The following is a 57,671-nucleotide window of genomic DNA, read 5'->3' on the forward strand; positions in this document are numbered from 1 at the left end:
CCTCGAACCCAGCCCTCCAGCCACACCTTCCCGCAGGTCACAACCCAAATGGCGGCTGCCGCCCTAGTTCGCCTCGCCGGTCAGCGCGAACGACCGCAGTCGCCAGGTGGCACCCACCGTGCCCACCACGGCGAACACCGACGCCATGATCACCGCGGTCGCCACCGACATCGTCGAGGAGAGCAGCGGGGTGTTGCCGATCGCGTCCGCGACGGCCGTCGCGTGCTGGCGGATGCTGAACACGCGGGCGCCGTCGACGAACGACACCAGCAGGTTCTCCCACAGCACGATGTAGACCAGGCCGACCGCGACCGGGCGCTTGGTCATCACGCTCAGGGCGAGGAACAGGGCGCTGTAGGCCAACGCGCCCAGGGCCGTGGCGACGACCAGGCCGACGGCCAGCGTGCCGGAGCCCGCGATCGCGGCCGCGACGGCCAGCGGCAGGGCGGTGGCCCCGGTGGTCACCAGCCAGGCCACCAGGAGCTTGGACAGGACGATCTCCGAGCGCGGCAGCGGCTTGGTGATCAGGTGGGTGATGGTGCCGTCATCGATCTCCAGGCCGAGCACGCTGCTGCCGACGATCAGCGCGGTCAGCGACAGGACGACCGCCAGCCCGAGGTTGGAGAAGACCAGCGGGCCCCAGTCGGACGGGGTCACGTACTCGTCCTCGCTGGAGACGCCCAGCAGGGTGAGCCCGAGCACGATGATCGGCATGGGGAGCAGCAGCAGCACGCGCTTGCGGCCGAGCAGTGCCCTCAAGGTGAGGCGGATGATCGTCGGGTTCATGTGGTCACCAAGTAGGAGAAGACGTTCTCGAGGGACTCGTCCGAAGGCAGGATCGTGGTCAACCGGATGTCCCGCGCCTTGGCGAGCTTGGCCAGGGCACGGGTGAAGGTGCCGTAGTCGCTGGTGTGCACCTGGATGCCCGCCTCCGCGATGCTCACCCCGGAGACCGACGGCTCGCCCATCAGCGCCGTCGCCAGCAGGCGGTCGTCGGAGGAGGCGATGGTGAACACGTGCGGACGGGTGGTCATCAGCCGCCGGATGTGCCGGTAGTCGCCGGAGGCGGCGAGCCTGCCCGCCACGATCACCTGCACGGTGCCGGAGAGCTGCTCGACCTCCTCCAGGATGTGGGAGCTGAACACGATCGTCCGCCCCTCCTCGGCCATCCCGTCGAGCAGCTCCATCATGTGCATCCGCTGCCGGGGGTCCATGCCGTTGAACGGCTCGTCCAGCAGCAGCACGTCCGGGTCGTGCACCAACGCCGCGGCGACCCGGCTCCGCTGGCGCATCCCCTTGGAGAACGTGGAGATCCGGCGGTCCTGCGCGTCGCGCAGGTCCACCAGGTCCAGCGCGGCGCGGGCGGCGGCCGCCGGGTCGGGGAGCTTGTGCAGCTTCGCGCCGGCCAGGACGAACTCCCACGCGGTGAGGAAGCCCGGCACGCTCTCGCGCTCGGTCACCAGGCCGAGCTTGCGGTACATGGCGGGATTGGCCCACGCGGGCTCACCGCCGATCTCGACCTTGCCCTGCGACGGGGCCAGCAGGCCCGCCATCAGGTGCAGCACGGTGGTCTTGCCCGCGCCGTTGGGTCCGAGCAGGCCGGTCAGGCCGGGGCCGATCGACAAGGTCACGTCGTTGACCGCGACCACGTTGCCGTACCAGCGGGAGACGCCCGCGAGCTCGACGGTGTTCATGACTTCATCCCCTTGTACCGCCACACCGCGGCCATCGTGCCGAGAGCGACCAGTGCGACCGTGACCAGGCCGTACACCGGTCCGAACGAGCCGATCGAGGCCATGCTGACGTCCACTCCGAACAGCCACTGGTCCACGCCGTTGAGCAGGCTGTTCGGGTCGAGCAGCCCGGCCAGCCGGCCGATCGTCCCGGAGTCCAGCTCGCGCAGGACGCCCGAGATCGGGGCGGTGAGCAGGAAGACGCCGATGATCATGCCGGTGGCGAACACCCGGCGTCCCGACAGCGACGCGATCGGCAGTCCCAGCGCCGCCAGCAGCGCGGCGTGGACGGCCGCGGCGACGAGACCGACCAGCAGCCCGCCGAACTCGTCGAGCACCCCCGTGAAGCCGTCGTCGGTGCTGAAGGCCATGCCGAGGAACATGATCAGCATGGGCGCCGCGAGCAGCAGGAACGTCGCGGTGGCCAGCGCGGCGACCTTGGTCAGCGCGTAGCTCGACCGGCCCAGCGGGCGGGACAGGTACAGCTGGAGCAGGTTCGTGCGCAGGTCCACCGACACCAGTTCGGGCGCGACCACGGCGACGAACACCGTCGCGGCGAAGGTGAAGGTGGAGGCGATGCCGACGTAGTCGAGCACCGGCTCGGGCACCTGGCTGTTGATGATCACGATGATCAGCGAGGCGATGCCGGCCAGGCCGATCAGCCCGAACGGCAGCACCTTCGCCCAGGGGCTGCGGCCGAGGCCGTAGGCGCTGCGCAGGCTGTGCACGTACAACGCGCGGGCCGAGTAGCCGGGGCCGAGCCTGGGGCCGGTGTAGCGCTGGTAGCCGATGTCGTGGATGACGCCGGACTCAGACATGGGACACCTCCTCGGCCGGACGGTCGCGGAACAGGTCGGCGACCTGGTGCCGCTGGCGTTCGAGCCGGTGCAGACGGAGATCGAGGTCCGCGACGGCGTCCCGGATGAGGTCGTACACCGCGCCGTCGTCCTCGCCGAGGCGGACGGTCAGCACGCGGTTCTGCCGGCGCACGTCCAGGCCTGCGGCGGTGAGCGCGGCGGCCAGCCGCTCGGCGCCCTCGTCGATCTCGACGACGAGCAGGTCGTTGTGCTCGGTCATCGACGACAGCGTCGCCGAGCGCAGGAGGGTGCCCGCGTCGATGGCGACCAGCGACGTGCAGATCCGCTCGATCTCGCCGAGCAGGTGGGAGCAGACCACCACGGAGATGCCGAACTCGGTGCCGATGCGGTGCACCAGGTCGAGCATCGCCCGCCTGCCCGCCGGGTCGAGCCCGTTGGTCGGTTCGTCGAGCAGCAGCAGTTCGGGGTCGTGGACCAGCGCTTGGGCGAGCTTGACCCGCTGCTTCATGCCGGTGGAGTAGCCCCCGATCCGGCGGTAGCGCTCCTCGTAGAGCCCCACGTGCCGCAACGTCTCCGACGCCCGCTCCCGCGCCGCCGCGGCGGGCAGGCCGCTGACCCGCGCCATGTGCGTGACGAACTCCGCGGCGATCACGTCCGGTGGCAGGCAGTCGTGCTCGGGCATGTAGCCGACCTTCGCCCGGACCTGCTCCCCTTCCGCGACCGGGTCGAGTCCGAGCACGCGAATCCGCCCGCTGGTGGGCGTGAGCAGCCCCAGCGCCAGCTTGATCAGCGTGGTCTTCCCCGCGCCGTTGACCCCGACCAAGCCGACGACACCGGCCTCGATGTCCAACGTCAGGTCCGCCAGAGCGGTCACCTTGCCGTCGTAGCGCATTCCCAGCGCGGTGGTCTCGATGAGTGGCACGCGAGGACCCTACGGCCGCCCGTGCACCCGCCACATCCGGTCGACCCCCTGAGCCTGACGGCCCCTCGACCCTTAGGGGTCGACGGCGCGATACCGGGAGTGGGACCGGCATCCGTGCCGAATGTGGGCCACAGGCGACTCATCACCGGCAAAGCCATGCACCCGACGACCGCGGTGTGGTCCCCTTGTGATCGGGTCGGGGGCATCGTTGTGGGGGTTTGGGATGAGCGAAGACAGATCGAAGGCACAGCCGCCGGAGGAGCAGGAAGCACCGCAGGCCACCGAGCCGACGGCGGCCGAGCCACCGGCTGCCGAGCCGCCAGTGGCCCACTTGCCGGCGGGACCGGATCCGGCCGAACCACCGGCCGCCGCACCGGATCCCGCTGAACCACCGGCCGCTGCATCGGATCCGGCTGAACCACCGGCCGCTGCACCGGATCCGGCTGAACCACAGGTCGTTGAAGCGCCGGTCGCCGAAGGACAGGCCGCTGAAGCAGTGGCCGCCGATCCGGTGACCGCCCACTCCTCCGAACCCTCGGCGGCTCATCCCACGGCGGCGCACCCCCCGGTGGCGGCCAATCCGTGGGCGCGGCCGGATGGGCAAGCCGAGTGGGTCGATCCGACGCCGACCGACCCGATCCTGCGGATACCCCCGCCGCCGCCCGAGCCGAAGTCCACCGCGGCCGCCGTGCTGTTGAACCTGACCGGGGTCGGTGCCGGTTACTTCTACCTGCACCGGCGTTGGCAGGGGTGGACGGCGGCGGTCCTCGCGGTCGTGCTCGTCGTCATCGCGTTCGCCACCAACGCGGCGGCCAACCCGTGGTTGTGGCGGATCCTGGCGGCGGTCTGGCTCGTGACCCTCGTCCTCGACGCACGGCGGATCGCGGTGAAGCACCCGCCGATCGCGAACCGCCGGCCCGTGGTGATCGGGGCGATCGCGGTGGTCGCCGTGGCGGCCGCGTACGTCGGGTACGGCGTGCTTGGCCGCAGCGCCTACGACGACGGGCTCGCCGCTCAGGGGCGCGGTGACTGCGCGGCGGCGACTGACCAGTTCAAGGCGGTGACCGGGCCCTACGAGCTGACGCTCAGCTCGGACATCGCCGCGGCGAACCGCGGCCTGGTCGAGTGCGCCGACTTCACCCAAGCGGCCGACGCCGGGGCCGAGGCCGCCGCCGTGTGGCGCTACGGCCAGTTCCGCCTCGACCACCCGGACAGCCCGCTGAGCCCGTTCGTCCGCGACAAGCTCGTCGAGACCTACACGACCTGGGCCCGCCGGCTGCGCGACGAGGGCCTGCTGCCCGATTCGATCAAGGTCTACCGCGACCTGCTCGCCGAGGACGAGTCGTTCGCCCCGGAGGTCGCCGACGCCTACCTGCGGCTGGTGGAGCAGCTCACCGCCGTGTCGCCGGTCGCCGCCAGTGCGGCGGCCACGGCCCTGGAGACGGTCGCCGACGAGTTCGGCGACACGCCGAGCGCCAAGGAAGTGCCCGCGGCGTTCGACGCGCTCTACGCGGCGGCCACCGCGCCGCTCGCCGCCGGCCGGCCGTGTGAGGTGGTGGACGTCCTCGCCTTCTTCGCGGGCCTGACCAACGCGGTCGCCGCGAAGGTGGCGGGCGAGGCGAAGAACCAGTACCCGCGCGCCATGCTCGACTGCGGGCTGAACGAGCTGCGCGAGGGCCAGGCGGAGACCGCGGTCCGCACGCTGGACCGGTTCATCGGCGCCTTCCCCGGCCACGGCGACCTGCCGCAGGCCCAGTCGGCGCGGATCGCCGCCCAGGTGGCCGTCGGGACCGGCGAGCGGGTGGCGGTGCCCGCGCCCCTCGGTGCGGGCGGTCCGATCACGATCACCTTCTACAACATCGTCAACAGCTCGATCACCATCAAGCTGGCGGGCTCCACCGCGCACGAGTTCACCCTGCCGGCGTGCACGGCCTGCCCGGAGTTCTACGCGCCCGGCACCGGCGCGGACGCGTGCAACTCGCCCGACGGGAAACCCTCGTTCGACGTCGGCCTGGGCGGGGGCACCCACCACGTGCTCGCCGACTTCGAGGACACCGGAGAACTGGTCAAGCAGTTCGACGCCAGCCCCGGCGGGTTCGACCTGTACTGCCTGTACGTGGAGCGCAACGGCTGATCGGGGCGTGCTGCCGGACCCGGCACCGGGTCCGGCGGCGCGCCGGATCGCCTACCGGGTCTCGGCTCGCGCGGCGACGAGGGCCTCGGCCAAGGTCTCGTGCAGCGGCAGCAGCTTGTCCATCGCGGTGACCTCCAACGAGTGGCGGACGCTGCGGCCGGCCACCACGTGCACCGGGCGCTGCTCGTGCGAGACGTTGTGCACCCGGATGTGGCTGAGGGCGGCGATGCCCGAGGAGGCGAAGAACGTCACCCCGGACAGGTCGACCACGAGGGCTTCGGCTCCGGCGTCGAGGACTTCCACGCAGCGCTCGCGCAGCGCGTCGCTGTTGGACATGTCGATGTCCCCGATAATGCTGACGATCACCGCGCCGCCGTCCACGGCGGTGGTCGGTCGCGGTGTGGGCGTCTCGGCTTCGGTCACGGCAACATCATGACCGCTCCGCCCGGTTCCGCATAGCGATCTTGTGGACGAGTGCGGGACGCCCGACCGGATCAGGGACCGGGTCCACGAGGTCTTGCCTTCGGGGCGGAACCTCCACGGGTTCGGCCGGCTCGTCGAGGCCGGGCGCCTACCCGGCCTCGGTCCGGTCGACCGTGATCCGGATGGCGAGGGTCTCGGTGGTCAGTCCGTGCAAGCCGGACAAGGACAGCACGCGGGCGGGCGCGGTTCCCTCGACGGCGTGCACGGTCAGGGCGCGGCGGGCGCGGTGCGCGGTCGCGGCGGCTTCCAGCAGCAGGGCGATGCCCGAGCTGCTGAGGTAGCCGACCCGGCCCAGGTCGATCTCGACCGGCCGCGGGTCGGCCGAGTCGATCCCGGCCGCCAGGGCCACGCGCAGGTCTGCCACCGTGGCGAGGTCCATGTCGCCGGTCAGGCGCAGGACCTGCACCGGGGCGTCGTCGGTGGAGTCGGTGACGCCGGCGTGCTCGTGGGGTGGTTCGGTCACCGCCACGGCGGGGAGGGGTGCCCGCGTCGGCTCGTCGGTGAGGGCGAACTCGACGATCGTGCCGTGCTCGGTGTGGTGGAACGCGGCCCGTTCGGAGACCGTGCGGATGATCTGGAGGCCGCGGCCGCGGGTGCCCTTGTCCTCGGGTTCGGGCCGCCAGCGGCCGTGGTCGCGGACCGTGACGTGGACGCCGGTGGCGGTGGCGGCGAGGTCGTAGCTGAAGTCGCCGGTCGCGCCGGCCGGGTACGCGTGGTCCACCGCGTTCGCCGCGGCCTCGCCGAGGGCCAGTTGGAGGTCGTCCAGCAGGTCCACCGACAGGCCGGCGGTGGAGGCCCACGCGGTGACGTTGCGGCGCATCACGGACAGCTCGGCGGGACGTGCCGGCACGGTGTTGCGCAGCGGCGGGGGCAGGTGGCGGGCGACGACCAGCGCCACGTCGTCGTCCTGGCCGTCGGCCAGCAGCGACGCGGTGATGGCGTCGCTGAGCGCTCGGGGCGGCAGGTGGTGCGCGCCGCGGACGGTGTCGAGCAGCCGTGCCAGGCCCTGGTCGACCACCGTGCCGCGGCGTTCGACCAGCCCGTCGGTGTAGAGCACCACGGACGCGCCCGGTTCCAGGTCGGTGGTGTGGTCGAGGTAGGGCGCGCGTCCCGGTGCGCCCAGCACCGCCCCGGTGTCCCCGGTGAGGAACCGCGCGCCGCCGGAGGCGTCGAGGACCAGCGGTGGCGGGTGGCCGGCGACGGCCCAGCACAGCCGGCCGGTGCTCCAGTCGAACGTCAGGCAGGCGCACGTGCTGCCGGCCGCGCCGTTGACCCGCGCGGTGAACGCGTCGAGCCGTTCCAGCGCGGCGGCGGGGGAGTGCCCGTCGAGCAGGTAGCCCGCCAGGGCGCTGCGCAGCTGGCCCATCACCGCGGCGGCGGTCGGCCCCTTGCCGACGACGTCGCCCACGGACAGGGCGACCGCGGTGCCGTCCAGCGGTAGCACCTCGTACCAGTCGCCGCCGATGTGGGAGTAGGTGGAGGCGGGCAGGTAGCGGGCGGAGGTGGCCAGCCGGTCCAGCGCGGGCAGCTCGCGGGGCAGCAGGCTGCGCTGGAGCGTCTCGGCGATCTCGTGCTCGTGCTGCAACAACCGTTCCCGCTCGGCGTCCGCGCGCTGACGCTCGGTGACGTCGCGCCCGATCGCCTGGACGCCGGTCGGCGTGGCCTGGATGCTCAGCTCCACCTCCACCACCGTGCCGTCGACCCGGCGCAGGCCCCACACCTCGGTGACCACCCGGACGGCGGACAGATCGGCGGTCAGCCGGGCCAACCGGCCGACCGCGTCCGGCACGACCAGGTCGCCGACCGCACGGCCGACCAGGTCGTCGCGCCCGTGCCCGAGCAGCGCGCACGCGGCCTGGTTGACCTCGACGAACCGCAGCTCGTGGTCCAGCATCCAGATGGCGTCGGTGGCGCGTTCCACGAGCAGCCGGTGGCGCTGCTCGCTGTCCCGCAGCGCCCGGTCGGCGTGCGTGCGCTGCAACGACTCCCAGCACCGGTTGACCACCACCGACACCACCTCGACCTCCTCCGGCGTCCAGCGCCGGGCGGTCGCGTGGTGCACGGCCATGGCCGCGGCGAACCGCCCTCCGCGCAGCAACGGCAGGCAGATCACCGCCCGGATGCCGGTGAACCGGTAGGCGGTCAGGTCCGCCGGACCGAGCCGGGGGTCGTTCTCGCTGTCCTCCACCACCCACGGCTCGCCCGCGCGCATGGCCCGCAGCGCGCCCTGGCCGAACTCGGCCATGGCGAACCGGCCGGGCAGCGGCGGCAGCCCGGTGGCGTAGTCGCCGCTCATCACGAAGTGGTCCTCGTCGGCCTCGGCCCGCGCGTAGGCGCACCGGTCCACCCGCAGGTGCTCGCCGAGCAGGCGCGTGGCCAGCGCCATCAGCTCCTCGGCGTCGTCCAGGCGCTGCAACTCGCGGTCGAAGCGGGCGAGGAACCGCTGCCGCTCCAGCTCCGCGTGGCGCGCGGTGACGTCGTTCAAGGCGCCACGCACTGTCTTCGGTGTGCCGTCGGCGCCTCGCACGACGTGCAACTTCTCCTTCAACCGCAGCACGTCGCCCCGCGCGGTCACCACGCGGTACTCCACCTCGAACACGTCCCGCCCGGGCTCGTCGCGCCACCGCGCCTCGGCGGCCTCGGCCCGGTCGTCGGGGTGGATCAGCGAGCCGAGGAAGTCCGGCTCGGCCAGCCAGCGACCGGCCGGGTGGCCCAGCAGCCGCTCGGCGTGGGCGGACACGAACGTGCAGCGGCGGGTCCGCGCGTCGGCCTGCCAGAGCACCACGGCCAGCCCGTCCACCAGCTCGCGCAAGTCGGTGGCCGCGGCCGGCACCGCCTCGGATGCGGCATCCATGTGCGTCCACCTTCCACCGTCGCTCGAACCGGTCGGAGCAGTCCGGCCCGGAACTCCGACGACCAGGCAAAACGATCGAGCCGAGGATACTTGCGGTCCCTCCGGCCACCCTATCCGCGGCCACCGGTCCCGGTCAGCGCCACTCCGGCCCGGTCGCCGACCTCCTGCCCGTCCGTGGCGGGCGCGCGGTATCCGATGGTCACCCGTTCGGATTACCTCGCGGCGCGCAACGGGGGCCGCCGAATGGACGATTCACTGGTTAGGCGGCCGTGAGGAGGGCGACGATGTCGGACTTCCTGGTACTGCGGGGTGCGGACCACGTCGTGCTCGGTGTCACGTGGAGCGGTTTCGCCCGGTCCTCGGCGGCCGACGGCACGCCCGTGCTCACCGCGACCGGTGACGCGCGGCTCGTGGTGGTGTTTCCGCCGCAGCACGTCGCGGAGGAGGCCTCGGCCCCGTTCTCCCCGGCCCCGCTGCTGCTCGGCAACCCGCCCGTGCCGGTGTGGCGGGCGCAGCTGTGCGGCCCGAGCCGGGTGGTGGTCGCGGTCACCGCCGGTGACGTAGTGCCCCTGACCGCCGCCGGGCTCCTCGGCGCCCTGGCCGGCGCACGCCTGGTCACCGGGTCGGGCGCGACCGCGATCGAGCTGCCGTGGCGGCTGCTGACCGAGCCGGTGGCGGGCGGGCCGGTGCGGTGCGCCCACCCGGTCGACCCGGTGGTGGCCGACGGCGTGACGGGCCTGTGGCGGACGAGCGTGCACGGACCCGCCGCCACCGCGTCGGACGCCGGGCTGGCGCTGCGGCCCGTCGCCGGGGGCCCTTCGGACGACCCCGGCTTCGCGATCCCGCTGCCCGCCGCGGAACGGGCGGTGATCGCGGCGAACGCGGCCGTTCGGCCCGCCGCGGCGAGCAGGCTCGACCTCAGCGCCTCGGGCGGCACGCTGTGGGTGGACGCGGCGTGGGACAACGTCCACTGGCGGCACCGCGCGGTGCTGGGCCGGGACCTGACCGTGCGCACGTCCACCACCGGCGTGCTGTTCCCGTTCGGCCACCGCGCCCAGCACGCGACCGTCACCGAACGGATCATGGACCCGGCCGCCGGTGGCGCGGCCGTGCTGCGGCACTGGAGCGTGCTCACGGTGACCGAGCCGGTGCGGCGCCCACCCGCGGACGCGGCGGTGCGCCGGGCGTTCCCGTTCGACGAGGTGGAGATCACCACCCGGACGTTCACCGACCTGGTCACGCCGACGAACTGGCAGCTGTTCCCCACACCCGCCGGCGTGCCGCTGCGGACGTTCTTCCACCCGCTGAAGGGTGACGGGACGCCGCTGCGGTTCCCGGTCCGGTTCGCCAAGCCCGGCGGCGACCTCCACTGCACGCTGCCGCTGATCTTCGTCGCCGACCTCTCCCCGGTCTTCTCCTCGCTCACCGACCCCGGCTTGGCCCAACTGCTCGCGCGGTCCTACCGCGAGCGCGTCGCCACCCCCGGCACCAACCTCGACGTCGTGCGGTCGGCCAACCGCGTGGACGGTGACGTGCACGAGGTGCACGCGATGGTCACGACCGGCGTGCTGGCCTCCGACGGCTACCGGCCCCGCCTCACCGAACTGGAGGTGCGGCTGCCCGCGCTGCGGTCCCTGCTGGGCCACGACCGGCCCTCGGTGGTCACGTTCGCCGAGCGCTACCTGCGCGAGGGCGACCGGGCGGACGTGCTGTTCGACCTGGCGCAGCCGATCAAGGTCGACTTCACCGCCCGCGCGGACCGGTCCGGCGGCCTGGTCTCGCCCGCCTTCACCGCGACCGCGCTGTCCCGCTCGCTCGGCCCGGTGAACCTCGCCGCGCTGCCGAACGCGGTCACCGGGCACCTCGACCCCAAGCGGCTGTTCCCGGCCGAGGCGACGCTGCTCGGGCTGCCGCTGCGCGACCTGGTCACGCAGGTGACGTCGCCGCCGAAGATCACCTCGTTCGTGCACACCGGCCGCCCGCCGGACGTCACGTTGAGGTGGGAGGACGTCAAGCTCGTCGCGCACGGCCCGTTCCGGCCCACGCCGGGATCGCGGCTCAACCTCACCGCCACCACCTCGCACCCGGCCAGGACGACGTGCCGGGTCAACGACGTCGCCCTGGTGCTGCCACCGGGCCCGAAGCCGTTGCTGGAGGTGCTGTTCGGGCTGATCGAGTTCACCCAGGCCGCCGGGCGCGAGCCGGACCTGCGGATCGAAGGCCTGAAGACGCGGTTCCGCGGCGTGCTGCAACTGCTGGAGGAGTTGCAGGACGCAGTGGACCTCGGCACGGCCCGCAAGGTCCTCGACGTGACGTCGAACGGGATCACCGCCCGGTACGCGCTGCCGGTCCCGGCGGTGGCCACAGGCGCGTTCTCCCTGCGCAACGTCGCCGTGCACACCGCCGTGGAGGTGCCGTTCGACGGGCGGCCGGTGCGCGTGTCGCTGTCGTTCGGCTCCAAGGCGGCGCCGTTCGCGCTGAGCGTGCTGATGTTCGGCGGCGGCGGTTACCTGGAGATCGAACTGGACCGGGACGGGTTGCGGCGGCTGGAGGCGGCACTGGAGTTCGGTGCCCAGGTGGCCGTCGACTTCGTCGTGGCGCGCGGCGAGGTGCACGCGCTGGGCGGGGTCCGCTTCACCCTCGAACGCGACGGCTCGGTGTCACTGGAGGGCTACCTGCGCATCGGCGGGTCGGTCGAGGTGCTGGGGCTGGTGTCGGTGTCGATCGAGGTGCGGATCGGGCTGACCTACCGGTCCGAGCGCAAGTCGCTGGTCGGGCGGGCCACGATCGTGGTCGAGGTCGACCTGACGCTGTGGTCGGACAGCGTGGAGCTGGACAGCGGCGAGTGGGTGCTCGCGGGCGGGTCCGCGCCGGAAGCCCTGCGCGGCGCGCCGGAGGGCGTGCTCACCGCGTCCGCCGTCGACGAGGTGGACCGCTGGCGCCGGTACCGCGACGCGTTCGACCACGCCGGGAGGCAGCCGTGAGCAGGCCGCACAAGACGTTCGGGTTCCCCACGGCCGTCACCGCCATCGCGTGGACGGCCGACAGCAGGCACTTGGCCGTCGGCGCGAGCACGACCACCGCGGGCCGACCGGGCGCGGTCTCGGTGATCGACGCGGAGAGCGGCGCGGCGCTCTGGACGCGTCCCGAACGCTCGGGCGTGGACGCGCTCGACGTGAGCGCGGACGGCAGGTGGTGCGCGGTCGTGGCGCAGCGGGCCAAGGAGGTGCTGAACACCGCGACCGGTGAGGTGCGCAGCGGCATCGACAGCTTCATCACCCTCGCGGACTCGGTGTCCATCAGCCCTGACGGGCGGGCCGTCGCCGTCGCGGGGTGGTCCAGCGGGATCGTCGGCAGCCAGGAGGTCTGGGTGTTCGACGCGACCACGGGCGCCGAGCGGTGGCGCGTGACCGCCGACCTCACCAACGAGTCCGAGGGCAACCAGATCGTGTTCGGCCGGGACTCCCGCACGGTGGTGGCGATGCTGGTCGACGAGACCGTGCTGCTGGACGCCGAGACCGGCAACGAACTGCACCGGCTCACCCGCGGCAGCAGGTGCTTCGCGATCAGCCCGGACTCACGGGTGGTGTGCGTCGGACGAGCCGGGGGCAAGGCGGCGGTGTTCCACCTCGGGGAGTCCGACGAGGACGTGCCGGTGCGGGTGGACGTGCCCGTGCACGACTCCCTCGACCCGATCGACGTCTCGTTCAGCCCGGACGGCCGGTGGTGGGCCTGCTCGCTGGACGTCGGACCGCGGGTGTTCGACGCGACGACCGGCGCGGCGAGGTTCACCGACGAGCCGGGCTTGGCGGAGTGCGGCTGGGTCGTCTTCAGCCCCGACCTGCGCTTCCTGGCCACCACCAGGGGGCATCGCGAGCCCGCCGCCTCGGGGCTGACGGTGCTGGACGCGGCGACCGGCGCGGTGCTGTGGTCGGACGACGGTCCCGGTTTCGCCGAGGACATCGCGTTCAGCCCGGACGGCCGCCGGGTCGCCACCGGTGGTGGCACCGGCCAGGGCGGCGGGTTCGTCCACGTCTACGACACCGGCGTCGAACGCGTCCGGTTCGCGCGCGCCGCGGCGGCGACCCGCCTGGCGATGTCGCCGATCGGCGCGCCGGTCGCGGCGGTGGCCGACGCCGACCAGACGGTGGTCGTCCTGCACGCCACGGCCTCCGAGCCGTTGCTGGAGCGCCCGCACCCCGGCCCGGTCACCTCGCTGGCGCTCAGCGCGGACAACCAGTTCGTGGTCACCGGGTGCGTGGACGGCAAGGCCAGGTTGTTCCGCACGCTCGTGGCCGACGCGCAGGCGGGCTGGTCCGTGGACCACGGCCAGTCGGTGAACGCCGTCGCGGTGAGCGCCACGGCCGTCGCGACCGCGTGCGCCGACCGGACGGCACGGGTGCTGGAGATCGCCACCGGTGTCGAGCGGTGCAGGCACAGCCACCCCGCGCCCGTCACGTCCGTCGTGTTCTCGCCCGCCGGCACGGTGATCGCGACCGGCTCGAACCGCTCCACCAGCGTCGTCGACGCCACGACCGGGGCGTTGCGGCACCGCTTCGACGGTGACGGCAAGGTGCGGGCGCTGGCCTTCAGCCCCGACGGCAAGCTCCTGGCCTCGGGCAACGAGGACGGCGTGGTGCGGTTGGTCGACCCGACGTCCGGCACCGCGGGCGGCGAGGTCGTGCACGCCCGGCCGGTGAGCGCGGTCGCGTTCAGCCCGCGGGTGAAGCAGCTGGTCACCGGCGGGATCGACCGGGTGGTCCGGATCGCCGAGCTGACCGACGCGGGACCGGTGGTGCGGCACACCGTCGAGTTCGACGCGCCGATCCGGGCGCTCGCCTTCCACCCGGCGGGTGCGGCCGTGGCGGTGTGCACCGAGGGCGCCACGGTCCGGGTGGTCGACGTGGTGACGGGGGAGGACCGGTACTGGGTGCCGCACCCGGCGCCGGTGCGCGACGTGGCGTTCAGCGGGGACGGGGCGCTGCTGGTCACGGTGTCGGAGGACGGCGTGACCCGGTTCTGGGCCGGGGGCTGACATGAGCGAGCTGCTGTGGGTGCCGATCCCCGGCGGGCTGGCCGGTGACCAGGCCGTGGTCCAGGTGCTGGTGGTGCCCCGGCTGGCGTCGGGGACGGTGGCGGACTTCGGCCTGCGGGACTGGCCCGCCACGCTCGCCTCCGCGTCGTTCGAGATGCGCACCAAGACCTCCGAGGGCATCCGGGCGGTGGAGGTGCCGATCACCTACCGCGAGGTGGCCGACTCGGCGCTGTGGCACGCGTTCTTCGACGGTGACGCGGGGTTCGTGCACGAGTTCACGCCCAGGAGCCACCCGCCGCCGCGGGTGGACGACACGTTCGGGCAGGCGGGACACGTGGCGGCGACCTACCGCGCGTCGGCCAAGGACGTGGCCGTCGCCGGCCCGGACGACACCGACGCGGTGGTGCGACCGCACCTGGCCACGTGGTTCGACGAGACTCCCGTGCCGGCCGAGCCGGAGCCGCCACCGGTGCCCGTGCACGTCGCGCGGGACTTCCACGGCACGGTGTCGCTGCTGCGCGAGCACCCCACCGTGCTGCGCAAGCTGGGCCTGGTGTTCGAGGTGGTGCTCGACCGGTCGGCGCTGGCCGTGGGCGACCCGGCGCAGCGGTTCCTGTCCATCCGCTGCCCCGACCCGCCGCTGAGCTTCCTGGTCACCGCGCCGTGGACGCACTACCTGCTCACCGACGACCGGTTCGTGCCCGCGCCGTCCGGCGACACGGCCACCGACATCCGCGCCGGCCTGCTCGACCTCGACCAGGCGGGCCGGGTCACCGACGACGCCGACCGGCCCCGGCCGCGCTGGGCGGTCACGACGGTCGACGTGGACGGCGCGGTGGGCAGGCTGAGGGACGCGGCGAAGACGGCGGTGACCGACGGAACGGCGGTGCTGCCGCCCATCCGGTCCGCGGGGATCGCGGTCGTGCGACCGGGCCGTGCGGAGGACTTCACCCGCCGCACGCGGACCGCGTCGCGCAACTCGGCCCTGGAGTCGTTGAGCGACGCGGAGTTCCACGCCGAGGACCTGGTGCTGGGCTACCGCGTGGACGTGCGCGCGGGTGACGACGAGCGCTGGCACCCGCTGTGCGCGCGGCAGGCGGGCTACCGGGTGAACGGCCTGGTCATCGCGGAACCGGACCAGGTGGAGGAAGGGCACGTGAAGGCGAACGCCGCCGTCCGGGTGGCCGACGGCTCGCTGCGGGCCGACGAGATCGTCACCCGCTGGGACGGGTGGAGCCTGGTCGTGCCGCGGCCGGACCTGCTGGCGGCCACCGAGGGCGCGGCGCGCAAGCCCGGCGTCGCGCTGCCGTTCGACTTCACCTGGGAGCACCGGTTGGCGCCGGGCAGCCTGCCGCCGTTGCGGTTCTCCCGCAGCTACAACCTCCGGGTGCGGATCGCGGACCTGGCGGGCGGCGGCCTGTCGGTGGACCAGCACACCCCCAGCGCGACCGCCACGGACACCGTGGTCTACCGCAGGCACGAGCCGCTGCCGCCGCCGGTCGTGCAGGTGACCGGTCCGCTCGCGGTCGGCGCGACCGTCGACCGGCTGGTGATCCGCGGCGACCACGACCGCACGGTCGCGCAGGTCTCGGCCGCCGACCCGAGCTACCCGACGACCGACCGCCGCGGCCTGGTGCCGGCGGAGGCCGGGTTCACGCTGGTGGAGCAGCACGGCGAGTTCGACCCGCCGGTGACCGCGGAGCAGTCCTGGCAGTGGGCGCGGCGGGCGTTGGCGGCGTTCGAGAACGGCGGTGGCCTGCCCGACCCGGCGGTGGCGGGTGTCGCGGCACGGCTGCGGGCCGAACCCGGCGGCGTGGCCGAGCCGATCGTGGAGCGCTCGGCGTGGCACCCGGCGTGGCCGGACCCGGTGGCGAAGTCGGTCGAGCTGGTCGAACGCGGCCCCGACCGGCCGATCACCCTGCACTGGGACGGCGACCGGCTCGTCGTCGGGCTGGCCAAGGGCGAGCACGTGACCGTGGCGCTCTCCTCGACGTTGCGCGACCACTACGTGGCCCACTTCGAGATGCAGGACTGGCTGACCCAGCCGGGCGTGCCGCCGCAGTCGTTGGTGGAGGCGCAGAAGGGCGGCCACCCGCTGCTGTCGCCGCCGCAGGTGCTGCGGCTGGTCCACGCGGTCCGCCGACCGCTGGTCGAGCCCCGCTGGCGGCTGGCGCGCGACGCGGTCGTCCGGGAGGAGGGCGACACGACAGCGGTGCTCCACCCGAAGTTCGGCGAAGGGGACCTCAACACCGACAGCACGCTCGAAGTCGCCGTCGCCGCGCGGTGGACGGACAAGTCGGACACCGGCGAGGAGGTCGTGCGGGTGGAGCACCTGCACACCGAGCCGGTCGAGCGCGGCGCGCCCCGGTTCGAGCCGATGCGCCACTCGTTCGGCGACACCAAGCACCGGCGGGTCGTGTACACCCTCACCGCGGTGAGCCGGTTCCGCGACTGCTTCCACGACTCGGAACCGGACAGCGCGTTCCGGGTGGACAAGGCGCAACCACCGGTGGTCATCCCGTCCAGCGCCCGTCCGCCCGCGCCGGTCGTGCTCTCGGTCGGGCCCGCGTTCCGCTGGTCCACGCCGCGGGTGTGGGAGTTCCGCGTCGAACGGGTGCGGGAGGGCGGGTGGCTGCGCGTCGAGCTGGCCCGGCCGTGGTTCGTCACCGGTGAGGGCGAGGCGCTCGGCGTGCTGCTGGCGGCGGGGGCGGAGGGACCGTCGGTGACGCGGATCGGGCGTGACCCGGTGTTCGCCTCGCCGGCGCCGCCCGCGTTCCCGGATCCGACGTGGTTCCCCGGCCGGGAGGTCGACCGGGTGCCGCTGCCGGAGGCGCAACAGCACGTGCACGTGGTGCCGCACGGGGTTTCGCTCGCCGGGGACCGGTGGCTGGCCGACGTCCGCATCGTGCCGCCGGTGCCGTCGTACCAGCCGTTCGTGCGGCTGGTGCTGGCCCGCTACCAGCGGGAGAGCCTGCGCGGCCTGACGTTGTCCACGGCGGTCGCGGCGGACCCGGTGCGGCTGCCGCCGGATCGGCGGCTCGTGGTGAGCCGGACCGACACCGGCATGCTGGTCGAGCTGACCGGCACCGCCCCGGATCCGCCGACCCTGTTCGAGGTGGTGCTGGAGCACCTGGTCGCCCCGGCGGGCACGGACCCGGACGCGGTGGAGCTGACCGGCCTGCCCGACGCGCCCGACGACGTGCCGGCGTGGTTCCCCCTGGACGACTTCGCGCGGACCGGCGTCGTGAACGAGACCGTGGACCTGCCCGCACCACCCGACGACCTCGGGCCGCTGCGGCTGCGGGTCCGCGAGGTCGAGTTCACCGCGACCGACACACCGCCCGGCGTCCCGCTGGAGCTGCTCGAACGGTCGGTGCTCGTCGACGTGGTCCGGATCCCGGACAACTGGACCTGATCGCTACGCCCACACCAGCGAGATCTCCAGCTCCGCCTCCAGCAGCTGGATGTCGGTCATGGCCGCCCACGACCCGGTGTCGTCACCGCCCCACAGCAGGCCGACGGCGGTGGTGGGGTCGTTGCCCAGCACCACGACCGAACCCGAGTCGCCGGGCCGGGCGAAGACGAGGTCGCCCCCGTTGCGCGCCCGGTCGACCCGCAGCTCGATCGACGCGATCATGAACCGGTTGGGGCCGAACGGCGTCCGCCACGGCATGGACAGGCGCGGCGAGACGACCTTGCCGTGGGTCACCCGCGTCATGGCCCCGCGCTTGCTGACCTCGATCTCCGGGCGGATCGCGCGGTCCGTGGCGGTGATCGCGTCGGCGAGGTTCGGCTGCTGCGCGTCCTGGCCCATGATGTGCCGCGACGCGGTGCGGTGGTGCGTGAACGCCTCGTCGAGGTCGAACACCGCCGCGTCGAAGCCCCCGACGCGGATCGGGTCGGGGCCCGAGGTCAGGGCGATGTTCGGGAAGGCCGCCTTCATGACCCGGCCGATGTTGTCGTCGCGCGGCACGGGCGGCGGGAACGGCGGCGGGCTGTTGGGCTGCCACACCGTGAAGGGGAATACGGCGCCGCGGTCGCCCACGACGTGGAAGCAGCTCAGCCCCAGCAGTTGGCCGCTCGCTATCGCCGACGTGTCCTGCACGATCGCGCCCAGGGTGCCGTGGTCGCTGTGGTTCGGGTTGGTGATGTGGATGCCGCCGTGCAGGTCGGGGTACCGCTTGAGGTCCGACCCGGCCAACGGCTCGTAGCTGCGCTGCACCAGGCAGACGTCCACACCCGCGAGGGCGTCCGGCAGGCCCGCGGGGAGGTCGTCGAGGTCCTCGACGAGGATGCGCACGGCGAGGTCGTCGAACACCTCACCGTCGACCTCCCGCAGGCCCACGCCGACACCCGTGACGCCGGGGATCATCAACAGTCCGAGCTCGACCTCGACCACCGCGTCGAGGACTTCCTCAGGGATCTCCACCGCGGCCTCCCGACCTCGTCCGGACCTGTCCGTCCCAGCGTCGACCGCGCGGTCCCCGAAGTCACCACCCCCCGCTGGTTGTCATCTGATGGGGTGACGCAATCGTGGTGACGGTTACGGTGAGGTCTGGGGGACTGATGAGTGCTGCGTTACACGACGGCCCGGCCGCCAAGGCCGTCGCGGCGGTGGGCCGGGTGTGCGCCCGGCACCGGTTCGTCGTCATCGGTGCGTGGGTGCTGTCGGTGCTGGCGCTGGTGCTGGCCGCGCGGGTGATCGGCACGCCGACGGACAACGACGTGAGCCTGCCGGGTACCGACGCGCAACTCGTGCGGGACCTGACGGCGTCACCGGGGACCCCGCCCACCTCCGGGACGGTGATCCTGGTGGCACCGGACGGGCGGCTGGACGACGGGCCCCGGTCCGACGTGCTGGCGGCGACGGCGACCGCCTTGCGGGCGGTCGAGCACGTGACAACGGTGAAACCGCCCTCGCCGCGGGACGGGTCGCTGTCCGCGGACGGGCGCACCGGCTGGTTCACGGTGGGCATGGACGTCCGCCGGGCGGAGCTCACCAAGGACATGGCGCACGCCGTCACCGACGCCGCCCGGCCCGTCGCCGACGCCGGTCTGCGAGTCCTTCCCGGCGGTGCGTTCGCCCAGGTCGTCGACGGCTCGGGCAGCACCGGCAACGAGTACTTCGGCCTGGTCCTGGCCGCCCTCGTGCTCTTCCTCGCGCTCGGAGGCCTCGTCGGTGCGGCGTTGGCGCTGCTGTCCGCGGCGCTCTCGGTGCTCGCGACGCTGGAGATCGTGGGGCTCGCCGGGAACCTGACCTCGATGCCGGCGCAGGCGTCGACCCTGGCCCTCATGGTCGGACTCGGCGTCGGCATCGACTACTCGCTGTTCCTGCTCAGCCGGTTCCGCGCGGTGGCGCGGGAGGGTCTGGCGGTGCCGCAGGCCATCGAACGCGCGGTCGCCGACTCCGGCACGGCGGTGGTCGTCGCCGGTGTGACGGTCGCGGTCGCGCTCGCGGGACTGGGCTTGACCGAGGTGCCGCTGCTCCAGACGCTCGCCTGGACGTGCGGGATCGCGGTCCTGTTCGCCGTCCTCGCCGCGCTCACCCTGCTCCCCGCGCTGACCTCGCTCGCCGGGCGCCGGGTCGCCCGCGGCGGGAGGCTGTTCAACCGGCTGGCCGGCCGCACCGGCTCCGGTGGTTTCTGGGCCCGCCAGGCCGACCGGGCGACGCGCCGGCCCGGGCTGGCCGGCGGGGCCGCGCTCGTGCTGCTGGCCCTGCTCGCCGCACCGGCGACCGACCTGCGGCTGGGCCAGCTCGATGCCGGGTCCTGGCCGGAGACCACCGCCGTCCGCCAGGCCGACGACGCCGTCTCGGCGGCGTTCGGGCCCGGCGCGGGCACGCCGCTCACCGTGCTGGCCCGGCTGTCGACGCCGGCCGCCGATGCCCGGGATGCCCGCGTGCCCCCGCTGGAGGCGACGGTGCGGGCGCAGCCGGGGGTCGCCGCCGTCGGGCCGGCGACGCTGTCCGGGGACGGGCGGGTCGTGACGGTCCAGGTGATCCCCTCGACCTCGGGTGGTGACCCGGCGACGGCGGACCTCGTCCACCGCCTGCGGAGCCAGTCCGTGCCGGGGATGACCGTGCACGTGGGCGGCAGCGCCGCCGCCCGGGTGGACCTCGCCGACCGGGTCACCGACAAGCTGCCGCTCGTCATCGGAGTCGTGCTGCTGCTGTCGGTCGCGGTGCTGCTGCCTGCCTTCCGGGCGCCGCTGCTCGCCCTCAAAGCGGCCGTGATGGACCTCATCTCCATCGGGGCGGCCTACGGCGTCCTGACGGCGGTGTTCACCTGGGGGTGGGGTGCGACGTGGATCGGGCTCTCCGGCCCGGTGCCCATACCGAGCTTCGTGCCGCTCATGCTGTTCGCCCTGCTGTTCGGCCTGTCGATGGACTACGAGGTGTTCCTGCTGAGCGACGTCCGGCGTCGCTGGCACCTGACCGGGGACAACCTGCGATCGGTCCGCGAGGGTTTGCTCGGCACCGGCCGGGTGATCACCGCGGCGGCGGCGATCATGGTCGGGGTCTTCCTCGCCTTCGTGCCCAACGACGACCCGACGATCAAGATGTTCGGCGTCGGCCTGGCGGTCGCCATCGCCGTGGACGCGACCGTCGTCCGCTGCTTGCTCGTCCCGGCCACGATGGCGCTGCTGGGCGACCTCAACTGGTGGACACCGGGCCGCAAGCGCTCGAAGGTCGCCGAGAGCACCGGTGTCTGAGGTAGTCGTTGTGGAGCAGGGGTCACCTACCGATCACCCGGTCGAAGAAGGCCGTGGCGCCGGCCGCGCCGATCACCCCGCTGGGGATCGTCAGGCCCGGGTGCTGCCCGGCCCAGGTCAGCAGCAGGACCGTGCCGACTCCGCAGAGCACGGCCGGCAGGAGGATCACCGCCGTCCGCAGCGACAGCAGCGGATCCGTCCCGCCATCGCGGCGGTCGTCGTGGCGGGGGTCGTTGCCCGGGGTGGGGCCCGAGGTCGGAGCGGGCATGCGTTCGTCCTGTCGGTGTTCGGTGATCCGGGGGCCGTACCTCCGGCTGACACCGGGGATGTAGGTCGCCGATCCCGGTCGTGCCTACGTGAGGAAGATCCGAAAAACGTCCGGGCGGATCCGTAGGGTCGACGCCCCGCATCGACATACGAGAGGGCGTGTCCTGTCCTCCAGGACTCGGATCGGCGTCGTCGGCGCGTGACGGTTGAAAGCAGGGAGCATGGGCAGCGAGCGCAGTCGGGCACACGCGGCGCTCGACCCTGAACAACCGCCACACGGAGTCGGCGGCTCCCCACCCGCGGCTCTCGCCGATGCCGACCAGCTCGCCGAAGTGGCGCACGCATTCCGCGACGACACCGGGCTCCGGGACACCGACGATCCGGACGTCGGAGTCGTCGAGGACGCGGAGTTGGAACGGCTGCTCAGGCGCGAAGCCGACGCCGAGTTGTTCGCGCGGGTCAGGGCCGCCGGGTTCACCGGCCCCGAGTACGACATCCTCGTCGCCGACCTGGTGGCCTACGCGCTGCGGGTCCTGCTGCCCTGGCTGCGGCGCGGCCGGATCTTCGCCGAGTGCGCGGCGAGGGGGCGGGGGTTGAAGCACGAGCCCTGGCACCAAGCGCGATTAGCCACCTCCGACGACGACCGCCGGGAACTGGCCCACGAGACGATCGCCGAGGCGCTGACGCTCTTCCGCCGCTTGGCCGTGGAGGGCCGTGGCTGGACACCCGCGGGCGGTACCGCGTTGACCACCTATTTCGTCGGCACCTGCGTCCAGTCCTTCCCCAACGTGTGGGGCCGCTGGTGGAGGGAACAGGTCCCCGACATCCCGAGCGAGGATCCCGTCGGCAGGTACGACACCACAGGTCGACACCTGGACCTCGACGCCGACCCCGCCCGGATCGTCACCTCCGAGGTCTTCGTCGACAGCGTCTTGGAACGGATGCCGGCCAAGGTCCGCGCCGTTGTCGAACCCCTGGTCCGGCACGACTGGACCCTGGTCCAGATCGCCGAACACCTGCGCACCACACCCGGAGCCGTCGAACAACGCCTGCGCCGCTATCGCGCCCAGAACGTCAAGCACGACCACAGCGGGGAGTCATGACACCACCTCGCCCCGACACCGCGCCGTCCGACACCGCGCCGTCCGACACCGCGCCGTCCGACACCGCGCCCTCCGACACCGCACCTCCCGACCACCACCGGGTCCGGGAGCACGCTGCCTGGCTGGCCAAGGTGACGTCCGGGTACGCCAGGTTCCCCGACACCCCCAACGACGCCCAACGCCGGATCGCCACGACGCTGGCCCTCATCGAGATCGGCCACCACGCCACGCCGACCGAGCGCACCGCCCCGAGTCCCGGCCCCGCCGGTCCGGGTGCTCCGGGTGCGGGAGGGTTCGCGGGAGCTCTCGGCGACGAGTCCGGACAGAACCGACTCGCGGTGGCGACGATCGCCCTGGTCCGCGACGCGACGGCGACCGGTGTCGGCACCGTGTCGCTCACCGAACTGCTGTCCCTGGTCGAACGCTCCTCACTGGGCACCGACCGCGCCCGCGACGTCCGGCGCCGCACCCGCCACGACGCCGTGCAGCAGATCCTGGCCCGCCACGACGCCAAGACGGTCGAGCCCGACACCGAGCGGAAGGTCGCCGCGCTCCAGGAAGAACTGCGCGACCTCGCCCGCGGACACGGGATCAACGCCCCAGCCCTGCCCCCGATCGGCCCTCTGCTGACCGGGTTGGCGCGACTGCGACCCGACGACGACGTGACGGCCACCCGCCACCGCATCCTCACGCTGCTCACCCGGGTCGTGAAATCCTTGCCGTCCTACCAGGCCGTCGTCTTCACCGAGATGACCTACCCGGTTCCCGGCGGAGAACAACTGCCCATGGCCGAACGCCTGGCCCGGGTCAGCTCGCGCGTCAACAGCAACCCCAGGACGACGCGACGGCGCTACGAAGAAGCCACCAGAACAGTGGCCGCGCAACTGCTGGTCCACCACGGTGGCGCGATCCTCGCCGACAACCACGACACGCCGAGTGACGTCGGCACCCCGGAACCCGCCCCGGAACCCACCCCGGCCCCACCGCGCGCGGAACGCTTCCCCGGTCACGTCGACGAGCACGACGTGCAGCGGTGGCGCACCGCCGACACGGCGGCTCTGCGCCTGGACCTCGCCCACGCGCTCCAGGTCGACGCGGATCCGGCCGGCGTACCGCCCCCCTCCCCGCCGCCGTCCGACGCCGACCTGATCGAATCCGTGCGCGGCGGAGCGATCCAGGCCTACGGACAGCTCTACGAACGCCACGTCCGCGCCGCCCGCAACCTCGCCCGCAACCTGGCGAGGTCGAGCGTCGAAGCCGACGACCTGGTGTCGGAAGCGTTCGCCAAGGTGTTGGAGGCGCTGCGCACCGGCGGCGGACCCGACTCGGCGTTCCGGGCCTACCTGCTCACCGCGCTACGCCACACCGCCTACGACAGGACCCGGTGGGACAAGAGGCTGGTGCTCGCCGAGGACGTGGAAGCCGTCACGGGCGTCGATCCCACCTGCCCCCCTTTCCAAGACCCGGCTTTGTCGGCGCTGGAGCGATCGCTCGCCGCGCAGGCGTTCGCGAGCCTCCCGGAGCGCTGGCAGACCGTGCTGTGGCACACCGAGATCGAGGGAAAGCCCGCTGAAGAAGTAGCACCGCTGTTGGACCTCACCCCGAACGGGGTGTCCATGCTGGCTTACCGGGCACGCGAGGGCCTCAAGAAGGCTTACATCGAAGCGCATCTTGCCCGCAATCCCACAAATAGGTGCCGCGCTACCACCGCGAAACTCGGTTCCTGGACGCGTGGCGGCCTCACCCGCCGGGAGACCGCACAGGTGGAAGCACACCTCGACGAATGCGCCGCCTGCCGCACCCTGGCCGCCGAACTCGCCGACGTCAACGGCACGCTGCGCTGAACGGCACACCCGTGCCGTGACTCGTCGCCCGTACCCGGGAGAGCGCGTCGGGAGGGGTCCCCCGCGCCGGCGGCTACGGTCCGTCCGGACCGGGGCACCGACTGCCTCGTGGCACGCGCAGGCGTAGGACAAGCGCACGACCGGAATGCGATCGACTCTGTCCGCGAGAGGGGAGCGGGCAGCGTCGACAACACGAGTCGACACAGGTCGTTCCCGGCACGGGAAATGACCTGGTCGATCATCGACATGTCGAGAGCGAACCCGGTGGACCCGTTTTCCTCCGCTGTCCCGGTGTGTGCCGAAAAGCGGTCCGGCAACGGAGGGTGGTCGGTATATTACGGCCGTGACTGAGGGCGAGGGGAGACTGGTCGCTGCGCGGTACCGCCTGCGACAGGCGCTCGGTCGAGGCGGAATGGGCATCGTCTGGCGTGCGTATGACGAGTACCTCGACCGAGAGGTGGCCATCAAGGAGATCGTGCCGCCGAGGGGTCGGGTGATCCGGGAGGACGACCCGGAGGTCCGGCGTGCGCTGCGGGAGGCCAGGGCGGCCGCGAAGCTGAGCAAGCACCCCAGGGTCATCACGGTCCACGACGTGGTGACCGACGGCGGTCTGCCGTTGATCGTGATGGAGTTGCTCCAGGGACGCTCGCTCAGCGACGTCCTGGCAGCCGACGGCCCGATGGCGGTGGACCGGGCCGCGCGGATCGGGATCCAGATCCTGGAGGCCTTGGACTACGCCCACGGCAACGGCGTGCTGCACCGGGACGTCAAACCGGGCAACGTCATGCTCGTGGACGACCAGGTCGTGCTCACGGACTTCGGGATCGCGTTGATCGACGGCGACTCGGTGCTCACCGCGACCGGACAGCTCCCCGGGGTGCCGGAGTACATATCGCCGGAGCGGATCCGGGGGGACGAAGCGCTACCGGCGGCCGACCTGTGGTCGGTCGGCATCATGCTCTACGGCATGGTCGTCGGCCGGACGCCGTTCTCCCGAGGTGACGTCCAGGCGACGCTGGGTGCGGTGCTCTCCTGGGAACCGGCCCCGGATCCGAAGGTCGGTCGGCTGGCACCGGTGATCGACGGGTTGCTCCGCAAGAAACCCGCCGAGCGCATGACGGCCCGCAACGCGATCGACAAGCTGACCGAGATCGCGGCCCTGCCGTCCTCGGCGCCGCCCGGGACCAGGGTGCGGCTGGAGTACCCGACCAGGGTGGTCAACCCGGCCGGTGAGGAGACGGTCGCGCACGGGACCGTGCCGAACACCCGCACCTCGGTGCCGCCCTTCCTGCCGGAACCCCCACCGAAACGGGTCGCGCCGGACGCCCCTACGCTCCCTCCCGCCTCGCCCCCCAAACCGCGGTTGACGGGTGGGCTGATCGCGATCGGCACCGCGGTCGTGGCCGTGGCGGTGGTGGTCGCGGTGATCCTGGCGAACCTGCCACCGGGTGGTCAGGGCACCGCCTTGCCGACGACCACCCAGTCCGCGTCGACCACGGCAGGCACTGCGGACTTCACGCTGAAGACCTACCAGGAACGCCTGGGCTTCGAGATCGGCATCCCGGCCGATTGGCCGCGTTCCTCGTCGGTCGACAGTGCGCTGAGCTCCGTCACCTGGGTGGGCAGGCGGACCGACCCGCAGGTCGGCACCCTGAAGGTGGAGGTGCAGCGGAACACGAGCAAGCCCGGGGCGTCGGCGATCGACTCGCTGAAGGCCGAGGAGAAGGCCCAGCGCACCAGGCAGCAGAACCTGGACTACCGCGAGATCGACTTGTCCGGCAACGCCTCGTCGGCGGATTTCGAGTGCATCTACCGCACCGGCACCGTTCACTACCGCACGCGGACGAGGGCCGTGGCGTCCGGGGCGCTCTACAAGCTGACGTTCTCGCTGTACGCCAGCGACCCGGCGACGCTGGAACGGGAGTGGGCGGCGGCCGAACCGCTCATCACCGCCATCCGCGACAGCTTCCGCCTCGCCTAGTGGTGAAACGGAAGGTGGTGAGGTCGGGGACCGGTCCCCGGAGACCGTCGCTAGCATTCGGCCCCGTGACCACCAAACGCTCGGCGGCTCGCGCGAGCCGGCCGTTCGTCCTGCTTGCCGTCGTGTGCGTGGCGACCGTGGTCGCCGTGGTCGCCGGAGTGACCCCACCGCTGTCCGCCGCACGGTTCGCGAACACCGGCCACTGGATGTACAACTCGGTCCTGGGGCTGGTGTTCCACGTCGACGGGGCGACGAGCAACCTCGACGCCGAGTTCCCGCTCGACGCCGAGGTGGGCAGCCAGGTCCTGCAGAGCGACACCAGCGGCTGGGTGGTCGGGCCGAACCGGATCACCGAGTTCGACAAGGAGTCGGAGTCGCCGCAGCGATCGGCGAAACCGCCCTCGGACGAGACCCCCGTGGGCATCGAGGTCGTCGGTGGACCGTACGCGGTCTACCCCGAGACCGGCCGGATCGTCCGGCTCGGCGACCCGGCCGCGTCGATCCCCACCGATGGTCCGATCGGCACCCCGGTCGTCACCCAGGACGGCACCATGTGGTTCCACCGCACCGGGAAGGGCCAGATCTGCACGCTGGCCAAGGACGCGGTCGAGGTCTCCGGCTGCCCGGTGTCCGCGCCGCCGAACCACGCGGGCGCGTTGACCGTCGTCGACGGCCGGCCCGCGTTCCTCGACCTGTTCACGAGCAGGCTGCACACCATCGACGGCGACACCCTCGGCGAGGGCGTCGACCTCGGCGTCCCGCTGTCGCCCGACTCCAGACCCGCCGCGCAGGACGCGAACGGCCGGCTGGCCATCCTGGACTCGGGGTCGACGCAGAGCAGCCTGGTCCTGGTGGACACCAGGACCACACCGGCCCAGTCGGTGACGGTTTCGCTCGGCACCGGGGACTACGACGGTCCCGTGTCGACCGGTGAGGTCGTCGCGCTGGTGGACCGGCAGAACGGCACCGTGCTGACCTACGGCGTGGACGGCAAGAGGAAGGACGAGAAGCCGCTCCGGGACAAGAACGGCGAACCGCGGTTGTCGCTGGGCGAGGACAAGCGGGTCTACGTCGAGGACAGCGACGGCACGCAGGTGCTGGTGGTGGCCGACGACGGCAGCGTGACGAACGTCGACGTGACCCGGAAGGCCACCACGTCGGCCGAGAAGCCGAACCCGGAGCCGTCCGGCCAGACCGGGCAACCCGGCGATACCCGCCGACCGGAGAACCCCGGTCAACGTGGCGACGAGCCTCGTCGGACGGAACGACCGACCGACCCCGCGCCCACGACGACGCGGGTGCCGCCCCCGGTGCCGCCGAGCCGTCCCGGCGCCCCGGCCGGGGTCGCCGCGCAGCCGGGCGACGGTTCGGCCGACGTCACCTGGGGCGCCGCGCCGGACAACCGCGCGCCGATCACCGCGTACGTGGTGTCCTGGCAGGGGACCAACGGTCAGACCGGGTCCGCCCAGGTCGGCGGTGGAGCGGGCGGGTACCGGGTCGGCGGCCTGGCCAACGGCGTGAGCTACACCTTCACCGTGGCCGCGACGAACCAGGTGGGCCCCGGCCCCGGCGCGTCGACCGGCCCGGTCACGCCGAACGCGCCGGTCTCACCGGCCGCGGCGCCGGTGAACCTCCAGGCGAGCTACGACGTGCACGACCGGCCGACCCGCGACGTCACGCTGACCTGGGGACAGCCCGCCCTCAACGGCGGCACGCTGGTGCACTACGAGGTCACCGCCACTGGCCTGGGCACGCAGCAGGTGACCGGGCTCCGGGTCGTGTACCCGCAGGTGCAGGCGTCCCAGGCCGTCACCTTCACGGTGGCCGCGGTGACCAGGGCGCCGAACGGGCAGTTCCTCACCGGCGCGCCCGCCTTGGCCACCCACCAAGCCGTGCCGCCGCCGCAGGTCCACCTGAGCAAGGGTGACTTGACCGAGGAGTACTGCGGCGACGTCAACGACAGCTGCAGGTGGATGCGCGTCGTCCTGACCGGATTCGACCCCGACACCAGCTACACCGTCAAGCCGTACAGCACCAATGCCGACTACAGCAACGAAGGGCACACGACGACAACCGATGCCAACGGCAGCGCGACCTTCCAAGGGTTCGCCTACGCCGGCACCGGGGAAACGGTGTGGGTCGAGGTGATCCTCCGGGACGGCACCCCGATCACTCCGATCCGGTCGAACCCCGTGCCCTGGTGAGTTCTCAGTGAAGGAAAGGGAAATCGTGACGCAGACTCCCGGTCAGGTGTACGAGCTGATCGCGGCGAACGTCCAGAACGTCGTGCGGGGCAAGCCCCAGGTCGTCCGGCTGGCCGTGGCCGCGCTGTTCACCGAGGGGCACCTCCTCATCGAGGACGTGCCCGGACTCGGCAAGACCACGCTCGCCCGGTGCCTGGCGCGCAGCATCGGCGGCACCTGGAACCGGATCCAGTTCACGCCCGACCTGCTGCCCGGCGACATCACCGGTGTCCAGGTCTACCACCAGAGCGACGAGAAGTTCGCGTTCCACCGGGGCGGCGTGTTCGCGAACGTGGTGCTGGCCGACGAGATCAACCGCGGCACGCCGAAGACCCAGTCGGCGTTGCTGGAGGTGATGTCGGAGCAGCGGGTCACGGTCGACGCGGAGACCCACGAGGTGCCCAGGCCATTCCTGGTGATCGCCACGCAGAACCCGATCGAGATGGCGGGCACGTACCGGCTGCCGGAGGCGCAGCTGGACCGGTTCCTGATGCGGCTGCGGATGGGGTACCCGGATCGGGCGTCCGAGGTGCTGGTGGTCTTGAGCGACCGCGCCGGGGTCGACCCGGACGAACTGCGAGCCGTGGTGGACGTCCCGACGCTGCGGAACACCATCGCGCAGGTGCGGGCCGTCCGGATCGAGCACGCGGTGGTCGACTACGCGACGAGCATCACCTCCGCGACCCGGCTGCACTCGGAGGTCCGATACGGCGCGAGCCCGCGCGGCACCATCGCGCTCGTCCGTGCGGCACAGGCGCTCGCGGCGACGTACGGGCGCACGTTCGTGACGGTCGACGACATCAAGGAGGTCGCGCACCCGGTGCTCGACCACCGGCTGATCCTCAAGCCGGAGGCGGAACTGCGGCAGCGCAAGGCCGAGGGCGTCGTGACCGACCTGCTGGCCGAGATCCCGGTCCCGGTCGCGGTCACCACCGCGTCGGGAGCCTGACCATGCGGTTGACCCGACGCGGCGTGGGCACCCTCGCCGCCGCGGTCGTGCTCATCGCGCTCGGTCTGGTCGCGGGCTACCCCCTGCTGGTCAGCCTGGGTGCGATCGCGGTGGGCGCGGTGGTCGCCGCGCTCGGCGTCGCGGGGCGCAAGCCCCGGGTGGAGGTCATCCGCGAGTTGTTCCCCGACCGGGTCGAGCGACACGGTCGAGCCGTGATCACGCTTCGCGTCCACAACCCCGGCACGCGACGGCAGGGCGGCTTCACCGCGGTCGACCGGGTCGGCGAGGACCGGGTGACCGTCGCGGTCCGGCCGCTCGGCGCCGGTGCGGAACAGCCCTACCTGAACGAGTTGCCGACCGGGCGGCGGGGCAGGCACGAGGTCGGCCCGCTGACCCTGTTCCGCGCCGACGCGCTCGGCCTCGGCCGGTCCGAGCTCTCCCTCGGCGAGACGGCGACGTTGTGGGTGTACCCGCGGACGCACCCGGTCGGCGCCGTCACCGGCGGGCTCCCGCTGCACCACCACGACGGGGAGGCCACGGAGACCTCGCCGCGCGGCTCGCTCGACATCCGCGAGGTGCGCCCGTACGTCCCCGGCGACGAGGTCCGCCACCTGCACTGGAAGGCGACGGCGCGGACCGGGCAGCTGATGGTCCGCGACTACGCCGACCCGCACCAGCCGCAGTTCACCGTGTTGCTGGACGACCGGCGCGAGGTCACCGCGCCGGAGTTCGAGGAGGGGGTCGAACTCGCGGCGTCGCTGGTCGTCGCCGCGGCCGACGCCGATCACCGGTGTCGGCTGGTGACGCCGGGCGGTGTCGACGTGGCCACGGACTCGGGGTGGGACGCGGTCCAGCGGTACCTGGAGGAGCTGTGCGTCGTGGCGCGGACCGAGGAGGCGGGCCTGCCGCTCGTGCCCGGTGCGCTGGCGCGGGCCGGCGGCGGCACGCTCGTCGTGGTCTCCGCCGCGGCGGCCCTCTCGCCGGGTGATCGCGCGGCCCTCGTCGGCGTGCGACCCCGGTACGGGGACATGATCCTGGTGGTCGGCACCCCCGGCACCGCGCCGGAGGTGCCGGGGGTGCGGGTGCTGCGGGCGGCGAACGCCGTGGACGCGATCCGGCAGTGGCAGACGGTGATCACATGACGAGGGTCCACGCGGTCTGGTTGCTGCTCGCCACCGCGATCCCGGGTCTGCTGTTCGCCCCGGTGTTCGGGCTGGTGCCGCTGGTGCCGCCGATCGCCGCCGTCGTCGTGGCCTGCTACGTGGTGTTCGAGCTGTGCCTCAGGGTTGCCGCGCTGCGGCCGTGGCGGCCGCTGCTCGCGCTGCTGGTGGGTGCGTTCGCGCTGGTCGAGGTGGCGCTCTTCGACACCACGCGGAGCGGCCTGCCGACCCCGGACAGCCTCACGCGGCTGGTCGCCGGGGTGACCGACTCCTGGCAGCTCACCCTGCAATCGACGTGGCCGGTGCGGCCGGAGGCGGACCTGCTGCTGTTCGTGCCGCTGCTCGTGCTCCTCACGGCCTCGGCGGGGATCGAGCTGCTGCGCCGGCCCGCCGCGGCCGTGCTGCCGAGCCTGGCGTTGCTCCTGCTGAGCCAGGCCTTCATCGCCGTGTCGGGCACGGTGGCGACGCTGGTCGCGCTCGCCTACGGGGTCGCCGTCGCCGGGTTGTTCATCTCCCCGGCACGGTCGGCGGTCGCGCTGACCGTCGGGTTGAGCGTCGTGGCGGGGGTCGCCACCCTGGCGGTGCCGACGGGACCCGCGTACTCGGTGCGGCAGAACCAGCTCGCCCAGGTTCCGCTGCCGAGGGAGGTGAGCCCGCTGACCGAGGTCGCGGCGCGGTTGGCCGATCCGGACGCGGAGGTGTTCCGGTACACCAGCGACGCCCCCGTGGACCGGTGGCGACTGGTGGTGCTGGACGGCTTCAACGGCGTCACGTGGACGGCGAGCGACCGGTACCGCAGGCTGGGCGCGGAGATCGCGCCGCCGGCCGGGATCACCGTGCCGACGGCGCAGCACTCCGCGCGCATCACGGTCCCGGGCGGCCAGCGGTGGCTGCCGAGCCAGCCCGTGCCCACCTCGGTGACGGGCGCGGTGCGGCCTTTCGTCGACCAGGACGCGGGCACGCTGCTGCTGCCGCAACGGGGTGGCCCGGTGGCGTACGACCTGCGCTGGCGGGAGCCGTTCGGCGACCTCTCCGGCCTCGCCGACGCAGCGGTGTCGTCCGAGGTCCGACCCGGCGACCTCGGCACCGTGCGGGAGGAGATCGCCGCCCTGGCGAAGACGGCCACCAGGGACGCGCGGCCGACGTTCCGGACCGCGCTCGTGCTGGAGCAGTACCTCAGCGAGAACTACCGGGTCGCGACCGGCTCCGAGCTGCCGACCGGGAGCGGCTGGCCGCAGCTGCGCGAGTTCCTCCTGGACACCAAGCGGGGGACCAGCGAGCAGTTCGCCGCGTCCTACGTGGTCCTCGCCCGGATCGTCGGCATCCCGGCCCGGCTGGCCGTCGGGTACCGCGCGTCCCGCGAGCCGGTGGACGGCGAGGTGGTGGTGCGCAACGAAGACGTGCTCGCCTGGCCCGAGGTGGCGGTGGAGGGCGTGGGCTGGGTGCCGCTCGACCCGGCGGGCGCGGCGAGCGACGCGGGCCCGGCGCCGACCAAGCTGGCCGAGGTCATGGCGAAGGCGCGGGCCGAGCTGCCGCCGCCGAACGAGAAGCTGCCCGACCCGCCCGTGTCGGCGCCCGCACCGGTGGACGAGGGGAGTCCTTGGACCGGGGTCGGGACGCTGGTGCTGTGGGGCCTGGCCGTCCTGCTCGCGCTGCTCGCGGCGGTGCTGCTCGCCATTCCGGTCGGGAAGTTCGTCCGGACCCTGCGCCGCAAGCGCCTGACGGGCGTACGCGGTGTGGTCGGCGCCTGGTGGGAGACGCGCGACCTGCTGCGCGCGCATGGCGCCCGGATCACCCCCGGCATGACCGCTCGCGACCTCGCCGCCGTCTCCGGCGGAACCGTCGTGGACAGCCTGCACCGCCTCGCGGTCCACCTGGACACGGCGTTGTGGTCGGGCGCCGGAGCGGACGAGGGCACGGTGCGGGCGGCGTGGCAGGCTGTGGCGGAGATCCGCGGTGCGCTTGCAGGGCGTCCGCTCGGCGCGCGGATCAGGGCGGTGTTCGTGATCCGATGAGCCGACTGCTGGGCACCGGCCCGGTCGCCGAGGTGTACGCCGCCGACGGGATGGCGTTGAAGGTGTTCCCCGGCCGGTTCGACCGGCGCACGCTCGCGACGATCGAGCGGGAACGGGCCAAGCTCGCCGAGCTGTCCGCGCCGGTGCTGCCGCTGGACGGGGTCGAGCTGGTCGACGGCAGCAAGCACGCTCTCCGGATGGAGCTGTGCGCCGACTCGCTGGCCGACCGGGTGCGCCGGGAGGGGCCGCTGTCGTCCGACGAGGTGGGCGCCCTGAGCGAGTCCTTGTCGCGAGCGCTGGCCGCGGCGCACGCGGTCGGCGTGCTGCACGGCGGGATCACCCCGGCGAACGTGCTGTTCCGGTGGAACGGCGAGGCCGTGCTGGCGGACTTCGGCGTGGCGCAGCGGCAGCAGTTCCGGCGCGATCCGCTGGCCGGCATCGAGTGGGTGTCGCCGGAGACGCTGCGCACCGGCGTCGTCGAAGCGGCGACCGACGTGTACGGCCTCGGCGCGGTGCTGCACTTCGCGCTGACCGGGAGGTCGCCGCACCCGAGCCGGATCGGGGAGCTCACCGGCGAGCGGATCCTGCGCGTGCTCGGCGATCCGGTGCCCGCGGTCAGCCGGCCCGACGTCCCCGTCGCGCTGTCCACCGCCATCGGGCGGATGTTGGCCCCTGATCCGGCGCGGCGGCCCGCAACGGCGGCGGCCGACGTGCCCCGGGCGCCGGGCAGGCCCGTGCGGCGCGGTTGGTACGCGGCCCTGGTGGTGATACCGGCTGCCGTGCTGGCGGTCGTCCTGTGGCCTCGTGCCACGCCGGAGCCGCCGGCGACGGACCCCCTGCCGCCGGTCACGGACACGGCGGCGCCGGTGGTGGAGTTGGACGAGCCGACCGACCTGGGCGACCAGGCCTCGCTCAGCTGGAGTTCCACCGACGACCGGCTGTACTTCGCCGTCAGCTACTGGGCCGAGGGCGAGCCGAGCCAGACGAAGATCGTCGAGTTCAGCCACGCGGCGACGGTGACCATCGATCCTGATCCGAGCCGCAAGTACTGCTTCCTGGTGCGCGGCACCAGGGGTGAGGACCAGATCTACGAGAGCCAGACCGAGGGCCTGCGCGGGGCGGTCTGCCACAGGTGAGGAGGTCGGTGAGTGGAGCCGAAGTGGGCACACCCGGGCGGAATCCTGCTGCCCGGGGGACACGACGGCCTGGTCCGGGGCGTCGCACCCGCCGTGCCGGGTTCCCTGTACGCGGTCGCCCTCGGCGGCGGGTACGCGGTCGGCCCTCGCGACGGGCGGACCGTCTACTTCGGACGGAACCGCCCGCTGGTGCACGTCTGCGTCGGTGAGGACGACCAGCAGGTCAGCCGCCGGCACGGCGAGCTGACCCACCACCAGGGCCGGTGGTGGCTGCGGAACCGGGGACGCAGGCCGATCCGCCTGCCGCGGTCGCAGTGGCTCTTCGCCGAGGAGGGCGTGATCCCGCTGGCCGAGGGGTACACGCCGTTGTACGTGCCCGGTTCACGAGACCGGGAACACCTGCTGGAGATCTACGTCACCGGCGCCGATGGCGAGCAGCCCGGTCCTCTCCACGGCGCCCACACCGACCCGCCCCGGGCGTACGCGCTGACCCCGGACGAGAAGTTGATGCTCGTCGCCCTCGGCCGGAACTACCTGCTGCGCGTGCCCAACCCCAAACCGCTGACGTGGAAGGAGGCGGCCCTCCGGCTCGCCGAACTCCAACCCGACGCCGGCTGGACCGCGAAGAAGCTCGAACGCCGGGTCAGCGTCGTGCGCGATCGGTTGTCCCGCCGAGGGGTGCACGGCCTGACCCGCGACGAGGTCGGCGAACCCGTCGGCAACGCCCTGAACGACAACCTGCTCCGGGAACTCGTGCAGTCGACCGCGCTCGCGCCGAAGGACCTGGACCTGCTGGAGTAGCAATCCCGACGGGACCCCGGGCGCACGTCGGCCGCCGGTGCGCCGCTTCAGCTCGGAGCACGAGGGCGGCTCAGGGACCGGTCCCCCGGAGCCGCTGTACAACCGGCCCATGAGACTCGCAATTTCGTTGGCCGCCACGGTGATCACGTTCGCGGCCGCCGTCACGCCCGCCGCCGCCACGCCTGCCGCCGAAAGCGCCGGCCAGGTCGTGAACGACGCCGACCCGACCTACTTCACCTATCCGAGCGGCACGTGGGGGACAACCACCGGCAGACCGGCGAAGTTCAACGCCGACGACCACTTCTCCAGCGACGTCGGCGCCCGCGCGCAGCTCCGGTTCACCGGTACGCAGGTCATCCTGAAGGGAGCCGTCGCGCCACACCACGGCACCGCGACCGTCACCGTCGACGGAGGCGCACCGACGACCGTGTCGCAGCAGGGGGCACTGCGGCAGGACAACGTGCCCTTCTTCACCTCCGCGGCGCTCGCCGCGGGCACCCACACGGTCACCCTCACCGTCGCCTCCGGCACGATCTCGATCGACTCCGCGGAACTGATCGGCACCCCGGCGATCTCGTTGCCGCGCATCACCGTGCAGGGCGACAACATCCAGCGCAACGGCCAGGACTGGTGGTTCACCGGCTACAACTCCGCCGTCTGGAGCGGCGACTGCGGCCGTGACGACGAGAGGATGACCCCCGCGCAGGTCGACGCCTGGTTCGCCGGGATGCGCCACGACGGCCACGGCGCGGTCCGACTGTTCTTCTTTGAAGGGTGGGACCTCACCGCCCTCGATGCGGCGGTCGCGTCGGCGCGGCGGCACAACGTCTACCTGACCATCACCCTCGACGACGCGATCGCCGGCTGCGGTGAGACCCACAAGACACCCGAGTGGTTCGGCAACCCCCAGGAACGCGAGGCCTACCGCCGGCACATGGTGCAGCTGCTCGAACGCTACCGGGGCGAGACCACCATCGCCTGGTTCGAGTTCCTCAACGAGCCGGGAGGGGACAACACCTGGCGCCAGGTCCGGGACTTCTACAACGCCATGGGGGACATCGCCGCCGGTGTCGACCCGGACCGGCTGTTCTCCGCCGGAACCGCCTCCCCGCAGGCCGTCGGGGGAGAGGTGAACTACCGCGCCCTGGCCGGTTCACGCGGCGTGGACGTCGCGTCCGTGCACGAGTTCGACGCGGACGCCGCGATCTCCACCCACTACGTCGCGGCCAAGGCCAATTCGGTGGGCAAGCCGCTCGTCGTCGGCGAGTTCGGGTTGCCCGCCAACGCGACCGGTGAGGGTTGCGCCCGTTCGTTCGCCGCCCGGGCGACGCAGGTGTCGACGAAGATCAACGCCTACGTCCGGGACGGCGCCAACGCGGGCGCCTTCGGGTGGGCCTGGCAGCCCGGCGGCCAACCGGACGCCTGTGCGATGGACAACCTCGACACCGACACCCTGTCCCAGGCGCACTTCCGCACCGCGAGCAGGTAGTCCCGGGCCGATGTGGCCGACCTGCGCCGGCGTCGACCGATCGACGCCGGCGCAGGTCCCGTCACACGGTGAAGACCGCGATGTTCGGCTGCGGCCGGTTGTCGTGGCTGGTGATCACGAACAGCCGGTCCGCGCCCCACGCGAGCCCTCGCGCAACGACGGTGTCGCCCGTGGCCAACGCCCGCGTGGCCGTCGGCACGGAACCGCCGTGCTCGTAGACCAGCACGTCGTTCGCGTCCCCGGTGAGCGCACCGACCGCGACGAACCGCTCGGTGACGGCCACCGCGTTGGGCCGGGGCCTGGCCGCGTACGCACCCCTGCGCGCGAGGTTCGTCGGCGACCACGCCTCCACCCGGTCCCGCGACCCGGCGGCGCTGTGCAGCGTCAGGCCGTCCGGGGTCAGGTCCAGGTCGACCAGGCCCGCGCCCACCTCGCCCGTCGAGTCGGGGGTGAGGGCGCCGGTTTCGATCTGGTAGACCTGGACCGTGGACAGGCTCAGCGCCAGCTGGCCGGCGATCAGCATGTCCGTGTCGGTCGCGGTGAGCAGCGGAGCGCGCTGGTACCTCGTGGCGCCCTGAAGGTCACCGGTGACCGGCTTCGCGGCCAGGTGCTCCAGCTTGCCGATCTTGCCGGCGAAGGTGCCCTCGCAGCCGTAGCCGAACCAGACCGCGGTCTTCGACCTGGCCAGGTGGGTCGGGCACGGGCCGGTCGAGTAGCGGTGCGTCTCGGTGAGGCTCGTCGTGCTGATCACCGAGATCGCGTCACCCGCCGCCAGGGCGGCGAAGAGCAGGTTGCCGTCCGCCGAGAGCTCCAGCCCCGTCGCGCCGGACTGGCTGTTGATCGACTTGACCACGTTGCCCGCGAAGTCCGTCACCACGATCCCGTTGGACGTCGGCCCGCCGCTGACGAACACCCTCTGGTGGACCTGGTCCACCACTATGTCGCCGAAGCCGGACAACGGCAGGGCGGTCGCCGCGGAAGCCGCTGGTGCGGTCAACACGGTCGTGCCCACGACCAGCGCGGCGGCTGCCGCGGTCATCAAGTTGCGTCTCATCCATGCCTCTTATCGCTAGTCCTGAAGTTGAGTGACATGTAGTCATCGAGACCGTGCAGGATCAGCTGTCCGTGAGAGTCCGGACCCCGGGTATCGACGGTGAATTGCGCGTGTACGGCCATTCTTCGCTCTGGTTCCAGGTCATGCTGGTGCGAAAAACTCCGGAAGCGTCTCCATTCGTTCGCGAGGAAAGCGGTGATACGGTCGGGCGTGCACAGGGTCTGGAGATCGCCGCCGATCTCGCGGGAGGTGATTCTGGCGTGAACGCTACTTCATGATGCGGGCCCAGCGGTGGCGGTTGCGTTGCGACATCCGGTCTGTCTCGCAGTCGGGGACATCCCGTACCTCAAGGAAAGGCTCAACCTTCCGGGCAAGCATTTGTTCAATCCATGCGATTCCAAGGGTCGTCCAGTAATCGCGCCCGCTCCTGATCGCGGATATCGCGATGTCGCGAAGCACCTGCGTCGGCGAGATGCTCAGTCGGAACATTTCCCAAGACTCGGCCAGTCGCTCATGCGCATCCTCCGGTGACCTCTCGAGTAGCGACCACAGGAATACCGGGTCTGCCAAGTCGACCACTCTCGGCTCGCTTGCCGGACTTTTAACCCAGATCCCTGGCTCGGATTCACAACCTACGAGTGTCCCGTCGCCACGGTCAAACAGGGGTTCCCACACGGGAGTTCACCCGCCCCATTCAGTGAAAACATTGCCGATATTGTGCCGACCGAGAAATCCTTGGAACTGCTTCCGTAAAGCCGGTGTCCACCGTTCGCCGTAGTGACCACTGTGTTCCGAGAATGCGGCTCGACCGCCGGATCGGGAGAACATGCCGCCAAGGACTGCCGATTCATCCAGGCCGCCCGAACGTGCAAGCTGTTGATGAGGGCTCCCGTCCAGGTTTAGATGAGCTTTGGGCTTGCCCACCAGAAGGCGCTCGGCGACTGGATCGAAAACGTACTCGACCCCGCCCCCACCGCTAGGTGAATAGTTCTGAAATGCGCGAGTGGAGCTCACCTGATCGCTAACCTCCAGAACGCCCGCTGCCGGCCCGCTGCCGCAATTATGGACCAAGAAACTGGCGGTGCCCGCCACCACGTAGTAGGTGTGGACGCCCTCAACGGTGAGGTCGTAGACCGGTTCGAAGTGGGTGTAGCGGTCGACGCCGGTAACCGTCGGCGCGCGACCGTCGGCGGAGGTCAGGCTTTGGCCGGGCTTCAGCTCGCCGATGTCGACGAAGCGTCCCTCGGCGTCGACCCACACCGGGTGCCAGGAGGTGGCATCGACGGTGCCGGTGGTGCCGTCGTCGGCCGCGACGGTCAACTTGGTCATGTCGCCTTCGTCGGTGTGGACGATGGTGTCGATGACTTCGCGGTCGGTGGTTTCGCCGGTGGTCGGGTCGGTCGCTTCGACCTCGTCGCCGATCTCGACCTCGCCGATCGGTTTGGTCGAGCCGTCGGCCATCAGAACCAGGGTCGTAGCGACGAAGCTGTGCATCCGGCAGCTGCTCTGCGCGCCGCCTCCACCGTTGGTGCCGCTGCTCTTGGTGGCACTTGACCCGCCGCCGTTGGCGGCCTGGCCGCCGCCCGATCCGCCGCCGGACGGCTTCTGGCCCGTGCTGGCCGTGCCGCCGGCCTTTCCGCCGCCGGCGCCGGCGGGTTTGCCGGCGGACGGGCCGCCGACCTTCGGTGACGGTTTGGGGGTGGGTGTGGTCTTGGCGCCGTTGGCGCCTTCGTCGGCGGCCTTGGCGGCGGTGTTCGCGGTGGCCGTGGTGTCCGCGGCCTTGCCCGCGCCCTCGGCGGCCTTGCCAGCGCCCTGTGCGGCCTCGGCGCCCTTGACGGCGTACTTGCCGGCCTTGACGGCGGTGGCGGCCCAGCCGGCGAAGGGGATGGCGGCGAACGCGGACAGGGCGGCGTTGGCGTAGTCGCCCTCGGCGGCGTACCAGGCGGCGTTGGCGAGGTCGGCGGCTTCGCCGACGACCGGGATCACGCCGGCGACGTCCAGTGCCGCGTGGCCGATGGCCGAGGCGTTGTCGGACACCCACTTGCCCGCCTCGTCGAACCAGCCGTGGCCGTCGATCTCCACCTGGGACAGCGGGTTGCCCGCCCCGAAGGTGTACCTGTTGTTGGTCCACGGGTCCGTGGTCATGCCCAGGTCGCTGAGCGCGCCGTTGTACAGGTCGAGCGTCAGGAAGCGGTTCAGGCCGGGGGCGTAGTCGCGGGCACCCATGTCGTAGGTGCCGCTGTCCTTGTCGTGCCTGGCCGTGTTGAACCGGTAGGAGTTCTTCTCGTCCTTGTCCGGGTCCGCCGGGTCCGGCTTGTCGTCGCCGGTGAAGTCCTTGACGTCGTCCTTGCCGTAGGCGGTGTAGCCGTAGGTGGACTGGGCGTCGCCGTCGGAGTCGGTGACCATCTCCACGTCGGAGTGGGCGTTGAAGCTCAGGTAGACCTGCTCCTCGTCGCCGTCGTCGTAGTGGACCTGGCCCAGCATCTCGCCGTCGGCGGAGTACTGGTAGCTCTTGGTGAGGTCGCCGTCCTCCTCCTCGGTCAGCACCTGCTCGGACAGGCCGAGGTAGTGCAGGACCGTGGTCTCGTCGTCGTCCTCCTCCTTGGTGCGCTCGCGGTCGAGCGGGTCGTAGGTGTACTTGGTGACCTTGTCGCCGTCGTCCTTGGCGTGCTCGATCTTGCGGTCGAAGCCGTCGTACTTGTACCGCTCCAGCTCTTCGCCGGACTGGGTGACCTTCTTCAGCTTGCCGAAGGCGTCGTAGTCGTAGTTCGCCTCCTCCTCGTCCGCGGTCTCCGACGACACCAGGCGGTTGCGGTCGTACTCGAACTCCGTCCCCTGGTCGTCGATCTCCTGGTCCCAGACGTTGCCGTTGTCGTCGTGCTTGTAGTTCTCGGTGCGGTCACCGTCGCCGTTCTTGTCGACCTTGCGGATGCGGTCGCGCGGGTCGTAGGTGTACTCGGTGTCGTTGTCGATGAAGTCGTCGTGGTCGTCGGCGTCCTGCTTCTTGCTCTTGTCGCGGCTGCGGTTGGAGTTCGAGTCGTACTCCAACTGGTGGTCGAGCACGACCTCGCCGGAGTTCTTCTCGGTCTGCCGCTTCACCAGGCCGTCGAGGTAGTAGGTGAAGTCGACGGTGTTGCCGTTGCCCTTCACCTGCCGGGAGATGTGCCCGCGCTTGGTGTAGCTGAACGTGGTCACGCGGCCCGAGTCGCCGTCGCTCTTCTTGTTGACCACCTTGGAGACGAGGTCGCGCGCGTTGTACTCGTAGACCGCGGACTTGCCGTCGAACTTCGCGAAGGTGAGGTTGTCGTTCTCGTTGTAGCGGTACTCGGTGGTGGCTTCCACCGACCCGTCGTCGAGCTCGTCGACCTTGGTCGCGAGGTCCAGTTCGTTGTAGGTCACCTTGAACTCGTCGACGGGCGTGCCGGGCGAGGAGTCGGTCATCGACACCAGGTTGTCGTTGGCGTCGTAGAAGTGGGTGAAGACCTTCCTCTCGTCGTCGACGTCGGCGCTGTTGTCCCGCACCAGCTGCACGGCGTCGGCGGACACGGTGCCGTTGGCCTGACCGGAGAGGGTGACGTTGCGCGTCTGCCCCGCGGCGAACGGGAACTTGCCGAGGCTGACCCACTCGCCCGCGCGCTTGGACTGGTCGACCTTGACCGTGCTGCTGCCGCCGTTGTGCTCGACGGTGTAGGCGGCGTCGGTCGCGGTGCCTTCGGGGTAGCGGACCAGGACCTCGTAGTTGCCGTCGGTCGGGATTCCGGCCTTCCAGACGAACTTCTCGTTCGCGTTGCGCTTGTCGGTCGTCCGGTACTGGGTGCCCTGGAAACCACGTGCGGAGTCGGCCGTGCGCCAACCCGGCGTCGCCTGCGTGCGGACGGTGTTCGAGTTGTCCACCAGGACGACTTCCTGACCGACCGGCACACCGTCGTCGGCGCGGGTCCTGAGCTTGCCGTCGGGGTAGTACTCCCAGGTCTGCACGCGGTGCGACGACCCGCCCGCGCTCGTCACCGTCCGGTTCGACTGCTGCCCGGTCGGCGTGTAGTCGTAGGAGGTCTTGATGTCCCAGGCGTCGGTGGACGTGCGCACCCAGCCGTTGTCGAAGTAGGTCTGCCGGGTGACGTTGCGGGTGGACTGGCCGCGCGACGGCGGCGCGCTGACCTCGATGACCCGGCCGAGCTCGTCGTAGCCGTAGATCGTGCTGACCGGCGACTTGTGCTCCGGGTCGCCCGGGTCGTAGGGCAGGATCTCCTCACGCGCGCGGTTCAGCTCGTCGTAGACCGTCTCGGCGACGAAGTCGTCGCGCTTGTCCGGGGTGTCGACGCCACGCGGGTTGATCGTCCGGGTCAGGTTGCCGACCTGGTCGTACTCGTACCGCGTGGTGAAGTAGCGGATCGTGCCGCCGGGGTTGTCGTGCGGTGACCGGACTTCCTCCTGCTTGCCCCGCTCGTCCAGCGTGATGAGGGTTTCGTTGCCGTCCTCGTCGACGCTCGCGACGACGTTGCCGTCCTTGTCGTAGCGGGTCTTCGTCGAGTGCTGGTCGGCGTCGACGGTCTCCACGACCTGGTGGTTGGCGTCGAAGACGTACCGGGTGGTGAAGTCGTTCACGTCCGGCGTCTTGTTCTTCCGGGCGTCGACCTCCTTCACCAGGTTGCCGACGTCGTCGTACTCGGCGCTGCTGCGGTTGCCGTTGACGTCGGTGATGTGCAGCAGCCGGCCGACTTCGTCGTAGGCCATGGTGACGCTGAAGTCGTTGGGATCTCCGGACGTCAGCATGCCCTTGGGCAGCGTCTGCTTGACGAGGTTGCCGACCGGGTCGTAGACGGATGTCGTGAGCTTCTCCGGGCCGTCCGGCGTGTCCTTGGGCGCGTAGGTCGCGACCTGCTGGTCCATCTCGTCGTAGAGGACCCGGGTGACCGCGCCGTTCGCGGCGGTGCTGGTCACGACGTTGTCGTTCGCGTCGTAGCGCGGGCCCGGGGTGACGATGTAGACGCCGGCCGCCTGGTCCTTCGGCTCCCTGGAGTCCAGCGGGCGCTTGAAGATGTCGTAGGTGAAGTTGCTCGTCTTGCCCCGTGCGTCCACAGTGGAGACGACGTTGCCGATGTCGTCGTAGCGGAACCGGGACGCGCAGTTCAGCGCGTCGGTGATGATCTGCGGGAACCCGTTGGGGTCGTAGTCGCCGAACACCGTGGTGTGCCCGTTGGCGTTCGTCTGGTCGATCAGGTGCCCGAACTCGTCGTGCGAGTACCGCGACGTGTAGTCGTTGGGGTCCTCGGTGGCCGTGCCCTTGGGATCGGTGACCGAGAGCAGGTTGCCGTTGTCGTCGTACACGAAGAGCCACTTGCGGCCCTCCGGCGTCACCTTCTCGGTGAGGTCGGCGACGTGACCGTCCATCGCGGTCCGGTAGGTGAGCCGGGTCGGCGGCCAGTTCTGCCTGTTGGCCTCCGCGTCGCGGATCTCCAGCGGGAAGCCGGTCTTCTGGTCGTACACCCAGCTGGTGGTGGCGCCGTTGTTCTCCACCAGGCGGACGACGTTGTTGTCCTCGTCCCAGTGCAGGGTGGTGACCTGCTTCTTGGCGTCGGTGAGCCGCGTCGGGCGCCCGAACCCGTCGATCAGCGCGCGGGACGTGTGGCCGTTGCCGTCGGTGAGGCTCGCGTCGATCTCGGAGCCCTTCTCGCCGTCCGGATCGGCGTAGTCGAACCCGACCGCGGCACCCCGGCGGTCCCGCACGGTGCGCACGTGGCCCTTGCGCAGGGGATCCGCGGCGTCGGTGAAGTAGTCGAGGCCGGTCGAGTGGCCGAGCGGGTCGACCACCCGGATCAGGTTCGCGGTGGTGCTGTCGTAGAAGAACGTGAACGTCTTGGCCTCTGGGCGTCCGGCGCCGTCCACGACCTCCTGCAACGCGCCGTGCTCGCCGTAGGTCAGGTGGATGACCCGGCCCGAGACGTCGGTGACGGACTTGAGCTGGTCGATGATCGCCGCCTCGGCGAGCCCGGTGCCGCCGACCTTGCGGTCACCGCGGAAGACGGTGAACGGGTCGTCGCGCTGGTAGTAGTCCAGCGTGAGGGTGCGCCTGCCGGTGGCGTCGGTGACGTGCGTGAGCACCTTGGCGTTCCGCCCGCCCACGAGCGCCTGCTCGTAGGAGAACGTCATGGTGTTGCCGTTCTTCTCCACCGTGGACGTGTGGTAACCCTGGTGGTCGAAGTAGAAGTGCGTGCGCTCCGGCGTGGTGAAGACCCAGCGTCGGCTGTCCTCCTCCTTCGGCAGGTGACGCAGGTAGAGGTGGACGCCCGCGGGGCTGTCGTAGGTCCAGCGCGCGGAGTCGTCGCTGCCGTTCTTGTTCAGCTCGAAGAAGTGGCCCGTGCCGTCACCGTCGACCAGCGTCACCGTCGGGGCCCAGCCGGTGCCGCCGAACTCCAGCGGCGTGCCCAGCCGGTTCAGCGTGGACGCGGTGACCGACCAACCGGTGCCGGTGTAGGAGTCCGACGTGTCGGCGCTGTTGTAGGTGAACCGCGCGAAGCTCGCGAGACCGCGGCTCGGGTTGGTCAGCGCGTCGTAACCCCACACCGCGTTGCCGGAGAACTGGTTCACCGACAGGTTCCCGCCCGCGCCGGTGGGGACCCCGCCGTACTGGTAGAACTGCTCCAGCCCGAGCTGGTCGGACGTGGGCCGCTCGACCCGCACGTCCTGGTCCAGCGTCGGCACCCCGGCGGTCTCGGAGAGCCACTGCTTCCCGGTGGTGTCGTGGACGTCCCAGCGCAGCACGAACTGCTCGCGTTCGTTGCCGATGTCGGCGAGCGCCGGTGCCTCGACCTTCGCCTCGACCGTGACCGTCGCGCCGGGCGCGAGGTCGGGGAGCTTCGTCTCCAGCCGATCGGCAGGGGTGGCGTCCGCGCCGCCGGGCAGCGTCCAGTGGTAGGACAACGCGTGCCGCGCGGCGCTGAACGGGGTCGTGGTGGTGTTGGTGAGCGTGACTCGCACCGCGTACTCGTCGCCGGGAATCATCCGGCGAGGCGTGTCAGGCGCGGAGTACGCGGCGTTCACCGCCGTCGCACGCACGACGGCACGGGGTTGCGGCGAGTGCCGGACGGGTCTCTTCACGTCGACCACGCCGAGCGTGGCGCACCGCGCGGACGGCGGTGCGGCGACGCGGGCGGGCGTTTCCGCCGCCTGGGCGAACGCCGGCGGCACCGGCGCGACGAGTGCCGCCACGAGCACGGACATCGCGGACAAGCGGCCTGCGCGGGAGGATGGCCCCATGGTCGTCCCCTTCGTTCGGAGCTACCGGGAACAATGACCCCGGCGCGGGGGACCGGTCCCGGCCCGCCTCCGCCCGAACGGCGCGCCCGCGGCAGACCACAGGCACTTGGATCATCGCGGGTGACGCGTGGGGCGTCCGCGGCTTCTTCACACGCTGGGCGGAGCGACTGCCGTAGCCCGGGCCCGGCCTGACCGTTTGATCGTCACCGACCGTGTCCGGTGATTCCCCGGCTTGCGGCGTACGAGCGGCGTGGGCACGTACAGGACGAGTTCCGGGACGGGTCCCCGAGGGCGTTGTCACACTGTCGGCGGACCTAGGGAGCCTGATGAACCACGAGAGCCTGGCCCGCGGCGTGCCGCACGCCGCCCCGGGAGCCATCGTCGCCCGTGCGCTGACCGGGCGGCTCCACGTCGATCCCGTCGAGGGGCGCACGGTCCGGTTCGGGCGCAACCGCCCCAACGTCGACCTGTGCGTCGGTGAGACCGATCTGCGGGTCAGCCGTCACCACGGCCTGCTCACCCGCCGCGACGGCCGCTGGTGGGTCACCAACACCGGGCAGCTGCCGATCCGGTTGCCGGGGACCCGGTGGTTGTTCCGCGACGAGGAGTCGGTGTCGCTGCCCGACGGCTACACGCCGCTGTTCGTCCGCGGCTCCCGCGATCGCGAGCACCTGCTGGAGTTGTACGTCGCCGACGGCACGGCCAAGCACATGGTGCCCCTCCACGACTCGGTGACCCAGCCACCGACGCGGTGGCGGTTCACCCCGGACGAGCACCTCATGCTCGTCGTGCTGGGCCAGCGCTACCTGCTGCACGAGGCCAACCCCCAGCCCGTGTCCCGTCAGCAGACCGCGCAGATGCTGGCGGAGTTGCAGCCGGAGGCCAACTGGAGCGTCAAGCGCGTCGAGCACATGGTGGCCGACGTCCGCGCCCGGTTGTCCGCCGGTGGCGTGTACGGCCTGCTCCGCGAGGAGGTCGGTGAACCGGTCGGCAACACGCTCAACGACAACCTGCTGCGCGAGCTGGTGCTGTCCACCAGCCTCGTGCCACCGGACCTGGTGCTGCTGGACCCGTTGTCCTGAAGGGGACCGGTCCCGCTCCGGCGGGCCGGTGCCGCCCGTTCCCGCCATCCGATGATCGGGGTGCCCGATGAAGTCACGAAGGTTGTTCGCGGTCGTCGCCCTGGCCGTGCTCGCCGGCTCCTCGGCCGAGGCCTCCGAGGCCGCGGATGCCTCCGCGTCCGCCGCCGGACCCCACACCTGCTCCCGCCCCGCACAGGTGTTGGACCTGACGAACTGGAAGATCACGCTGCCCGTCGACGACCCGGCCAAGCCGGGCTCGCAGCCGCTGGACGTCAAGCAGCCGGCGCTCGCCGACTACGCGATCGACCCGTGGTTCGTCGCCGGCGAGCGCTGCAAGGGCGTCGTGTTCCGCAGCGCCGTGAACGGGGTGACCACCGCGAACAGCAAGAACCCCCGGTCCGAGCTGCGGGAGATGACCGCCGACGGCGCCACCGAGTTCCGGTGGTCACCGGTGTCCGGCACCCACGTGCTGGTGCTCGACCAGGCCATCACCCACCTGCCGAACGACAAACCGCACGTCGTGGCCGGCCAGATCCACGACGGCAGCGACGACGTCTCGGTCTTCCGGCTCGAAGGCACGCGGCTCTACCTCACCCGGGGCGACGACACGCACCACAAGCTGATCACCGACGACTACCGGCTCGGCACCCGCTTCCAGGCCAGGTTCGTGGTGACCGGCGGCGTGGCCAGGGCCTACTACAACGGGGTGTTCCAGGACGAGATCCCGGTGTCGTCCGACGGCGCCTACTTCAAGACCGGCGCGTACACCCAGGCCAACTGCGGCAACTCCGCGCCCTGCGCCGAGAGCAACTACGGCCAGGTGATCGTCTACCGGGTGCACGTCAGGCATACCTGACCACGTCGCGACGAGCAGCCGGAGGACATCCGTGACGACACGCAGCGCAGTCACTATACTACTGCCCGTGCGTACGGGGGATCTGGTTGACGGGCGTTACGAGCTGGAGGACGCGAGGGGGTCCGGGTCGGGGGGTGTCGTCTGGACCGCGTTCGACCGGAAGCTGAAACGGCGGGTGGCCCTCAAGCGGCCGCACGCGGTGGCGGACGACGCCGACCGGGCGCGGTTCCACCTCGAAGCCGAGACCGCCGCGCAGGTGCAGCACCCGAACACGATCTCGATCTTCGACTCCGTCGACGACGACGGCTGCTGGCTCGTGATGGAGTTCCTGCCGGCGGAGAGCCTGGACCGGACGCTGGCGGCGAGCGGACCGCTGCCGGCGGAGCGGGTGGCGCGGATCGGCGTGCAGATCGCGGGCGCGTTGGCCGCGGTGCACGCGAAGAACATCGTGCACCGCGACGTGAAGCCGGGCAACATCCTGGTCGCCGACGACGACCTCGCCAAGCTGACCGACTTCGGCATCTCCGTCTGGCGGGAGGTGACCCGGACCGACGACGGCCGGATCAGCGGCACGCCCGCGTACACCTCGCCCGAGGTGGCCGGCGGGTATCCGGCCGGCCGGGCCTCGGACGTCTTCTCGCTCGGTGCCACGCTGTTCGCCGCCGTGGAGGGCACGCCGCCGTTCGGCAACGGCGAGCCGCACGAGGTGCTGGAGCGCGTTCGGCGCGGCGAGGTCCTGCCGATGCGCCACGCGGGCCCGCTCGCCCCGCTGCTGGCCGAGATGCTGCGACCACATCCCGACCGGAGACCGGCCGCCGAAGAGGTCCGATTACGCCTCAACGACGTGGTCGGCGACTGGGAGCCGCCACGGGTACCGGCCGAACGCCCCGCCGGCTCCCCGTTCTGGCGCCGTCCGCTCCGCCGAGCCGCCGTGCTCCGGGCAGCCGCGGGGGTCGCGGTCCTCGCGGCGTTCAGCGTCGTGATCGCCATGAACCACCAAGCGCCCGCCGCGCAACAGCACGCACCTCTGAGCAGTGTCATCGGCGACGAGCGCAGCGCCGACCCCTGTGCGTTGATCGACGCGGAGGAGCTGCGCCGGTTCGGCCCGACCGAGGTGTTCACCAACTACGGCAACTTCAACCGCTGTGACGGCCTGGTCGACGTCGGTGCGAAGGACCCGGTGGACGTCGAGCTCCAGCTGATCACCCGTTCGTCGCGGGTCGTGCAGGGGCGACCGCTGGAGGTCGTCGAAGAGCCCGGGACGGACAGCGAGTGCGACCGCACCGTGGTGGTGGACGACTGGTACGCCGTCCGGGTGACGGCGAAGCTGGCGAACCCGCCGCTGGACCTCTGCGCGGTGGCCGAGGTCGCGACGGCCACCGTGCTGGAGGTGCTGCGCAGCGGCCCCGTGCCCCGGCGCGCCATCCCGTTCCCCGCCGGCTCCCTCGCCCACGTCGACGCCTGCGGGTTGCTGGACGAGAAGACGCTCGCCACGCTGAGCGCGGTCGACGGCGCCTCGCCCGTGAACGTGTTCGGGAACTGGGCGTGCAAGTGGTTCTCCACGGTCGGCGGGCCCGCCATCAACCTGCGCTACGACCAGCACTCGGCGCAGGAGGCGGTCAAGGGCGAACTGGTCGAGCTGAGCGGTTACGTGGCGTACGTCCAGCTGGACACGAATTCGAGCACCAGCTGCACGGTCAGGGTTCCCCACCGGCCGGCGAACCTGGCGCAGCGGGCCTACATCGACGTGCTGGAGCTGACGGTGAAGGGCGATCGGCCGGGCATCGAGTACTGCTCGCAGGCGACGAGCCTGGCGGAGGCGGCCGCCGGAAAGCTGCCTTCCTGAGCGCTCGGCGGGCGCTCAGGTCCGGCTGAAGGTCCGGCGGTAGGCGGTCGGGCTGGTGCCGGTGGCCTTGCGGAAGCGGGCCCGGAAGTTGGCGGTGGTGCCGAGACCGACCCGCCGGGCTATCTCGTCGATGCCGGTGTCGCCGGATTCGAGCAGCTGCTTGGCGAGGTCGATGCGGGCGGCCAGCAGCCACCGCGTGGGTGGCACACCGGCCTCTTCGACGAAGCGGCGGGCGAAGGTGCGCTCGGACATGGCCGCGTGCCTGGCCAGGCGGGGGACCGGCAGCTCCTCGCCGAGATGGCGCAGCGCCCACTCCCGGGTCCGGGCGAGCGACTGGCCGGACGTCGGCGGCATCGCCCTCTTGATGTACTGGCTCTGACCGCCGGCGCGGTGCGGTGCGGCGACGGCCAACCTGGCCGCCGTGTTGGCCGCCACCGCACCGTGGTCGCGGCGGACGACGTGCAGGCAGAGGTCGAGCCCGGCGGACGCGCCGGCCGAGGTCAGGACCTGACCGTGGTCGAGGTAGAGGACGTCCGGGTTCACGGTCACCTGCGGGTGCCGCCGAGCCAGGAGGTCCGCCGCCCGCCAGTGCGTGGTGACGGTCAGCCCGTCGAGCAGCCCGGCCTCGGCCAGGGCGAAGACGCCGGAGCAGATGGACACCATCCGCACACCGCGTGCGTGGGCACGGCGCAGCGCCCGCAGCGTCGCGGCCGGGACCGGCCGGTCCAGGTCGTAGCCGGGCACGGCGAGGGTGTCGGCCCGGGTCAGCTCGTCGAGTCCGCGCTCGACGTTCAAGGAGTAGCCGTCGGAGCTGAGCACCGCTCCGGGCTCGGACGCGCACAGGGCGAGCCGGTAGTGGTCGGGCAGGGAGCCGAACACCAGCAGCGGAACGCCGAGGTCGAAGGTCACCACGCCGTCCAGGACCAGGACGGCGACGTTGCCGACCGCCGTGGCGGGGTGCGCGCCGACCTGCATGGCGGAAAAATAACACATATTGGCACAACAGCCACTCAGGCATGAGTGCGTCAATCGCTACGGTGTCAGTCATGAGCTTGAGTGAATTGATTCCCGTCGAACGTCGACTGGTCGTCGTCATGCTGCTATTCGACGGCCACACCGCACTCGACTTCATCGGCCCGTACACGGCGTTCGCCGGTACGGGAATGGAAATCCACCTCGTTTCCGAAACACTCCGACCGGTGCTCACCGACACCGGGTTCGCCATCTCGCCGACCACCACGTTCGACGACTGCCCCGCCGAGCCGGACATCCTGTTCGTGCCGGGCGGATCGGTGGCCGAGGTGATGCTCGACGACAAGGCCATCGCTTTCCTGGTCGACCGCGGCGCGAGGGCTTCCTTCGTCACGTCGGTCTGCAACGGATCGCTCGTCCTCGCCGCGGCCGGACTGCTCGACGGCTACCGCTCGGCAACGCACTGGGCCACCCGCGACCACCTGGCCCGGCTGGGGGTGGAGGTGTCGACCGAGCGGGTGTGCGTCGACCGGAACAGGTTCTCGGGCGGTGGCGTGACCGCCGGAATCGACTTCGGCCTCACGCTCATCGCCCACGTCCTCGGCGAGGAGTGGGCGAAGTTCGCGCAACTCGCCATGGAGTACGACCCGCGGCCGCCGTTCGACGCCGGTTCCCCGGAGGGTGCCGGACCCGCGGTGGTGGCCCGGTTCGACCGGTTCGCCTCCCGGTTCGACGAGGACTTCCGGACCGCCGTGACCCGGGTGCTCGAAAGGCGGATCACGGCGGTGCCGGAGTAGTCGGTGGCCTCCGGCCCGACGACCGGACCGGAGAACCTGCCACCGAAGTGGCTGCCGTCAGTACTCGTAGAAGTACCCGGTCACGTCGACCACGAGGTCGAGGTTGCCGTCGCTGCCGTTGTGGAACGCCGCCGTCACGTCCTCGGTGACGGCGAGGTTGTTGGTCACCGCACCGGGGGTGAAGTTCAGCGTGGCCGCGGTCGGTCGAGGCAGGACCCGGTGCGGGTGGTAGGCGGTGAGGTAGCCACCGCGCTGGGGGTTGACGACCTTCGCGTTGAACATCACCGCGATGGGGCTGCGGTCGAGCCGCGGAGCACCCTGGTCGAGGGTGTACTGCGTGGTCGACCTGCCCGGCAGCGCACCGGTGGCACCCCCGATCCCGGTGCGGGTGTCGACCGTGCGCAGCGGTGACACGGGCATGAGGTAGCTCCTGCCGCCCGAGACGAAGTAGCCGACGACGTCGATGACGACGTCCGTGGTCGCGTTCGGGTGGAAGTCGACGCGGCCGCTGATGCCGATGGGGACGATCACGGAGTTCGTGACGGTCTGCCCGGCCGCGTAGTTGAGGTTCGAGGTCTGCGGGTTGGCCTTGCCGGTGGGGAAGGCCGTCAGGTGACCCGCTGCGCGTGGGTCGACCACCGTGATGTTGAGCAGCGCCGCGTCCGCGTCGGCGGGCACACCGCCGGTGTAGTGGCCGGCGACCTTCTGGGTGAACGTCTCGCCCCCGGCGATCGGCCGGGGTGACGGCATCCCGGTGCCGGTGCGCGTGTCGAGCAGCCGCTCCGGGTAGATCGGGTTGAAGCCCTCGCTCGCCGCGTTCCTGGTGAAGTAGCCGGCGACGTCGGCGATCAGGTCGACGGTGCCCGGGCTGCCGTTGTACAGGTCGACGTGGCCGCCGCCGACCGCGACGGTCGTCAGCCCGGGCACGGTCCCGCCGGCCTGGAAGTCCACCACGGACGCGGTGGGCCTGGCCTGCCCGGAGGGGTGCGCGGTGAGGTACCCGTCGGCCGTCGCGTTGGTGACGGTGAGGTTCATCGCCACCGCCGTCACGTCCGCCGGGATCCCGTCGCGACCGCCGATCGCGAGCCGCACCGTGCTGTACGGCGCGACCTTCCGGGCGGGGGCGCCGACACCGCTCCTGGTGTCCAGGAACCGGGCCGGTCCGTGCTCGACGTAACCCGAGCCGAGCGTGGCGAAGCTGGTCGACGTCGTCGCGGTGTTGCCGCCGGCGTCGGTGACGGTGGCCCGTACCTGGTACGTGCCGGGGCGGTCGTACCGGTGGTAGCCCACGCCGCCGGTCACGGTCTCGGTGTTGCCGTCGCCGAAGTCGTAGGTGGTGCGGGCGATGTTCCACGGGTCGCCGCCGGAGTCCACGGCGAACGACGCCGTCATGCCACCCACCCTGCTGGTGGTCAGGCTGGGCTTCAGCGTCCCGCCGGCCGGCACGACCTTGACCGCCCAGGATCCACCGGTGGTCAGCTGGGACTCGGTTCGCGCGGTCACCGTGATCGTGTAGTCGCCGGCCGCGCGGTAGGCGTGCGACGTCGAGCACGTGGGCACCGACGTCGTCGTGCCGTCCCCGAAGTCGACCACGCAGGTGACCGGCGATCCCCACTCGGAGCGGACGGTGCCGTTGACGGTCACCACACCACCGACCGGGGCCTGCGACGCGGACACCGTGAGGCCGTAGTCGGCCCACCGGTCCTGCTGCTCCTTCACGCCGCGGTCGAGGTAGGAGATCGCACCCGCGCCCGTGTTGGGCACCTGCGGGTTGTCCACCCGCGGACCGTTGACGGCGTCGAGCACGCCCGGTGCGTCCGCGTTGCCGGAGTCGACGGTCGCTGTGACGTCGTTGCGATCCGCTCGCAGGTCGTGGGCGCCCTGCCCGGTCGCGGCGTGCAGCTCGGCGGGGCCCTGGTAGACGGTCCCCGCCCACCGGTACACGTTGACGTACAGGTCCACGACGTTGTAGTCGACCGTCATCCCGGGCGCCGCCGCGCTGTCGACCTCGATCGGGAACACCGGTCCGCGCGGGCAGTAGCTGCTGATCGAGTTGGACAGCACCTCGAAGATGACGTTGTTCTGGATCGAGGATCCGGTGGTCGCGCCGGTGACCGCGACGCCGCGGGAGCACGAGTCGCGGAAGGAGTTGCCGGTGACGGCGAGGGCGTCGACGTTCTCCGCGATCACGCCGAAGTTGCCGAGCGCGGTGATCGTGTTCCCGCTGACCGTGACGCCGGCGCCGCCGTCGGCGTACACGGCCCGCCCGCGCGTGCCGAAGGTCGTGCGGCTGACCGTGATCGCCGTCGACCCGCCGGTGACGCGGACCGTGTGGGCGCCGGCGTAGGCGTCCGCGTCGGGGCGCGTCGAGCCGCGGTCGAACGTGATCCGGCTGGAGCCGTCGATCACGACGGCGTTGGTGACCGTGGCGCCGTGGACGGTCATGCCGCGCAGCGTCACGTCGTGCGCCCCGCGCACGGTGATCGTCGGCGCGGTGCCGCCCGCCGGCCGCTGCACGGCTCCGCCGGAGAACACGATCGGCGCGTCGGCGGTCCCGGACCGGGTGATGGTCACGCTCTCGTCGTGCGTGCCGGTGATCTCGACGACCTGACCGGGGCTGACGACGTCGGCCGCCGCCTGGACCGTGCAGAACGGCGTGGCCGCGCTGCCGTCGCCGTCGTCGGTGCACGTCGCGGTGTCGCGCACGTACAGCGTGGTGGCCGCGGCATGCGCCACCGGTACCGTCACCACCCCGGCGAGGATCGCGAGTGCCGCTGCTGCGGCGATGGTCGACAAGCGCACGATGTCTCCTCGGGAACGCACGACGGTCAGCTGGGCATTTCTATCGCGAACCCGTGGCCGGCTGTCCCGAAGTCGTCTTCTTCGCATCACCCGATCACTGTTGGTGACCACCGGTCCGGACCGGCTCCGGCCGGGGTGGCGCCCCGGCCGGAGCCGATCCACTCAGGACGTCCGGCGCGCGGTGAGCAGGAGCCGCCCGCCGCCGATCGCGCAGGGTTCGCCGCCCGGGCCGCCGAACAGCTCGACGTCGGTGAACCCGTTGCCCGACAGCAGGTCGACGATCTGCGCCACCGTGTACACGTGGTGGATCGCGGTCACGTCGAGCTCCTCGTCGCCGCGGGTGAACCGGTAGCGGCTGAACATCCGGCTGCCGGCGAGGTCGTACTCGCTGGTGGCGAGGACGGTGATGTCGCCGGTCCGCATGGTCCGCGGCTCGGCCCGGTAGCCGGGCAGGATCGACTCGGCCGCCGAGGAGAAGTCGACGACCAGGCCGCCGCCGGCCCGGACGGCTCCGCCGAGCGCGGCGGCGAACCCGCGCAGGCCGTCGGGTTCGAGGTAGCCGAAGCTGTTGCCGAGGCACACCACGGCGTCGAACGCGTTGTCCTGCGGGATCTCCCGCATGTCGGCGTGGACGAGTTCGACGTCGAGACCGGCGGCGGCGCGCCGGGCGTGCCCGATCGCTTCGGCGGACAGGTCGACACCGGTCACGCGGTGCCCGCGGCGGGCGAGTTCCACGCTGTGCCGGCCGCTGCCGCACGGCACGTCCAGGATCCGCGAGCGCGGCGCGAGACCGAGGCGTTCCTCGACGAAGTCGATCTCCTCGACGGTGGCCTCCGGCGCCACGGCACGGCGCCAGAACTCGTTGGGCAGTTCGGTGAAGAAGTCCACGTACCAGGTGGACGAAGGTGTTCCGGACATGGGAGAGCTCCTAGCGGTGCATCGGCTTCGAGGGCGATGTCACCGGGCGGCCCCGGGCCGTCGAACGGCCTCGGTGCGGTGGCCCGGTGTGAGGTTCCGGGCAACCATGGCTTCCTCCACAGTCAGCGGGTCGCCCCGACGCTAGCAGCGCCCGGCCGGATCGGTGCACGGATTTACCGGGCCGTCCGCCCGCCCGGGCGACCCGGGCGGGCCGAGGTGGGTTTCGGCGTTCGCGAACATTCGATAGGTTCGTTCGAATACGTGCACGGCCGGTGCGGTTCCGCAAGGGGTCGACAGGCGGGTTCCGCCGGGCGGGTGGGAGTGCTGATATTTTTAGCAGCGGCTATGCCGACCGGGTGCGGAGAGGGCCGGTTGGTCGACGCCGACCGCGGCGGTCGGCGCTCGCGAGAGCTAAAATTATTTGCTCCGTTTTAGCAATCGACAATGCGCCCGAACCGTCCGTACGCTAACCGTGCGAAACATTTTCGTCGCATCTTGACCGTACGGAGATCGTCCTTCACAGTTTGATGAATGTGACCGGCACCCGCGGCAGGGCACTTCGAACCGTGCGCCCGACTTCGGTTCTCGGATTGTCCACGCCGACCTGATTGGTAGTTCGTTCAGACGGCGCGATCGACCACTGGGCGCAAGTGGTCGTCGAACGTTGCCCGTGCCGCGGTTCCGCCCCCACCTCGACGAAGAGGAGCCCGCCCATGGCCGGAACAGGCCATCACCCGCCCACCGCCGTTCCACGAGCCCGCAACCGTCGCGTGGCCGGTGCCGCCGCCGTCGTCGCCGTGCTGCTCGGCGGGCTGGTGGCGGCGCTCAGCGCGGCGCCCGCGTCGGCGGCGACCGTCGACACGAACGCCTGGTACGTGCTGATCAACCGCAACAGCGGCAAGGCGCTGGACGTGTACAACCTCGCCACGAACGACGGCGCCCGCATCACCCAGTGGACCCGCAACGACGGCAACCAGCAGCAGTGGCAGTTCGTCGACTCCGGCGGCGGCTACTACCGGGTGAAGTCCCGCCACTCCGGCAAGGTGCTCGACGTGTCGGGCGTGTCGACCGCCGACGGCGCGGCGATCCACCAGTGGACCGACCACAGCGGCACGAACCAGCAGTTCCGGCTGGCCGACTCCGACGGCGGCCACGTGCGGTTGATCGCACGGCACAGCAACAAGGCGGTCGAGGTCCAGGGCGCGTCCACCGCCGACGGCGGCAACGTCGTGCAGTACAGCGACTGGGGTGGCACCAACCAGCAGTGGCAGCTCGTCCGCATCGGCGGCGGGACGACGACCACCACCACGACGACGACCTCGACGCCAGGCCAGTGCAGCCTGCCGTCGAGGTACAGCTGGACGTCGACCGGTTCGTTGGCGAACCCGAGGCAGGGGTGGGTCTCGCTCAAGGACTTCACCTACGTGCCCCACAACGGCAAGCACCTGGTCTACGGGACGACCCACGACTTCGGGTCGAGCTGGGGCTCGATGAACTTCGGGCTCTTCAGCAACTGGTCCGAGATGGCCTCGGCACCCCAGCAGGCCATGAACATCGGCACCGTCGCGCCCACGCTGCTCTACTTCGCCCCGAAGAACATCTGGGTGCTCGCCTACCAGTGGGGCGGGACCGCGTTCAGCTACCGGACGTCGTCCGACCCCACCAACCCGAACGGGTGGTCGGCGCAGCAGGTGCTCTCCACGGCCAGCATCAGCGGCTCCGCCACCGGTCCCATCGACCAGACGCTGATCGGTGACGGTTCGAACATGTACCTGTTCTTCGCCGGCGACAACGGCAAGATCTACCGCCAGGTCATGCCGCTCGGCAACTTCCCGAGCAGCTTCGGCTCGTCCTACACCACGATCATGAGCGACACGACGAACAACCTGTTCGAAGCGGTCGAGGTGTACAAGGTCCAGGGCCAGAACCAGTACCTGATGATCGTCGAGGCGATCGGTGCCAACGGGCGCTACTTCCGGTCGTTCACGTCCAGCAGCCTGGGCGGTTCGTGGACCCCGAACGCGGCCACCGAGAGCAACCCGTTCGCGGGCAAGGCCAACAGCGGTGCCACGTGGACCAACGACATCAGCCACGGTGACCTGATCCGCGTCAACGCCGACCAGACCAAGACCATCGACCCCTGCAACCTGCAACTGCTCTACCAAGGTCGCGACCCGCGCTCCGACGGCACGGAGTACGGCCTGCTGCCCTACCGACCGGGCCTGCTGACGCTGCGACGCTGATCGCCTGACGCTGGTCCACCCGACCGGGCCGGCGCTCCCACCCCTTCACCGGGGTGGGAGCGCCGGCCCGGATTTCGTCGGCGGGAGGGGATCCGCGGTGGTGTGGGTGATCCCCGGTCAGCGGCGGCCGGTGGAGAGGATGACGAGGTACTGGCCGCCGCCCGGCTCGACGTCGGCGGTCACCGGGAGTCCTGGCGTCAGTCGGGAGAACCGGTCCACCAGCCACTCCGCCGCGTCCCGGGCGTCCCGCTCGGTCGGGCAGCGGGCCACCATTTCACGGCCCCCCTTGCGCTCCAGCCTGCCGGCGACGGTGATCAGCGGCGCGGGTTCGGCCACGTGCAGGCGGTCCGGCCAGGCGATGACCACCTTGACCGCGCCCTTGCGGGTGTTGCACCCGCGGTGGGCGAGCCGTTCGGCGACCTTGGCCTTGCGGTCGGCGGTCCGGCTGTCGACGCTGGGCCCCCGCGGGTCGTTCACCGACATGTCGGGGTCGACCGGTTCGTCGCACACCCAGCAGCGCCAGCCGTCGCGTTCGGCCACGTCGTCGAGGAGGCTCACCCGAGCAACCTAGCCTGCCGGCCGGCACCCCGCGCACCGCACCGGGCGAGCGCCACCGACCTGGTGCTCGGCGGAGACGTCGTCCGGGTTTGTCCCCCGTGCGAGCTACCCACAAGTGTCCACCGCGCGGTGACGATTCCGGGTCGGCGAATCCATAGCGTTCGGGCAACCGCGGCGCGATGGGCCGCGGACGTCTCGCGGAGGAGTGGTCATGCGACTGTTGATGCAGCTCGGGGTGGTCGGGCTGGTGGCTTTCGCCGGTAGCGCGCTCGTCGGCGCGGCGCGGTGGAACGTGCCCTTCACCCTGGTGTCCGGCCTGGCGACAGCGGCGCTGTCGCTGTGCGCGTACGCGTGGGTGGTGCGGCGGACCGAGCGCCGGGCGCCGGTCGAGGTGGTGGGGAGAGGAGCGGGGCCCGCGTTCGGGCGTGGGTTGCTGATCGGCCTCGGCATGTTCGGTGCGGTGATCGCGAACATCGCGTTCCTCGGCGGCTACGAGGTGCTGGGTTGGGGATCGGCCGGGGGCGCGGTGGCGTTGCTCGGCTTCACGGCCGCCGCCGTCGTGGTGGAGGAGCTGATCTTCCGTGGCATCCTCTTCCGCGTCGTCGAGCAACGCATCGGCACGTGGGGGTCGCTCGCGCTCACCGGGCTGCTGTTCGGCGCGGCGCACCTGTTCAACCCGCACGCCACGTGGTGGACCGCGTCCGCCATCGCGGTCGAGGCCGGATTCATGCTGGCCGCCGCGTACGCCGCCACGCGCAACCTGTGGGTGCCCATCGGCGTGCACTTCGGCTGGAACTTCGCCCAGGGCGGCATCTTCAGCACCAGCGTGTCCGGCGGGGACGCCCCGCAGGGATTGCTGGACGGCGTGACGTCCGGCCCGCTCCTGCTCAGCGGCGGTGAGTTCGGCCCCGAGGCGAGCGCGTACTCGGTGCTGGCGGGCGTGGTGGTGACGGTCGTGTTCCTGTGGCTGGCACACCGGCGTGGCAACCTGGTGCCTCCGCGTCGCCGCTCCGCCACCGCGGCTACCCTCGCCGGGTGAGCGGCTTCCGGCGGGTCCCGGACCTGTGGCGACGCTGGGACGTCACGGTCCGGGACGTCCCGCTCGCACTCGCGCCGGCGCTCCTGTCGCTGGTGCCCGCGCTGCACAGCCGGGGCACGCAGCTCGGCGACCTGCCGACCCGTCCGATGGACGCACTGGCCGTGGTCGTGATCGCGCTGGAATGCCTGCCGCTGATCGTGCGCAGGAGGTGGCCGGTCGTCTGCCTCGCGCTGGTGTACATCGGGTTCTCGGCCGACCAGCTCCTCGGCTACCACGCGGTCGCGGGCACCGCGCTGCCCATCGCGCTGCTGAGCACGGGGCTGCACCTGGACCACCACCGGCGCGTGACCGCCGTGCTGGCCTCCGCGGCGTACGTGCCGCTGGCCGTCGCGCTGGACCGGCACGGTTCCACCGAGGGCGTGGCCGGGTTCGTGACGTTCTACCTGGCGCTGGCCGCCGCGTGGGCGATCGGGGCTTGGCTGCGGCTGTCCAGGGCGGGCGAGGCGGAACGCCGCCGGCACGTGGCCGTGGCCACCCGGCTGGCCGAACGCACCCGCATCGCCCGCGAG

The 57,671-nt window shown here is 71.7% G+C and carries 37 protein-coding genes (1 of these 37 running past the window's edge); 22 read left to right on the forward strand and 15 right to left on the reverse strand.

The window, feature by feature from the left end; translation table 11 throughout:
* Nucleotides 1-63 precede the first annotated feature (63 nt).
* The 4 genes from ACYVLT_RS12905 to ACYVLT_RS12920 are packed head-to-tail and all read right to left on the reverse strand — an operon-like array spanning nt 64 to nt 3,473.
* Nucleotides 64-786 (reverse strand): ABC transporter permease, encoded by a 723-nt coding sequence (locus tag ACYVLT_RS12905; protein ID WP_461120385.1) that lies wholly within the window; start codon nt 784-786, stop codon nt 64-66.
* A complete protein-coding gene (locus tag ACYVLT_RS12910; RefSeq protein WP_461120386.1) occupies nt 783-1,694 on the reverse strand; it encodes an ABC transporter ATP-binding protein in 912 nt (303 codons plus the stop codon). The genes ACYVLT_RS12905 and ACYVLT_RS12910 overlap by 4 nt, the downstream gene beginning before the upstream one ends.
* Nucleotides 1,691-2,551: a hypothetical protein gene (locus tag ACYVLT_RS12915; protein WP_461120387.1), complete on the reverse strand. Its 861-nt coding sequence runs from the start codon at nt 2,549-2,551 to the stop codon at nt 1,691-1,693. Before ACYVLT_RS12915 ends, ACYVLT_RS12910 begins: the two co-directional genes overlap by 4 nt.
* Entirely contained in the window at nt 2,544-3,473 is a 930-nt protein-coding gene (locus ACYVLT_RS12920; RefSeq protein WP_461120388.1) for an ABC transporter ATP-binding protein, read from the reverse strand. The genes ACYVLT_RS12915 and ACYVLT_RS12920 overlap by 8 nt, the downstream gene beginning before the upstream one ends.
* Before the next feature lie 496 nt (nt 3,474-3,969).
* On the opposite strand from ACYVLT_RS12920, the gene ACYVLT_RS12925 reads away from it, so the two are divergent.
* Nucleotides 3,970-5,607: a hypothetical protein gene (locus ACYVLT_RS12925; protein WP_461120389.1), complete on the forward strand. Its 1,638-nt coding sequence runs from the start codon at nt 3,970-3,972 to the stop codon at nt 5,605-5,607.
* 51 nt (nt 5,608-5,658) lie between these two features.
* Here the strand turns inward: ACYVLT_RS12925 and ACYVLT_RS12930 are convergent, their stop codons facing one another.
* Both ACYVLT_RS12930 and ACYVLT_RS12935 read right to left on the reverse strand, forming a co-directional pair.
* The gene (locus ACYVLT_RS12930) at nt 5,659-6,030 is read right to left on the reverse strand and encodes an STAS domain-containing protein (protein ID WP_461120390.1); all 372 of its coding nucleotides are present in this window, start codon (nt 6,028-6,030) and stop codon (nt 5,659-5,661) included.
* Between the two features lie 148 nt (nt 6,031-6,178).
* Complete coding sequence (locus ACYVLT_RS12935; RefSeq protein WP_461120391.1) at nt 6,179-8,944, reverse strand: SpoIIE family protein phosphatase; 2,766 nt, start codon at nt 8,942-8,944, stop codon at nt 6,179-6,181.
* Between the two features lie 284 nt (nt 8,945-9,228).
* Between ACYVLT_RS12935 and ACYVLT_RS12940 the strand changes: the two genes are divergently transcribed.
* Genes ACYVLT_RS12940 through ACYVLT_RS12950 form a run of 3 tightly spaced genes read left to right on the forward strand, consistent with a single transcriptional unit; the run spans nt 9,229 to nt 17,394 of the window.
* On the forward strand, nt 9,229-11,928 hold the full coding sequence (locus ACYVLT_RS12940) for a hypothetical protein (protein ID WP_461120392.1): 2,700 nt from the start codon (nt 9,229-9,231) through the stop codon (nt 11,926-11,928).
* Nucleotides 11,925-13,979, forward strand: a complete 2,055-nt coding sequence (locus ACYVLT_RS12945; RefSeq protein ID WP_461120393.1) for a WD40 repeat domain-containing protein — start codon at nt 11,925-11,927, stop codon at nt 13,977-13,979. Before ACYVLT_RS12940 ends, ACYVLT_RS12945 begins: the two co-directional genes overlap by 4 nt.
* Nucleotide 13,980: 1 nt before the next feature.
* On the forward strand, nt 13,981-17,394 hold the full coding sequence (locus ACYVLT_RS12950; RefSeq protein ID WP_461120394.1) for a hypothetical protein: 3,414 nt from the start codon (nt 13,981-13,983) through the stop codon (nt 17,392-17,394).
* Nucleotides 17,395-17,397: 3 nt separating this feature from the next.
* Here ACYVLT_RS12950 and ACYVLT_RS12955 read toward each other — a convergent pair whose 3' ends face one another.
* The gene (locus ACYVLT_RS12955; protein ID WP_461120395.1) at nt 17,398-18,408 is read right to left on the reverse strand and encodes a hypothetical protein; all 1,011 of its coding nucleotides are present in this window, start codon (nt 18,406-18,408) and stop codon (nt 17,398-17,400) included.
* A gap of 137 nt (nt 18,409-18,545) precedes the next feature.
* On the opposite strand from ACYVLT_RS12955, the gene ACYVLT_RS12960 reads away from it, so the two are divergent.
* Nucleotides 18,546-20,690: an MMPL family transporter gene (locus ACYVLT_RS12960; protein WP_461120396.1), complete on the forward strand. Its 2,145-nt coding sequence runs from the start codon at nt 18,546-18,548 to the stop codon at nt 20,688-20,690.
* Nucleotides 20,691-20,712: 22 nt separating this feature from the next.
* On the opposite strand, the gene ACYVLT_RS12965 is transcribed toward ACYVLT_RS12960, so the two are convergent.
* Nucleotides 20,713-20,958: a hypothetical protein gene (locus ACYVLT_RS12965; protein ID WP_461120397.1), complete on the reverse strand. Its 246-nt coding sequence runs from the start codon at nt 20,956-20,958 to the stop codon at nt 20,713-20,715.
* Between the two features lie 220 nt (nt 20,959-21,178).
* On the opposite strand from ACYVLT_RS12965, the gene ACYVLT_RS12970 reads away from it, so the two are divergent.
* From ACYVLT_RS12970 to ACYVLT_RS13015, 10 genes are all read left to right on the forward strand, one after another.
* Complete coding sequence (locus ACYVLT_RS12970) at nt 21,179-22,060, forward strand: RNA polymerase sigma factor (RefSeq protein WP_461120398.1); 882 nt, start codon at nt 21,179-21,181, stop codon at nt 22,058-22,060.
* Nucleotides 22,057-23,904: a sigma-70 family RNA polymerase sigma factor gene (locus tag ACYVLT_RS12975; protein WP_461120399.1), complete on the forward strand. Its 1,848-nt coding sequence runs from the start codon at nt 22,057-22,059 to the stop codon at nt 23,902-23,904. Before ACYVLT_RS12970 ends, ACYVLT_RS12975 begins: the two co-directional genes overlap by 4 nt.
* A gap of 343 nt (nt 23,905-24,247) precedes the next feature.
* Complete coding sequence (locus ACYVLT_RS12980; protein ID WP_461120400.1) at nt 24,248-25,885, forward strand: serine/threonine-protein kinase; 1,638 nt, start codon at nt 24,248-24,250, stop codon at nt 25,883-25,885.
* A 65-nt stretch (nt 25,886-25,950) separates the two neighbouring features.
* On the forward strand, nt 25,951-28,089 hold the full coding sequence (locus ACYVLT_RS12985; protein WP_461120401.1) for a fibronectin type III domain-containing protein: 2,139 nt from the start codon (nt 25,951-25,953) through the stop codon (nt 28,087-28,089).
* A 25-nt stretch (nt 28,090-28,114) separates the two neighbouring features.
* Nucleotides 28,115-29,077: an AAA family ATPase gene (locus ACYVLT_RS12990; RefSeq protein ID WP_461120402.1), complete on the forward strand. Its 963-nt coding sequence runs from the start codon at nt 28,115-28,117 to the stop codon at nt 29,075-29,077.
* A gap of 2 nt (nt 29,078-29,079) precedes the next feature.
* Nucleotides 29,080-30,219, forward strand: a complete 1,140-nt coding sequence (locus ACYVLT_RS12995) for a DUF58 domain-containing protein (RefSeq protein WP_461120403.1) — start codon at nt 29,080-29,082, stop codon at nt 30,217-30,219.
* Nucleotides 30,216-32,252: a transglutaminase family protein gene (locus tag ACYVLT_RS13000; protein ID WP_461120404.1), complete on the forward strand. Its 2,037-nt coding sequence runs from the start codon at nt 30,216-30,218 to the stop codon at nt 32,250-32,252. Before ACYVLT_RS12995 ends, ACYVLT_RS13000 begins: the two co-directional genes overlap by 4 nt.
* The gene (locus ACYVLT_RS13005; protein ID WP_461120405.1) at nt 32,249-33,388 is read left to right on the forward strand and encodes a protein kinase domain-containing protein; all 1,140 of its coding nucleotides are present in this window, start codon (nt 32,249-32,251) and stop codon (nt 33,386-33,388) included. Before ACYVLT_RS13000 ends, ACYVLT_RS13005 begins: the two co-directional genes overlap by 4 nt.
* 12 nt (nt 33,389-33,400) lie before the next feature.
* Nucleotides 33,401-34,189 (forward strand): FHA domain-containing protein, encoded by a 789-nt coding sequence (locus ACYVLT_RS13010; RefSeq protein ID WP_461120406.1) that lies wholly within the window; start codon nt 33,401-33,403, stop codon nt 34,187-34,189.
* 109 nt (nt 34,190-34,298) lie between these two features.
* Nucleotides 34,299-35,678 (forward strand): cellulase family glycosylhydrolase, encoded by a 1,380-nt coding sequence (locus ACYVLT_RS13015; protein WP_461120407.1) that lies wholly within the window; start codon nt 34,299-34,301, stop codon nt 35,676-35,678.
* A gap of 61 nt (nt 35,679-35,739) precedes the next feature.
* Here the strand turns inward: ACYVLT_RS13015 and ACYVLT_RS13020 are convergent, their stop codons facing one another.
* The 3 genes from ACYVLT_RS13020 to ACYVLT_RS13030 form a co-directional block, all read right to left on the reverse strand.
* Nucleotides 35,740-36,732: a YncE family protein gene (locus tag ACYVLT_RS13020; protein WP_461120408.1), complete on the reverse strand. Its 993-nt coding sequence runs from the start codon at nt 36,730-36,732 to the stop codon at nt 35,740-35,742.
* Between the two features lie 267 nt (nt 36,733-36,999).
* Nucleotides 37,000-37,311: a hypothetical protein gene (locus ACYVLT_RS13025; RefSeq protein ID WP_461120409.1), complete on the reverse strand. Its 312-nt coding sequence runs from the start codon at nt 37,309-37,311 to the stop codon at nt 37,000-37,002.
* A gap of 102 nt (nt 37,312-37,413) precedes the next feature.
* Nucleotides 37,414-43,953, reverse strand: a complete 6,540-nt coding sequence (locus tag ACYVLT_RS13030) for a golvesin C-terminal-like domain-containing protein (protein WP_461120410.1) — start codon at nt 43,951-43,953, stop codon at nt 37,414-37,416.
* Between the two features lie 362 nt (nt 43,954-44,315).
* Between ACYVLT_RS13030 and ACYVLT_RS13035 the strand changes: the two genes are divergently transcribed.
* The 3 genes from ACYVLT_RS13035 (at nt 44,316) to ACYVLT_RS13045 (ending at nt 47,773) form a co-directional block, all read left to right on the forward strand.
* Nucleotides 44,316-45,071, forward strand: a complete 756-nt coding sequence (locus tag ACYVLT_RS13035; RefSeq protein WP_461120411.1) for an FHA domain-containing protein — start codon at nt 44,316-44,318, stop codon at nt 45,069-45,071.
* Between the two features lie 67 nt (nt 45,072-45,138).
* The gene (locus tag ACYVLT_RS13040) at nt 45,139-45,927 is read left to right on the forward strand and encodes a polysaccharide lyase family 7 protein (protein WP_461120412.1); all 789 of its coding nucleotides are present in this window, start codon (nt 45,139-45,141) and stop codon (nt 45,925-45,927) included.
* Nucleotides 45,928-45,994: 67 nt separating this feature from the next.
* Nucleotides 45,995-47,773, forward strand: coding sequence for a serine/threonine-protein kinase (locus tag ACYVLT_RS13045; protein ID WP_461120413.1), 1,779 nt, complete (start codon nt 45,995-45,997; stop codon nt 47,771-47,773).
* A 15-nt stretch (nt 47,774-47,788) separates the two neighbouring features.
* On the opposite strand, the gene ACYVLT_RS13050 is transcribed toward ACYVLT_RS13045, so the two are convergent.
* The gene (locus ACYVLT_RS13050) at nt 47,789-48,748 is read right to left on the reverse strand and encodes a helix-turn-helix domain-containing protein (protein ID WP_461120414.1); all 960 of its coding nucleotides are present in this window, start codon (nt 48,746-48,748) and stop codon (nt 47,789-47,791) included.
* A gap of 71 nt (nt 48,749-48,819) precedes the next feature.
* On the opposite strand from ACYVLT_RS13050, the gene ACYVLT_RS13055 reads away from it, so the two are divergent.
* Nucleotides 48,820-49,542 (forward strand): DJ-1/PfpI family protein, encoded by a 723-nt coding sequence (locus ACYVLT_RS13055; protein ID WP_461120415.1) that lies wholly within the window; start codon nt 48,820-48,822, stop codon nt 49,540-49,542.
* A gap of 57 nt (nt 49,543-49,599) precedes the next feature.
* Here the strand turns inward: ACYVLT_RS13055 and ACYVLT_RS13060 are convergent, their stop codons facing one another.
* Together ACYVLT_RS13060 and ACYVLT_RS13065 are read right to left on the reverse strand one after the other, a co-directional pair.
* Entirely contained in the window at nt 49,600-52,344 is a 2,745-nt protein-coding gene (locus tag ACYVLT_RS13060) for a right-handed parallel beta-helix repeat-containing protein (RefSeq protein ID WP_461120416.1), read from the reverse strand.
* A gap of 162 nt (nt 52,345-52,506) precedes the next feature.
* Nucleotides 52,507-53,262: an SAM-dependent methyltransferase gene (locus ACYVLT_RS13065; RefSeq protein WP_461120417.1), complete on the reverse strand. Its 756-nt coding sequence runs from the start codon at nt 53,260-53,262 to the stop codon at nt 52,507-52,509.
* A gap of 713 nt (nt 53,263-53,975) precedes the next feature.
* On the opposite strand from ACYVLT_RS13065, the gene ACYVLT_RS13070 reads away from it, so the two are divergent.
* On the forward strand, nt 53,976-55,505 hold the full coding sequence (locus ACYVLT_RS13070; protein ID WP_461120418.1) for a non-reducing end alpha-L-arabinofuranosidase family hydrolase: 1,530 nt from the start codon (nt 53,976-53,978) through the stop codon (nt 55,503-55,505).
* Between the two features lie 117 nt (nt 55,506-55,622).
* Here ACYVLT_RS13070 and ACYVLT_RS13075 read toward each other — a convergent pair whose 3' ends face one another.
* Complete coding sequence (locus ACYVLT_RS13075; protein ID WP_461120419.1) at nt 55,623-56,063, reverse strand: hypothetical protein; 441 nt, start codon at nt 56,061-56,063, stop codon at nt 55,623-55,625.
* Nucleotides 56,064-56,274: 211 nt separating this feature from the next.
* Between ACYVLT_RS13075 and ACYVLT_RS13080 the strand changes: the two genes are divergently transcribed.
* Together ACYVLT_RS13080 and ACYVLT_RS13085 are read left to right on the forward strand one after the other, a co-directional pair.
* Complete coding sequence (locus ACYVLT_RS13080; protein WP_461120420.1) at nt 56,275-57,102, forward strand: lysostaphin resistance A-like protein; 828 nt, start codon at nt 56,275-56,277, stop codon at nt 57,100-57,102.
* Nucleotides 57,099-57,671: the 5' end (the start) of a sensor histidine kinase gene (locus ACYVLT_RS13085; protein ID WP_461120421.1), read on the forward strand. Its footprint extends 573 nt past the window's final position; 573 of the gene's 1,146 nt are visible here — the first part of the coding sequence; it begins with the start codon at nt 57,099-57,101; the stop codon falls past the right edge of the window. The genes ACYVLT_RS13080 and ACYVLT_RS13085 overlap by 4 nt, the downstream gene beginning before the upstream one ends.

Source organism: Saccharothrix stipae, assembly GCF_054781895.1.

Coding starts and splice junctions, on each gene's coding strand:
- ACYVLT_RS13035 (WP_461120411.1), top strand. CDS start 44,316: ATGAACCACGAGAGCCTGGCCCGCGGCGTGCCGCACGCCGCCCCGGGA.
- ACYVLT_RS12950 (WP_461120394.1), top strand. CDS start 13,981: ATGAGCGAGCTGCTGTGGGTGCCGATCCCCGGCGGGCTGGCCGGTGAC.
- ACYVLT_RS13015 (WP_461120407.1), top strand. CDS start 34,299: ATGAGACTCGCAATTTCGTTGGCCGCCACGGTGATCACGTTCGCGGCC.
- ACYVLT_RS12935 (WP_461120391.1), bottom strand. CDS start 8,944: ATGGATGCCGCATCCGAGGCGGTGCCGGCCGCGGCCACCGACTTGCGC.
- ACYVLT_RS12905 (WP_461120385.1), bottom strand. CDS start 786: ATGAACCCGACGATCATCCGCCTCACCTTGAGGGCACTGCTCGGCCGC.
- ACYVLT_RS13000 (WP_461120404.1), top strand. CDS start 30,216: ATGACGAGGGTCCACGCGGTCTGGTTGCTGCTCGCCACCGCGATCCCG.
- ACYVLT_RS13050 (WP_461120414.1), bottom strand. CDS start 48,748: ATGCAGGTCGGCGCGCACCCCGCCACGGCGGTCGGCAACGTCGCCGTC.
- ACYVLT_RS13020 (WP_461120408.1), bottom strand. CDS start 36,732: ATGAGACGCAACTTGATGACCGCGGCAGCCGCCGCGCTGGTCGTGGGC.
- ACYVLT_RS12975 (WP_461120399.1), top strand. CDS start 22,057: ATGACACCACCTCGCCCCGACACCGCGCCGTCCGACACCGCGCCGTCC.
- ACYVLT_RS12970 (WP_461120398.1), top strand. CDS start 21,179: ATGGGCAGCGAGCGCAGTCGGGCACACGCGGCGCTCGACCCTGAACAA.
- ACYVLT_RS12960 (WP_461120396.1), top strand. CDS start 18,546: ATGAGTGCTGCGTTACACGACGGCCCGGCCGCCAAGGCCGTCGCGGCG.
- ACYVLT_RS12965 (WP_461120397.1), bottom strand. CDS start 20,958: ATGCCCGCTCCGACCTCGGGCCCCACCCCGGGCAACGACCCCCGCCAC.
- ACYVLT_RS12995 (WP_461120403.1), top strand. CDS start 29,080: ATGCGGTTGACCCGACGCGGCGTGGGCACCCTCGCCGCCGCGGTCGTG.
- ACYVLT_RS13055 (WP_461120415.1), top strand. CDS start 48,820: ATGAGCTTGAGTGAATTGATTCCCGTCGAACGTCGACTGGTCGTCGTC.
- ACYVLT_RS13005 (WP_461120405.1), top strand. CDS start 32,249: ATGAGCCGACTGCTGGGCACCGGCCCGGTCGCCGAGGTGTACGCCGCC.
- ACYVLT_RS12915 (WP_461120387.1), bottom strand. CDS start 2,551: ATGTCTGAGTCCGGCGTCATCCACGACATCGGCTACCAGCGCTACACC.
- ACYVLT_RS13030 (WP_461120410.1), bottom strand. CDS start 43,953: ATGTCCGTGCTCGTGGCGGCACTCGTCGCGCCGGTGCCGCCGGCGTTC.
- ACYVLT_RS13070 (WP_461120418.1), top strand. CDS start 53,976: ATGGCCGGAACAGGCCATCACCCGCCCACCGCCGTTCCACGAGCCCGC.
- ACYVLT_RS13040 (WP_461120412.1), top strand. CDS start 45,139: ATGAAGTCACGAAGGTTGTTCGCGGTCGTCGCCCTGGCCGTGCTCGCC.
- ACYVLT_RS12940 (WP_461120392.1), top strand. CDS start 9,229: ATGTCGGACTTCCTGGTACTGCGGGGTGCGGACCACGTCGTGCTCGGT.
- ACYVLT_RS13080 (WP_461120420.1), top strand. CDS start 56,275: ATGCGACTGTTGATGCAGCTCGGGGTGGTCGGGCTGGTGGCTTTCGCC.
- ACYVLT_RS13065 (WP_461120417.1), bottom strand. CDS start 53,262: ATGTCCGGAACACCTTCGTCCACCTGGTACGTGGACTTCTTCACCGAA.
- ACYVLT_RS12910 (WP_461120386.1), bottom strand. CDS start 1,694: ATGAACACCGTCGAGCTCGCGGGCGTCTCCCGCTGGTACGGCAACGTG.